Origin of the sequence: Methylomonas stagni (genome assembly GCF_050154735.1) — a bacterium.
Classification (GTDB): Bacteria; Pseudomonadota; Gammaproteobacteria; order Methylococcales; family Methylomonadaceae; genus Methylomonas; species Methylomonas koyamae_A.
This window is the reverse complement of the sequence record NZ_CP189557.1, coordinates 689,689-745,096: the sequence shown is the minus strand read 5'-3', so window position 1 is coordinate 745,096 and position 55,408 is coordinate 689,689. Positions and strand designations below refer to the sequence as shown.

62 protein-coding genes and 2 pseudogenes (1 of these 64 cut by a window edge) are annotated in these 55,408 nt (G+C 52.5%); 18 read left to right on the top strand and 46 right to left on the bottom strand.

Going from position 1 to position 55,408, the window contains the following annotated elements:
* Positions 1-140 precede the first annotated feature (140 nt).
* The 6 genes from ACP4CD_RS03525 to ACP4CD_RS03500 all read right to left on the bottom strand — a co-directional run bounded on the left by ACP4CD_RS03525 (position 141) and on the right by ACP4CD_RS03500 (position 5,766).
* On the bottom strand, positions 141-833 hold the full coding sequence (locus ACP4CD_RS03525) for an FRG domain-containing protein (RefSeq protein ID WP_426993561.1): 693 nt from the start codon (positions 831-833) through the stop codon (positions 141-143).
* Between the two features lie 189 nt (positions 834-1,022).
* Positions 1,023-1,550, bottom strand: a complete 528-nt coding sequence (locus ACP4CD_RS03520; RefSeq protein ID WP_426993559.1) for an REP-associated tyrosine transposase — start codon at positions 1,548-1,550, stop codon at positions 1,023-1,025.
* A 91-nt stretch (positions 1,551-1,641) separates the two neighbouring features.
* Positions 1,642-2,625: an MDR family oxidoreductase gene (locus tag ACP4CD_RS03515; RefSeq protein ID WP_426993557.1), complete on the bottom strand. Its 984-nt coding sequence runs from the start codon at positions 2,623-2,625 to the stop codon at positions 1,642-1,644.
* Between the two features lie 116 nt (positions 2,626-2,741).
* Positions 2,742-3,098, bottom strand: a complete 357-nt coding sequence (locus tag ACP4CD_RS03510) for a hypothetical protein (protein ID WP_426993556.1) — start codon at positions 3,096-3,098, stop codon at positions 2,742-2,744.
* 530 nt (positions 3,099-3,628) lie between these two features.
* Positions 3,629-4,072 carry a hypothetical protein gene (locus tag ACP4CD_RS03505; protein WP_426993555.1) on the bottom strand — a complete coding sequence of 148 codons (444 nt, stop codon included), beginning with the start codon at positions 4,070-4,072 and terminating at the stop codon, positions 3,629-3,631.
* A 161-nt stretch (positions 4,073-4,233) separates the two neighbouring features.
* Positions 4,234-5,766, bottom strand: coding sequence for an AAA family ATPase (locus tag ACP4CD_RS03500; protein ID WP_426993553.1), 1,533 nt, complete (start codon positions 5,764-5,766; stop codon positions 4,234-4,236).
* 435 nt (positions 5,767-6,201) lie between these two features.
* On the opposite strand from ACP4CD_RS03500, the gene ACP4CD_RS03495 reads away from it, so the two are divergent.
* Positions 6,202-6,738, top strand: coding sequence for a flavoprotein (locus ACP4CD_RS03495; protein ID WP_426993551.1), 537 nt, complete (start codon positions 6,202-6,204; stop codon positions 6,736-6,738).
* On the top strand, positions 6,735-8,129 hold the full coding sequence (locus tag ACP4CD_RS03490; protein ID WP_426993550.1) for a DUF6513 domain-containing protein: 1,395 nt from the start codon (positions 6,735-6,737) through the stop codon (positions 8,127-8,129). Before ACP4CD_RS03495 ends, ACP4CD_RS03490 begins: the two co-directional genes overlap by 4 nt.
* A gap of 549 nt (positions 8,130-8,678) precedes the next feature.
* Here ACP4CD_RS03490 and ACP4CD_RS03485 read toward each other — a convergent pair.
* The 7 genes from ACP4CD_RS03485 to ACP4CD_RS03455 form a co-directional block, all read right to left on the bottom strand.
* Entirely contained in the window at positions 8,679-9,338 is a 660-nt protein-coding gene (locus ACP4CD_RS03485) for an HAD-IA family hydrolase (protein ID WP_426993548.1), read from the bottom strand.
* 90 nt (positions 9,339-9,428) lie between these two features.
* Positions 9,429-10,112 (bottom strand): HAD family hydrolase, encoded by a 684-nt coding sequence (locus tag ACP4CD_RS03480; RefSeq protein ID WP_426993546.1) that lies wholly within the window; start codon positions 10,110-10,112, stop codon positions 9,429-9,431.
* 115 nt (positions 10,113-10,227) lie between these two features.
* Positions 10,228-10,794 (bottom strand): hypothetical protein, encoded by a 567-nt coding sequence (locus ACP4CD_RS03475; RefSeq protein ID WP_064030209.1) that lies wholly within the window; start codon positions 10,792-10,794, stop codon positions 10,228-10,230.
* Complete coding sequence (locus ACP4CD_RS03470; RefSeq protein ID WP_426993544.1) at positions 10,794-11,165, bottom strand: hypothetical protein; 372 nt, start codon at positions 11,163-11,165, stop codon at positions 10,794-10,796. The genes ACP4CD_RS03475 and ACP4CD_RS03470 overlap by 1 nt, the downstream gene beginning before the upstream one ends.
* 83 nt (positions 11,166-11,248) lie before the next feature.
* On the bottom strand, positions 11,249-12,322 hold the full coding sequence (ada, locus tag ACP4CD_RS03465) for a bifunctional DNA-binding transcriptional regulator/O6-methylguanine-DNA methyltransferase Ada (RefSeq protein ID WP_426993543.1): 1,074 nt from the start codon (positions 12,320-12,322) through the stop codon (positions 11,249-11,251).
* Positions 12,323-12,448: 126 nt separating this feature from the next.
* Positions 12,449-12,694, bottom strand: a complete 246-nt coding sequence (locus ACP4CD_RS03460; RefSeq protein WP_313730121.1) for a hypothetical protein — start codon at positions 12,692-12,694, stop codon at positions 12,449-12,451.
* 10 nt (positions 12,695-12,704) lie between these two features.
* Positions 12,705-13,139, bottom strand: coding sequence for a carboxymuconolactone decarboxylase family protein (locus ACP4CD_RS03455; RefSeq protein ID WP_313730120.1), 435 nt, complete (start codon positions 13,137-13,139; stop codon positions 12,705-12,707).
* 117 nt (positions 13,140-13,256) lie between these two features.
* Between ACP4CD_RS03455 and ACP4CD_RS03450 the strand changes: the two genes are divergently transcribed.
* Positions 13,257-13,691, top strand: a complete 435-nt coding sequence (locus ACP4CD_RS03450; RefSeq protein WP_426993541.1) for a GntR family transcriptional regulator — start codon at positions 13,257-13,259, stop codon at positions 13,689-13,691.
* A complete protein-coding gene (locus ACP4CD_RS03445; protein WP_426993539.1) occupies positions 13,688-14,722 on the top strand; it encodes a PLP-dependent aminotransferase family protein in 1,035 nt (344 codons plus the stop codon). The genes ACP4CD_RS03450 and ACP4CD_RS03445 overlap by 4 nt, the downstream gene beginning before the upstream one ends.
* Positions 14,723-14,865: 143 nt before the next feature.
* Here the strand turns inward: ACP4CD_RS03445 and ACP4CD_RS03440 are convergent, their stop codons facing one another.
* The 3 genes from ACP4CD_RS03440 to ACP4CD_RS03430 form a co-directional block, all read right to left on the bottom strand.
* On the bottom strand, positions 14,866-15,999 hold the full coding sequence (locus ACP4CD_RS03440; RefSeq protein WP_426993537.1) for a methyltransferase: 1,134 nt from the start codon (positions 15,997-15,999) through the stop codon (positions 14,866-14,868).
* Between the two features lies 1 nt (position 16,000).
* The gene (locus tag ACP4CD_RS03435; protein WP_426993535.1) at positions 16,001-16,612 is read right to left on the bottom strand and encodes a TetR/AcrR family transcriptional regulator; all 612 of its coding nucleotides are present in this window, start codon (positions 16,610-16,612) and stop codon (positions 16,001-16,003) included.
* Between the two features lie 111 nt (positions 16,613-16,723).
* A complete protein-coding gene (locus tag ACP4CD_RS03430) occupies positions 16,724-17,344 on the bottom strand; it encodes a hypothetical protein (RefSeq protein WP_426993533.1) in 621 nt (206 codons plus the stop codon).
* 221 nt (positions 17,345-17,565) lie between these two features.
* Here ACP4CD_RS03430 and ACP4CD_RS03425 point away from each other — a divergent pair.
* Positions 17,566-18,114, top strand: a pseudogene (locus tag ACP4CD_RS03425) (REP-associated tyrosine transposase).
* Positions 18,115-18,181: 67 nt separating this feature from the next.
* Here ACP4CD_RS03425 and ACP4CD_RS03420 read toward each other — a convergent pair.
* The 14 genes from ACP4CD_RS03420 to lgt all read right to left on the bottom strand — a co-directional run bounded on the left by ACP4CD_RS03420 (position 18,182) and on the right by lgt (position 30,140).
* A complete protein-coding gene (locus ACP4CD_RS03420; protein WP_426993531.1) occupies positions 18,182-19,714 on the bottom strand; it encodes a hypothetical protein in 1,533 nt (510 codons plus the stop codon).
* 14 nt (positions 19,715-19,728) lie between these two features.
* The gene (locus tag ACP4CD_RS03415) at positions 19,729-20,694 is read right to left on the bottom strand and encodes a TIR domain-containing protein (protein WP_426993529.1); all 966 of its coding nucleotides are present in this window, start codon (positions 20,692-20,694) and stop codon (positions 19,729-19,731) included.
* Between the two features lie 29 nt (positions 20,695-20,723).
* On the bottom strand, positions 20,724-21,152 hold the full coding sequence (locus ACP4CD_RS03410; protein ID WP_426993527.1) for a toll/interleukin-1 receptor domain-containing protein: 429 nt from the start codon (positions 21,150-21,152) through the stop codon (positions 20,724-20,726).
* A gap of 321 nt (positions 21,153-21,473) precedes the next feature.
* Entirely contained in the window at positions 21,474-21,701 is a 228-nt protein-coding gene (locus ACP4CD_RS03405) for a DUF6290 family protein (RefSeq protein WP_426993525.1), read from the bottom strand.
* A gap of 397 nt (positions 21,702-22,098) precedes the next feature.
* Positions 22,099-23,145: a hypothetical protein gene (locus tag ACP4CD_RS03400; protein ID WP_426993524.1), complete on the bottom strand. Its 1,047-nt coding sequence runs from the start codon at positions 23,143-23,145 to the stop codon at positions 22,099-22,101.
* A 70-nt stretch (positions 23,146-23,215) separates the two neighbouring features.
* On the bottom strand, positions 23,216-24,139 hold the full coding sequence (locus tag ACP4CD_RS03395) for a 1-aminocyclopropane-1-carboxylate deaminase/D-cysteine desulfhydrase (RefSeq protein ID WP_426993523.1): 924 nt from the start codon (positions 24,137-24,139) through the stop codon (positions 23,216-23,218).
* Positions 24,136-24,954: a dihydropteroate synthase gene (gene folP / locus ACP4CD_RS03390; RefSeq protein ID WP_426993521.1), complete on the bottom strand. Its 819-nt coding sequence runs from the start codon at positions 24,952-24,954 to the stop codon at positions 24,136-24,138. The genes ACP4CD_RS03395 and folP overlap by 4 nt, the downstream gene beginning before the upstream one ends.
* 152 nt (positions 24,955-25,106) lie before the next feature.
* A complete protein-coding gene (locus ACP4CD_RS03385; RefSeq protein ID WP_064030184.1) occupies positions 25,107-25,328 on the bottom strand; it encodes a Nif11-like leader peptide family natural product precursor in 222 nt (73 codons plus the stop codon).
* 183 nt (positions 25,329-25,511) lie between these two features.
* Positions 25,512-25,994 (bottom strand): flavin reductase family protein, encoded by a 483-nt coding sequence (locus tag ACP4CD_RS03380; RefSeq protein ID WP_426993519.1) that lies wholly within the window; start codon positions 25,992-25,994, stop codon positions 25,512-25,514.
* A 39-nt stretch (positions 25,995-26,033) separates the two neighbouring features.
* Positions 26,034-27,530 (bottom strand): lysine--tRNA ligase, encoded by a 1,497-nt coding sequence (lysS, locus tag ACP4CD_RS03375; RefSeq protein ID WP_426993517.1) that lies wholly within the window; start codon positions 27,528-27,530, stop codon positions 26,034-26,036.
* A gap of 37 nt (positions 27,531-27,567) precedes the next feature.
* Positions 27,568-27,936: a DUF5615 family PIN-like protein gene (locus ACP4CD_RS03370; protein WP_426993515.1), complete on the bottom strand. Its 369-nt coding sequence runs from the start codon at positions 27,934-27,936 to the stop codon at positions 27,568-27,570.
* Positions 27,933-28,163 carry a DUF433 domain-containing protein gene (locus ACP4CD_RS03365; RefSeq protein WP_064030174.1) on the bottom strand — a complete coding sequence of 77 codons (231 nt, stop codon included), beginning with the start codon at positions 28,161-28,163 and terminating at the stop codon, positions 27,933-27,935. Before ACP4CD_RS03365 ends, ACP4CD_RS03370 begins: the two co-directional genes overlap by 4 nt.
* Before the next feature lie 26 nt (positions 28,164-28,189).
* The gene (prfB, locus tag ACP4CD_RS03360) at positions 28,190-29,287 is read right to left on the bottom strand and encodes a peptide chain release factor 2 (protein WP_168029292.1); all 1,098 of its coding nucleotides are present in this window, start codon (positions 29,285-29,287) and stop codon (positions 28,190-28,192) included.
* A 64-nt stretch (positions 29,288-29,351) separates the two neighbouring features.
* A complete protein-coding gene (gene lgt / locus ACP4CD_RS03355; protein ID WP_064030170.1) occupies positions 29,352-30,140 on the bottom strand; it encodes a prolipoprotein diacylglyceryl transferase in 789 nt (262 codons plus the stop codon).
* Positions 30,141-30,298: 158 nt separating this feature from the next.
* Here lgt and ACP4CD_RS03350 point away from each other — a divergent pair, with 158 nt between their 5' ends.
* The gene (locus tag ACP4CD_RS03350; protein WP_064030168.1) at positions 30,299-30,934 is read left to right on the top strand and encodes a hypothetical protein; all 636 of its coding nucleotides are present in this window, start codon (positions 30,299-30,301) and stop codon (positions 30,932-30,934) included.
* On the opposite strand, the gene ACP4CD_RS03345 is transcribed toward ACP4CD_RS03350, so the two are convergent.
* From ACP4CD_RS03345 to ACP4CD_RS03330, 4 genes are read right to left on the bottom strand one after another with little or no spacing between them, the layout of a single operon-like run.
* Positions 30,918-31,232 (bottom strand): non-heme iron oxygenase ferredoxin subunit, encoded by a 315-nt coding sequence (locus ACP4CD_RS03345; protein WP_426993512.1) that lies wholly within the window; start codon positions 31,230-31,232, stop codon positions 30,918-30,920. The genes ACP4CD_RS03350 and ACP4CD_RS03345 overlap by 17 nt on opposite strands.
* A gap of 43 nt (positions 31,233-31,275) precedes the next feature.
* On the bottom strand, positions 31,276-32,019 hold the full coding sequence (locus tag ACP4CD_RS03340; RefSeq protein WP_426993510.1) for a class I SAM-dependent methyltransferase: 744 nt from the start codon (positions 32,017-32,019) through the stop codon (positions 31,276-31,278).
* A gap of 56 nt (positions 32,020-32,075) precedes the next feature.
* Entirely contained in the window at positions 32,076-32,531 is a 456-nt protein-coding gene (gene sufU, locus ACP4CD_RS03335) for a Fe-S cluster assembly sulfur transfer protein SufU (RefSeq protein ID WP_064030162.1), read from the bottom strand.
* Entirely contained in the window at positions 32,531-33,754 is a 1,224-nt protein-coding gene (locus ACP4CD_RS03330; RefSeq protein WP_426993508.1) for a SufS family cysteine desulfurase, read from the bottom strand. Before ACP4CD_RS03330 ends, sufU begins: the two co-directional genes overlap by 1 nt.
* 81 nt (positions 33,755-33,835) lie before the next feature.
* Here ACP4CD_RS03330 and ACP4CD_RS03325 point away from each other — a divergent pair, with 81 nt between their 5' ends.
* The gene (locus ACP4CD_RS03325; RefSeq protein ID WP_064030158.1) at positions 33,836-34,420 is read left to right on the top strand and encodes a Uma2 family endonuclease; all 585 of its coding nucleotides are present in this window, start codon (positions 33,836-33,838) and stop codon (positions 34,418-34,420) included.
* Here the strand turns inward: ACP4CD_RS03325 and sufD are convergent.
* From sufD to ACP4CD_RS03290, 7 genes are all read right to left on the bottom strand, one after another.
* The gene (gene sufD / locus ACP4CD_RS03320) at positions 34,391-35,689 is read right to left on the bottom strand and encodes a Fe-S cluster assembly protein SufD (RefSeq protein ID WP_426994653.1); all 1,299 of its coding nucleotides are present in this window, start codon (positions 35,687-35,689) and stop codon (positions 34,391-34,393) included. The two genes, ACP4CD_RS03325 and sufD, sit on opposite strands and share 30 nt — an antisense overlap.
* Entirely contained in the window at positions 35,689-36,438 is a 750-nt protein-coding gene (gene sufC / locus ACP4CD_RS03315; RefSeq protein ID WP_426993505.1) for a Fe-S cluster assembly ATPase SufC, read from the bottom strand. Before sufC ends, sufD begins: the two co-directional genes overlap by 1 nt.
* A gap of 559 nt (positions 36,439-36,997) precedes the next feature.
* Entirely contained in the window at positions 36,998-37,945 is a 948-nt protein-coding gene (locus tag ACP4CD_RS03310; RefSeq protein ID WP_313730101.1) for a hypothetical protein, read from the bottom strand.
* 472 nt (positions 37,946-38,417) lie between these two features.
* Positions 38,418-38,732 (bottom strand): nucleotidyltransferase domain-containing protein, encoded by a 315-nt coding sequence (locus ACP4CD_RS03305; protein WP_313730100.1) that lies wholly within the window; start codon positions 38,730-38,732, stop codon positions 38,418-38,420.
* Positions 38,729-39,148, bottom strand: a complete 420-nt coding sequence (locus ACP4CD_RS03300; protein WP_426993503.1) for a nucleotidyltransferase substrate binding protein — start codon at positions 39,146-39,148, stop codon at positions 38,729-38,731. Before ACP4CD_RS03300 ends, ACP4CD_RS03305 begins: the two co-directional genes overlap by 4 nt.
* A complete protein-coding gene (gene sufB / locus ACP4CD_RS03295) occupies positions 39,148-40,596 on the bottom strand; it encodes a Fe-S cluster assembly protein SufB (protein ID WP_313730098.1) in 1,449 nt (482 codons plus the stop codon). The genes ACP4CD_RS03300 and sufB overlap by 1 nt, the downstream gene beginning before the upstream one ends.
* A gap of 16 nt (positions 40,597-40,612) precedes the next feature.
* Positions 40,613-41,062: an SUF system Fe-S cluster assembly regulator gene (locus ACP4CD_RS03290; RefSeq protein WP_071158215.1), complete on the bottom strand. Its 450-nt coding sequence runs from the start codon at positions 41,060-41,062 to the stop codon at positions 40,613-40,615.
* Between the two features lie 489 nt (positions 41,063-41,551).
* Between ACP4CD_RS03290 and ACP4CD_RS03285 the strand changes: the two genes are divergently transcribed.
* On the top strand, positions 41,552-43,030 hold the full coding sequence (locus ACP4CD_RS03285; RefSeq protein WP_426993501.1) for a lipopolysaccharide biosynthesis protein: 1,479 nt from the start codon (positions 41,552-41,554) through the stop codon (positions 43,028-43,030).
* Between the two features lie 69 nt (positions 43,031-43,099).
* Here the strand turns inward: ACP4CD_RS03285 and ACP4CD_RS03280 are convergent, their stop codons facing one another.
* Positions 43,100-44,047, bottom strand: coding sequence for a glycosyltransferase family 2 protein (locus ACP4CD_RS03280; protein WP_426993499.1), 948 nt, complete (start codon positions 44,045-44,047; stop codon positions 43,100-43,102).
* 242 nt (positions 44,048-44,289) lie between these two features.
* Between ACP4CD_RS03280 and ACP4CD_RS03275 the strand changes: the two genes are divergently transcribed.
* The 5 genes from ACP4CD_RS03275 (at position 44,290) to ACP4CD_RS03255 (ending at position 49,606) form a co-directional block, all read left to right on the top strand.
* Positions 44,290-45,033: a polysaccharide deacetylase family protein gene (locus tag ACP4CD_RS03275; protein WP_313730096.1), complete on the top strand. Its 744-nt coding sequence runs from the start codon at positions 44,290-44,292 to the stop codon at positions 45,031-45,033.
* 230 nt (positions 45,034-45,263) lie between these two features.
* On the top strand, positions 45,264-46,097 hold the full coding sequence (locus ACP4CD_RS03270; protein WP_426993497.1) for a glycosyltransferase: 834 nt from the start codon (positions 45,264-45,266) through the stop codon (positions 46,095-46,097).
* Between the two features lie 137 nt (positions 46,098-46,234).
* Positions 46,235-47,497 carry a putative O-glycosylation ligase, exosortase A system-associated gene (locus ACP4CD_RS03265; protein ID WP_064030136.1) on the top strand — a complete coding sequence of 421 codons (1,263 nt, stop codon included), beginning with the start codon at positions 46,235-46,237 and terminating at the stop codon, positions 47,495-47,497.
* 202 nt (positions 47,498-47,699) lie between these two features.
* The gene (locus ACP4CD_RS03260) at positions 47,700-48,620 is read left to right on the top strand and encodes a sulfatase-like hydrolase/transferase (RefSeq protein WP_426993495.1); all 921 of its coding nucleotides are present in this window, start codon (positions 47,700-47,702) and stop codon (positions 48,618-48,620) included.
* Positions 48,611-49,606, top strand: a complete 996-nt coding sequence (locus tag ACP4CD_RS03255) for a sulfatase family protein (protein WP_426993493.1) — start codon at positions 48,611-48,613, stop codon at positions 49,604-49,606. Before ACP4CD_RS03260 ends, ACP4CD_RS03255 begins: the two co-directional genes overlap by 10 nt.
* On the opposite strand, the gene ACP4CD_RS03250 is transcribed toward ACP4CD_RS03255, so the two are convergent.
* Entirely contained in the window at positions 49,603-50,250 is a 648-nt protein-coding gene (locus tag ACP4CD_RS03250; RefSeq protein ID WP_426993491.1) for a zf-TFIIB domain-containing protein, read from the bottom strand. The two genes, ACP4CD_RS03255 and ACP4CD_RS03250, sit on opposite strands and share 4 nt — an antisense overlap.
* A 154-nt stretch (positions 50,251-50,404) precedes the next feature.
* Between ACP4CD_RS03250 and ACP4CD_RS03245 the strand changes: the two genes are divergently transcribed.
* The 5 genes and pseudogenes from ACP4CD_RS03245 (at position 50,405) to ACP4CD_RS03225 (ending at position 53,090) form a co-directional block, all read left to right on the top strand.
* Entirely contained in the window at positions 50,405-50,950 is a 546-nt protein-coding gene (locus tag ACP4CD_RS03245; protein ID WP_426993489.1) for a gamma carbonic anhydrase family protein, read from the top strand.
* Between the two features lie 441 nt (positions 50,951-51,391).
* On the top strand, positions 51,392-51,577 hold the full coding sequence (locus ACP4CD_RS03240) for a hypothetical protein (RefSeq protein ID WP_064030128.1): 186 nt from the start codon (positions 51,392-51,394) through the stop codon (positions 51,575-51,577).
* A 2-nt stretch (positions 51,578-51,579) separates the two neighbouring features.
* On the top strand, positions 51,580-51,942 hold the full coding sequence (locus ACP4CD_RS03235) for a hypothetical protein (protein WP_231883700.1): 363 nt from the start codon (positions 51,580-51,582) through the stop codon (positions 51,940-51,942).
* Between the two features lie 160 nt (positions 51,943-52,102).
* Entirely contained in the window at positions 52,103-52,519 is a 417-nt protein-coding gene (locus ACP4CD_RS03230; RefSeq protein WP_168029320.1) for a bacteriohemerythrin, read from the top strand.
* Positions 52,516-53,090 (top strand): annotated as a pseudogene (locus tag ACP4CD_RS03225) (alpha-ketoglutarate-dependent dioxygenase AlkB family protein). Before ACP4CD_RS03230 ends, ACP4CD_RS03225 begins: the two are co-directional and overlap by 4 nt.
* A 204-nt stretch (positions 53,091-53,294) precedes the next feature.
* Here the strand turns inward: ACP4CD_RS03225 and ACP4CD_RS03220 are convergent.
* From ACP4CD_RS03220 to ACP4CD_RS03210, 3 genes are all read right to left on the bottom strand, one after another.
* The gene (locus ACP4CD_RS03220) at positions 53,295-54,224 is read right to left on the bottom strand and encodes a vWA domain-containing protein (RefSeq protein ID WP_426993486.1); all 930 of its coding nucleotides are present in this window, start codon (positions 54,222-54,224) and stop codon (positions 53,295-53,297) included.
* A 65-nt stretch (positions 54,225-54,289) separates the two neighbouring features.
* Positions 54,290-54,850: a hypothetical protein gene (locus ACP4CD_RS03215; protein ID WP_064030119.1), complete on the bottom strand. Its 561-nt coding sequence runs from the start codon at positions 54,848-54,850 to the stop codon at positions 54,290-54,292.
* A protein-coding gene (locus ACP4CD_RS03210; RefSeq protein WP_426993484.1) for a vWA domain-containing protein crosses the window boundary here: on the bottom strand, positions 54,850-55,408 show its 3' portion. Its footprint extends 443 nt past the window's final position; 559 of the gene's 1,002 nt are visible here — the last part of the coding sequence; the start codon falls outside the window, past its right edge; it ends in the stop codon at positions 54,850-54,852. Before ACP4CD_RS03210 ends, ACP4CD_RS03215 begins: the two co-directional genes overlap by 1 nt.

Here is a 55,408-nt window from a genome sequence, read left to right as displayed (position 1 = left end):
GCGCCCTACGGGGGCTTTGTTCTCCCTGTGTTGTCCAACGTTCGAGGTGAAGCGGGACCGACGGTAAAGCGCCAGGCCCGGCGGAAGGATGATAAGCACAACCTGGAGCCGGGCCGTTGGGCCTCGCCTCGACCGAGGGGTTAGGCCTCACTATGCTTCCAGTTGAGGTAGCGACAGAGTCCCTCCAAGTCTGGGAACAAAGTACGTGCGCTGATTCCGTGGCGATCGAGGGACCCGAGTATCTCCTTGCGCTTTTGGCTCGGGATCCTGAACTCGTGCAAGCTCTCCTTTGTCTTTGGCATTCGTTCAAGCGGGACGAAGTAGGAGGACTTCGATGAATAGCGATGCAGGGTAAACCAACCCTGCTGTGCCGTAATTCTTGGATTGTTGAACCTTGGCTGAAATACCTTAGTCTCTCGCAGATTGGCGGCTTCTGAACTGTACGGATCTTCTTCAAGGTGATTGTCTGCCTCAAGCGCGTAGACAAACACATCCCCTTTGGCACGGTCGGCGCAGGCAAACCATAGAGCAACCAAAGGGTTGGTGGTCCAGTCCAGGAGTCGCGTTTCAAGTCCAAAGTGCTGCGCAAGAACAAGTAAGTCCAGAGCTGACTGCTCTGCAGCCGGGAGCAACGCCGCACCAAGCAACTTGAGTTGCCGGATCATCATCCTTTCACGGTCGAGAGGATTCTTCGTTGGATCATTGCGCGCAATGGATGGCAAGAGATTGCCTTCGACTGCTTGACCCCGAAACACCACGAGGTTCACAACCAGATCGAAGATTTCTGTGTGACCTATGAAGTCGGTGAATGACTTTATGGTGATCTGACGCATGGCGTGGTTTGTGAGGCCTAACTAGTAATTAAGTAGTTTCAGTATATCTATCGAAAATGATCTTCGATAAACCAACTCTTTGATCCCCGACAACTTTCTCTTCCATATATCACCCATAACCGCTAGCTTGCCCGATTGAGATCAAGAGCGTAAGGCGCAATAACCAACAGGCATTGCGCCTCATTACTTTTATTGTTCGAACTCATATAAATCGCCGTCGGTACCTGCCCAATTTAATGGATAAACGCCCAGTTTTACCCAGCGGTGAAAGATTGAATAGGGCCAATCTTTAACTTGTTTTACCCAGCCATGTTTCACCGGATTGAAGTGAATATAATTTAGATGTGCCTGAAAATCGGCTTCATCCCGTATCAGGTGTTCCCAATAGCGCCGCTGCCATATCCCGCGTTCGCCTCTGTTTATTCTCACCGCCGATCTCCGCTCGATTTTCGGCAAGGCTTTCGAAAATCCAATTTTTATTAAGCGTATCCGTGTAGCATAATCCGAATCGTTTGCCGGTAATTCTATAACGCAGTGCCTATGTTCAGGTAAAACGACCCAACCGTGAATTTCAAACGGATGGTTTGCTTTCACCGTCTTGACCGATTCTCGTAGCGTTTGAACATGGCGAACCGACAAATCGTTGTCTTTCCTTTGTAATAAGTTGATAGTAAAGAAATAGGTTCCACCAGGATGCCATATTCGACGGTAATCCATTTGTTTATTATCAATTCTGTGTATCAAATGCGGCGCAATGCCCGTTGGTTATTGCGCCCTACGCGGGTCGTTAGGCGTAACGGCATTGTGGCTAGCCGTTTACGTCCACGACCACACGTCCCCGAACCTCACCATTGAGAAGCTGCCCAGCGAAGGGCATCACTTCGCTTAGGCCGACTTCGTTGCTGATCGCGGTCAGCTTCGAGATATCGAGATCGCTCCCTAAGCGTCGCCACGCTTCCAGTCGCTCACGCCGGGGACACATCACGCTGTCTATGCCTGCCAGCGTCACGCCACGCAGGATGAATGGCGCGACGGTGGCCGGAAAATCCATGCCGCCCGCCAGCCCACAGGCCGTGACGACGCCTCGGTATTTGGTGGTCGCGCAGACGTTCGCGAGCGTGTGGCTGCCCACAACATCCACCGCACCGGCCCATCGCTCCTTGCCCAGGGGTTTGCCGGGTGCCGCGAACATCGCCCGGTCCAGCACCTCCACCGCGCCCAAGCTCTTGAGGTAATCCGCTTCCGATGGTCTGCCACTCACGGCGACGACATTGAAGCCAAGCCGACTCAGAATCGCCATGGCTATGCTCCCCACGCCGCCGGCCGCACCGGTCACGAGAATCTCTCCGTGCGCGGGCGTGACGCCGTGCCGCTCCAGCGTCAGCACGCAAAGCATCGCGGTGTAACCTGCGGTGCCGATGGCCATCGCCTGTTGCGGCGTGAACTGTTCCGGCAGCGGCACGAGCCAGTTGCCGTTCATGCGCGCCTTCTGCGCGAGGCCGCCCCAGTGCGTTTCGCCTACTCCCCAGCCATTCAGAATCACCGCCTCGCCGGTTTTGTAATCGGGATGAGTCGAGTGCTCCACCGTCCCGGCCAGATCAATGCCGGGCACCATCGGAAACTTGCGTACCACCGGCCCCTTGCCTGTGATGGCCAGCGCATCCTTGTAGTTGAGTGTCGAATGGCTCACCCGCACCGTCACATCGCCCTCGGGCAATCCTGCTTCGTCGAGGTCGGTCAGAGAGGCGCGGTAGCCTGCTTCGTCTTTTTCAATCAAGATGCCTTTGAACATGGGTTTTGTGTTTCTTTGTTAAATGCTGGATGAACCGCCAGCTAGCGACGCCTAACGCCCAGCTAAGGGGCGCGTAGCGAAGCGGAGCGTCACCTTGAGCGCCGGGTTAGCAATTTTTACGGTTCGCTGGTACATAAGAGTTGCTCGGTAATTTCACAGTGCAGAATCACATGATCAGGCGAATAGCCAATTCCGCCATCCGACCACTCCAGCTCCCTGCTGTCATACGAAACTTTAATTCCATAGGCATACAACGGGTCTCCTATCAGCCACGCAAAAAACTCTAGCTCACTTTCCCCATTAAAGTGAAAGAGGCCCTGTTCGTCAGTGATTGTTTCCTTGAACTGCTCACAATTTTCAGGAACAAGCCCTTTGGCACAAAATTGAATGCGTGTACCACTCAATGGCGATCCACGGGAGTTTAATGTGCCATTTAGCTCTGGTTTAAGCTGACGTATGTGCGGTAATGGCATGCAGCCCTCTAATAGAAATAGAGTAGTCAGGAATAAGAAAATTGAGCGCAACAACATGAGATTGCTAACTAGTAATTAGATGGTTCCGTATATCTACCGAAAATGATCTTCGACGGACCACCTCGTTGATTCGCTATGAATTTTCTCGTCCGCATATCACCTATAGCCGCTTGCTTGCCCGTTTACCATCAAAGCGCGGCCATTGAATCAGTTTAGCCGGCAGACCGCAATAAACTGCAATCCGCCATCTCGCGCAGCCTATTTGCCGGCATCGATGGCCTTTAGCGCGCGGCCGGCTTAACTGGCGCAATCAGCGCCGGAAAGCCGGCGGCTAAAACCCCGCCAGCACCGAATAAGCTCCCGACTAAGGTTTGGGTCAACCGAATTAATCGGGGCGATTTCAAACTCCCAGGCCAACGCCGACCGAAACGGTTGATCGTTATTCGACATGTCCTAATGCTAGCCAGGCTCTGAAAGCCGCAACGTCCAAAATCCGCGATGCGGCTACCGAAATCGCGCGGTAAAGTCCCCTAGCAATGCGGTAGCGCCCCCAAACCTTTCCGGCGCGCGTTTCCAACGCAGGGGGCAAAGCGCTGCAAGCCTCGGCCGGCGTGGCTTGCAGCAATTCGGGTTTCACGGAACGGCTGAAGCATGCGTTTCCAGAGCGGAAACACGACACGGAAGTCTGGAAACACGTCACGGAACTCTGGAAGCACGTCACGGAACGCTGGAAACACGACACGGAAGCGTGGAAGCACGTCACGGAACGCTGGAAACACGCGATTCCAAGACCGATGCGCGTCCATCGGTTTTCGGATGATTAACCCGGCGCTTAAATACCGTTCGCCCTGCGCAAAGCAAGCCCCCTTCGGGCGCATGGCGTTACCGTGAAACAGTCGCTGTTTGACGCGATTTTTAGTTTGTTTGCCCTGTTGTAAGCAGTTGATTGTTGTAAGCAGAAAAAGCTGTTTCATGAGAGCTTGTCGAAGGGTGCATCAGCGAACTTCGGCGAGCTCGGCCCGAACTGAATACTGCCCGCACAGCGCCGATTTCAAGCCCTCGGGCGGTCCGACCGGCTGCGATACGAGTCGGCGACCGCGGTCAGACCCGCTCGGCCCGCGATGACCGGCTGGTATCAGCCGTCGATAGGGCTTTGGCGGGCAATGGTTAGTTGCTGCTCTCGGGCGTGCTCGATGGCGGTCAACAATGCTTCGCGCCGCGAGGTGAGTTGCCGCATTTGCTGGGACAAGGAGGCGAATTCGGTTTGCAAGGCCTGTTCTTGACCAGCCATCGCCGCCAGCGCCTCGGCGGTGGATTCCAGCAACAACTCGCTTTGACTTTGGTAAGGCTTGTTGAAACGCGCTTGAAACGCCGCGCGCATGCGTATCGCCAACGCCTCGAAGCGTTCCTCGGTGAAGTCGTCGCGGCCTATCGTGGCGGATAGTTCCTGTTCGAGATCGATTACGTCGCTTGCGTGCGCCTGTCGGTAAGCGTCGCGCAATTGGCGAATCAGGCCGCGCAATTGATCCTCGGCGCCGCCGGTTTGCGCAACCAGCCGGGCGGCGTTGCTTTCCAAGCCGAACATCGGCTCGCGGTAACGGGCGGTGTACAGCGCTTCCAGGGTCGTTACTAATTCGATCAGGCGGGGAGCGGCGTGGTTTTCGGTTTCCAGCCAGCGAAAAAACAGTTGCTTGAAAGCTTGCGGAAACTCGCCGTGGCGCTCGACGAATTCGGCGATGCCGCGCAATAAGGCCGCTTCGGCCTGTTCGCGATCGCCAAGCTTGGGGTTGGCGGGTTCGGCGGACACCGCAAATCCGATCGCATCCGCCGGGACCTGGCTTTCCATCAAGGCCCCTCGCCAATAATCGCTTAACCCGGTTTGCGGCGACTCGCCGCCGATGCATTTGACGATGTTGTCGGCCAGCGCGGTCAGACAGCGGCTGGCCGGCGACTGGCTGATGAGTTCGACAATCGGCGATTGCAGCGTCACCGAACGCGGCAGGTTTTCGTCGCGCGCGACGTAGCCGCCATAGTCCGCCCGCAAGCTCAGGTATTTTTCGACCACGGCGGCGAAGCGCCGATAGGTTTCCATCGCGGCGGCGTAGTCGGCGGCTTGATTGACGATCACTTTCAACTGGCCTGGGTAATGCCTGGCGTTCAACAGTTTCAGCAGGGAAAAGGCATCGGTCAGCGAGGTCGGCTCGGCGGTGATCACCAAAAACGCCGTTGGGGCGGCCTCGACGAATTGCAAGACAGGTTCGGCGACGCCGGCGGCGGAATCGATCAGAATGTAGTCGTACCGGCTTTCCAGGGCCGTCAAGGCGTCCAACAGCCTGCGCGCTTCGCCGGCGCCGAGATTCGCGCAGGCGGCGATGCCGGACGCCCCCGGCACCACGGCGATGCCGCCGGCGGTCGTCACGACTACCTCGTTGATGGTTTTTTCGCCGCGCAGCACGTGTTCCAGCGTAAACTCGGGACGTAGGCCCAACAGAATATTGATGTTGGCAAGTCCGGTATCGGCATCGAATATGCAGACCTTGGCGCCGCGCGACGCCATCGCCGCCGCGATGTTGGCGGTCAAACACGTCTTGCCCACGCCGCCCTTACCGCTGGTAAACGTCATGACATGCGCCTGCCGCGCCGGCTCCGCGCGCGAGTATTCCACCATGGCTCACCCTTCCTTTCGTTGATAGAGATTAAACCGTTAAGCCCGATGAACATTATGCCTAAATCGGTCGGGCGATGCCGTTAAGTTTGACGCTTGCTAACGTCCCCAAGCGGCACGAACCATCCGCCCCGCGCAAGTTATCCTCCGGCTGATGAGCATACGAGTCGGCCCCGCGCGGACTATCCGTCGGCTGAGCACACGAGTCGGCCCCGCGCGGACTATCCGCCGGCTGAGCGGCACGAGTCGGCCCCGCACGGACTTTCCGTCGGCTGAGCACACGAGTCGGCCCCGCGCGGACTTTCCGTCGGCTGAGCACACGAGTCGGCCACACACCGACTATCCGCCGGCTGAGCGGAGCCGAAGCCGAAGCCCCTCTCAAACGGCAAAGCCGGCCGCTTCCAGTATAATAAGCGCCCCGCCACCGATACCTTAACCATGACTACGCCGCGTCTCGCCTGGGCCATTACCGGTTCCGGACATTACATAGAAGAATGCCTGGAGTTTATTTTGACGCTGGATCATGTCGATCTGTATCTGAGCCAGGCCGGCGAGGAAGTGCTGAAAATGTACGGCATCAAACTCGACGACATCCGCGCCCAAATGCCGGTGTACCGCGACAAGGCCGCCTCGGCGCCGCCGGTCGGTCTGTTTTACAAGGGCGATTACCATACTTTCGTGATGGCGCCGACCACGTCCAACACCGTCGCCAAATGCGTGCTCGGCATCGCCGATTCGCTGGCGACCAATTTGTACGCCCAGGCCGGCAAGTGCCGGATTCCGAGCATTATCTATCCCTGCGATACCGCACCGGAAATCGAAACCACCGCGCCCGGCCACAAGAAATTCATGGTCTATCCCAGGCCCATCGATTTGGAAGCCACCGACCGCTTGCGCCGCTTTCCCTACACCCAGGTCGTCGACGACGTGGAGCAATTGATCATCGCGGTCAAGGCCAGACTGGCGGCGCTATGAGCGAAAAAATTCTGTTCATCACCGGCAAATTGGCGGAAAAGCAAGTCCGCCAAGTACTGGAAGCGATGCAGCCGGAATTTCAGTACAAGGTACACGTGATGGGCGTGACGGTGGCCGCGCTGATTACCGTGGACATGATTATCCGCCGCTTGCCGGACGCGCTGGGCGCCGACCGGGTGATACTGCCCGGCCGCTGCCGGGGCGACTTGGCGGTGCTGAGCCAACACTTCGGCGTGCCGGTCGAGCGCGGCCCTGAGGAAATCAAGGATTTGCCGCAACATTTCGGCATGGCCGCCCACCATTACGATTTGAGCCAATACCGCACCAAGATCTTCGCCGAAATCGTCGATGCGCCGAACATCGGTATCGAGGCGATCTTGCAACGCGCCGCCTACTACGTCGCCAACGGCGCCGACGTAATCGACATCGGTTGCCTGCCCGGCACGCCGTTCCCGCATTTGCGCGAGACCATCCAGGCCTTGAAGCAGGCCGGCTACACGGTCAGCATCGATTCGCTGGAAGACGCCGATTTGCTGGCCGGCGCCGGGGCCGGCGCCGATTACATGCTGAGTTTGACCGAGCGCAGTTTGTGGATCGCCGACGAGGTGGCGGCCACGCCGATTTTGATTCCGCAAACCCACGGCGACCTGAGCACGTTGGACAAGGCCATCGAAACGCTGCTAGCCAAGGGCCGCGCCTTCATCGTCGATCCGATTCTGGATCCTATCCATTTCGGCTTTACCGAATCCGTGGTTCGCAATCACGCCTTCCGCCAACGCTATCCCGAGATGGAGATGATGATGGGCGTCGGCAATTTGACCGAACTGACTCACGCCGACACTTCCGGCATCAATGCGCTGTTGCTGGGCATTTGCTCGGAACTGGACATCGGCCACATCCTAGCCACCGAAGTCAGTAAGCACGCCTGCCGGGCGATCCGCGAGGCCGACCGGGCGCGGCGCATCATGTATGCCGCCAAGCAGCACAACACCCTGCCCAAGCACATTGCCCCCGACTTGCTGACCGTGCACGACACCGCGCCGTTTCTGAACAGCCGCGAGGAAATCGAGACGCTGGCCGGGCAAATCAAGGACCCGAGCTACCGGATTCAAGTCAGCGGCGACGGTTTGCACGTGTTCAATCGCGACGGCCTGCACACCGCGCTGGACCCGTTCGAGCTGTATCCGAAGCTCGGCGTGGAAGCCGACGGAGGTCACGCGTTTTATTTGGGTGTGGAACTGGCCCGCGCCGAAATCGCCTGGCAACTGGGCAAGCGCTTCACCCAAGACCAGCCGCTGAATTGGGGCTGCGCCGGCCGGGCGACCGAAACCACGGTCGATTTGCACACCTTTAAGCCGGCGGGAACGACGATGAAGCGGCACGAAGACTAAGCCGCCAACGCCCCGGCCAACGCCCGCGACGGGCGGGATTTGCCGTTTAAATTTGGCCGCCAATTTGTCCAGCGATTGCGCTTCCGAGGCCAATTCCCTGGCATTCACCTCGGTTCGCTCCACGGTAACCGGCAAGGCTTGCGCGTCATGCGATACCGATTCGACGCGACCGGCCATTTCCCCGGTTGCGCTGGCTTGTTCCTTCAGCGCCGTGTTGATGCTGTCGACGGACATCGCGACGTGGCTTTGAGATTCCACGATGTTCCGCACCGAATCGCCGGCGTTTTTCGACAGGCCACGTCGAAATCCACCCCTTTCACGCCGTTTTCATCGCGGTGACGGCCGCTTGAGAGACTCGCCGAATTTTCTCCATCATCTGCCTAATCTCGGTACTGGATGAGCCGGTGCGCTCGGCCAATATGCTGACTTCGGCGGACGTTGGCTACCCAAAATTGTTGACGTTCTTTTGCGGTCATACTTTTTTCCTATGGTCTTGCATTCGGGCGAAATTTTCACTGATTTTGGCGGTTGCCGGTGGGGCCTGAATGGCTAACGATTGAATGGCGCCATATTAGTAAACCGCTTGAGCAGTTGCGGCAGCTGGGACATATCATCGAATACCGGATTGCCCGCGGTCCGATACGAATCGGCCACGCCGGTTCGTATAAAATGCAGCGGCGTCATGCCTGCGGCTACCGCAGCCATTACCCCCACTTCGCTATCTTCAATCACTACGCACCGGCTCGGTTCAAAGCCCATTGCACTGGCGGCATATTCGAATAGCCCTGGATCGGGTTTCCACGAACCGATCTCATAGGAACTGAATAGATTGTCACCAAAATAGGCAGCAAGACCGCTGACTGCCAAGGCTTGACGGATTTTCGGAAGCGGCCCGCTGGAGGCAATGCATTTCGGCGAATTCAGGGTTGCGAGCATTTCCAAAACGCCCGGCATGGGCTTCAAATCACACGCGAAGAGTGCCGCAACCCGCTGGCGATAGCGCTGTTCAAACGAATCCGGCAGCTTTAGGCCAAGACGGTGTTCAAGGTCAATCAGAATCGAACTTAGTTTTTGGCCGCGATAGAGCTCGATCAAGGTCTCCAGCGGATCATCCAACTGCGGAAGCAGGTCGAGAAAGGCTTGATTGCACAGTCCTTCGCTGTCCACCAGTGTGCCGTCCAAATCGAAGATGACACAAATATTATTCATCTACCGCATTGCCTACGCTTCGATACGCCATAGCTGGCCGACTCCGGTCATTTGGTCTGAATTCCGATCTAACCGGTCACGGTTATCAGGTCATGCATTGGCTAACAACTCGCGCGGAAATTGCTCAAAACTCTCGATCACGGTCGAGACCCCTTGGCCGGCGAGAAGCTTGTTGTGCGTTTCAAGCGGACCAAGACCGACGATATGGCCGATGTTGGCGGCATGGGCGGATTGGAAACCGGAAATAGCGTCCTCGACAACGATGCAATCGTACGGCGGCAAACCAATATTGGTTGCCGCCTTGGCGTACATATCCGGCGCGGGTTTACCGGGAAGAGCCCCGTCGTCGAAGACAATCCGTGGCAGATCGAACCACTTATCCAGACCGAGGTGTTGGATGAAAAAATCCAGATTGGTTTTTTCGGAGGCTGTCGCGATGGTACGGGGTATACCTTTGCTAGAAACCAAGTCAAGCAGCGCTTCGGCACCGGGAGACAAAACAAACATCTCGGGATTTTTTAAACATAAATCCCGATACATTGACTCCTTGATTTGTATCGGCTCAAGCAGCTCTGCTTCTTGAAAGTTTCTGCCGCAGAGATAGCTCAAAATGTGACGATTGGTACGGCCATGCACATGGATTGAAAATTCGTCGTCGTTTAAAGGTGAGCCTCTAAGGCGTAGCGCCGTCGCTTGCCAGGCCTGAACGTGCAGCGGTGCATCCCAAAGCAAAACGCCGTTGAAATCAAAAATTATGCCTTTGTATTTCATCATGATTACGGGTAGCGATACAGATTGAGGCACCGTACGGTTGGGCTAAATGATGGCCTACGGCTTATCGCACCAACCCAATTTTTGGTAGGGGACATTGCCCTACTTGACGCCATTTTCAGAGCACCCCACCCAGCGATTCCTTGAGCGGTATGTCGGCGTTGCGTTTGTACCAGTCATTGAAACGCTGACGATAGGACTCAAACGGCTGATGCAGTTCTATACGCGGATCGTTGCTCAGAGCATAGGCCATGCCTTCGATTAGCCACGGCTCGCCGGTTAGCAGTGCCAGGCTGCCGAAGTGGTCGGCCTGCCAATGATGGATGAGCTCATGCGCCACGTAGTGTTGTTGCCAACCGCGCGGCGCGATGGCGATGGCGAAACTGCCCAAGGTGAATCCGGCCTGGTTCGATAGACCGAATGCAGACCGGCATGGCTCGGTGCGACAAAAGACGATCTTCGGCTCGCCGATAGACAAGCCCCATTGCGCGGCAAGATAAGTTTTCGAGTTGGAAAGTAGCGACTCCGCGGCCGTAAGCTGAGAAACATCGTCTATGCACAGGTTTTGTTCGTTGCAACGAACGCCGAATGCTTCCGGAATCAGCACCCGAACCGGTTTGAAAACAGCTAACGCCGAAATCGGCAACAGCAGCAGAATCGCCACAGCCCAACCAGTGAATTTCATCAACCTTCCTCCATGCCAGCTAACGCAAAGTACATGCGTGCCTCGTTATTGGTAACCGAATTTTGGCTCATTTTCCGACCGCCGACCGGAATAAGACCGTTATGCTGATAAAAATTGAAGTCCGCTCGAATTCCGGGAGCGGCGGCGTGCAAAGCTCGGAGCATGACCAACTCAACGGGCTGATTTAATCCAAGCATTCGAGCGGCCAGTCCGGATAATTTGTCAACGTCCAATGAAGCCGACGTTTGATCGATGCTCAGTTCTATTTCGGCGGCCATGGGTAAAAAACGGAGCGTCAAACAGACCGGTGAACCGTGCCACACGATGCCCTTACGTAATTGGTTAGCTTCGACGGTTTCGGCAACCGCCAAGGCATCACGGGCATGGAAAGACAAAATATCCTGTAACCGGTAATTCGTAGGTAGCGGCAATGTGCAAGACAATACGCCGGCATTCATGCTTCACTCTCCCGCCGCAACAACTCGGCTTTGCGCTCCACCCCCCAACGATAACTGGACAAACCGCCATCCGAGCGAACGACTCGGTGACACGGAATTGCGACGGCCAGATTATTGGCCGCACAGGCGCCGGCCACCGCGCGTACTGCCTTCGGTGCGCCTATGCGTTGAGCAATATCGGTGTAACTGACTTTCTCGCCCACCGGGATTTGCCGCAAAGCTTGCCAAACCCGCTGTTGAAATGCAGTACCTCGCATGTCCAGCGGTAAATCCAAGCCGATGGCAGGAGCTTCAACCAAACCGACCACTTTGGCAACCCATCGTTCGAATTCGTTGTCGCCGCCGATCAGTTCAGCCTGAGGGAAACGGTCTTGTAACTCTCGAGCCAGGCGGCCGGGATCATCGCCCAACGCAATGGCACAAATTCCGATTTCGCTGGCCGCCACCAGAATAGAACCCAATGAGCATTCGCCCAAGGCAAAGCGAATCCGGCTATTGGCACCGCCGGCACGGTAGTCGGATGGCGTCATACCCAATAGTTGCGGCGATTGCTCGTAAAAACGGCTGCTGGAATTGTAACCGGCATTATGGATGGCGGCGGTTACCGACTGACTATTCGCCAGTTGACTCCGAACCCGGTTACCGCGCTGAGCTGCCGCATAGGCTTTAGGTGTCAAGCCAGTGATGGCCTTAAAAATTCGATGAAAATGAAAGGTACTTAGTCCGGCGATAGCCGCCAACTCGGTAAGGCTAGGCTCGGTTTCGGCTGTTTCCAGCAAACGGCAGATTTCGGTCACTTTATCGGCGTGGCGTTCGCGCAAGGCAGGTTGATCCGGTTTACAACGCCGACAGGGGCGGAATCCAGCCGCTTCAGCTTCTTCTCGGCTGAGATAGAACTGCACATTTTCAGGTTTGGCGGTACGCGCCGGACAAGACGGTCGACAATAAATACCGGTAGTTTTGACCGAGTAGAAAAAGCGACCGTCGGCTGCCGGATCGCGGGCCAGCACGGCTCGCCAACGAGGATCGTTTTCTGTTGGCAAAGCGTCGGTTTCAATCGGCTTCGGCATGTCGGCTCCGGATTTCGTTCATTCACGCCGTTAATTTACCCAAATCACCGTGCTTGAACACTCCGAGTCTTGCTTTCAAATTCAAATTAGCTTGTTATCAAAACATCTGGAGCATTACTTAACCGTCTAAAGCGTTATAAACTTTTGAAGATAGGTGCCGTACAGCAGGTTTTCGCCCAGACGAAACCCAATCAGACCTCGCCATTGCTGGTTGCGACGAAATCCGGCCAAATGATAGCCGGCTTGAGCTTGCCGCTGCACTTGGGCCACAAATGCCACCGCATCCGGCAAATGGGGACGAAGTATGCTCATCAGTGGGTAAACCGCCACGATGTCATCGTTTTCAATAATCTCGTCTATAGATTGTATCATCGAGCTCCGCTTACTCGATTTCCGGCGGCGTTCTCGATGCAATCATCAACCGGTTCCAGGCGTTCATTTCGGCTACCGCAAGCGTCAGGTCGGATAATTCATGGTCACTGAATTGCGCTTTAGCCAGCTGATAGACGGATTCCGGTACCTCAGCGTCCCTTAACGCCGTGACGGCTTCCGCCCAAGCCAAAGCCGCTAATTCGCGTTCGGTAAACACATTGGCTTCCTTCCAGGCCGCCACCAGATGGACCTTGGTTATGGATATGCCGTTCTGTTGCGCCAATGGCGCATGCATATTGATGCAATACGCGCAGCCGTTGATTTGCGAGATGCGCAGCCGTATCAGTTCGAGCAAGCCGTGATCGAGCCCACAGCCCTGTACGTATTGATGCAAACCGTACATGGCCTGATAGCCGCTGGTTTGATAGCTGAAGCGTTGGGTCATGAGCTACTCCTAATACTGTCGGTCACGTGAAATTGGTGCTATTCTCGCCAATCGAATGGTTTAATAGAAATACCAATAAGTGAAAAAATAACCAGACCAATTTATCGAAATAGAATCGTGAGATTAGCGGAACAGATTGAACTTTCCATTGCAGCGAAACCGGTGCAATGCTCGATCAAAGACTGGATTTACAGCGAGATTCGCTTGGCTATTTTGAGTGGCCGTTTGAAACCTAACGTCAGACTGCCCACTACCCGCGATTTTGCCAAACACTACGGGGTTTCCCGCAGCATGGTGGTTTTGGGCTATGAACAATTATTGGCGGAAGGCTATATTGCATCCCGTACCGGCAAAGGTACGTTTGTCTCAGCCAAACTGCCGGATAGTTTGGATAGTGCACCCGCCCCACAAGACCGCGCCGCGGTTTCGGCAAAAGGCAGGCTATCGCAACTGGGTCAAGTACTGGCGGACAGCCCTTTTTTTACGGTGCCGCCGAATCCGCTCCCGTTCCTTTCAAACCCAATCAACCGGATTTCGAGCACTTTCCGTTGAACATCTGGAACCGTATCGCCTCCAAACGTGCGAATGCCTTGCGTCCGCGCAGAATGGGTTACGCTGATCCGACCGGCTATCATCCGTTACGCGCTTCGATTGCAGAACATTTACGATATACGCAGCGCATTAGCTGCACACCGGAGCAAGTGATCATCACCCACAGCGCCCAGCAAACCCTGGATTTGTGCGCACGCTTGCTGCTCGATCCCGGCGATACGGTATGGATGGAGGACCCCGGCTATCCCGGCGCGAAAACCTTGTTTGCGGCCGTCGGCGCACGGGTGCATGCCGTACCGATTGATTCGAACGGGATGGATATCGAAGCGGCAATTCAAAACGCCGCACACGCCAAACTGGCCTACGTGACTTCCGCCCACCAATCTCCAATTGGCCCAGCACTAAGCCTCGAACGCCGAATCGCGCTGCTAAAGTGGGCGGAACGCCATCAAACGACGATACTCGAAGACGATTACGACGGCGAATTCCGCTTCCACGGTACTCCGATGGCACCGGTCAAAAGTCTAGATGCCACTGACCGGGTAATCTATATGGGCACGTTCAGCAAACTGTTGTTTCCGAGTATCCGTTTAGCTTATGCAGTGGTACCGAAGTGGCTGCAAACACCGTTTGCGTCGGCGATGAGCCTGACCTGCCGCCATGTCGGGCTGGAAGCTCAAGCGGTGCTGAGCGAATTTATTGCCGAAGGCCACTACGCCAGACATTTGCGACGGATGAAGATGATCTACCAGGAACGCGCCGAAACGTTTATTACCGCCTGCGATAACCAGTTGAAAGGCCTGCTCGACGTTTGCCCGATTTCCACCGGACTCGATGCCTGCGCATACCTGCCGGAAGGGTTCGAAGACGTCGAGGTAACCGAGCGTTTAAAACAAGGCGGCATTGAAACACGGCCGCTATCGTTTTACGGCATCGAACGTAAGCCGCCCAGCGGTTTGGTTTTGGGTTTCTCGGCGTTCAGGCCGGAGCAAATTGTCAGTGGAGTCAGCCGGATAAGCGAAATTCTATGACATGCTTTGAAATTGACTGAATACTGAACTATTCGCCGAAGCAAAATTGGCTAAACCAATGCTTGCTTAAAATCACTAACAGCAGCGCCAATTACAAACTTGCCAAGGCCTATCGCGCAAGCTATCGCCGGTTAATTGCCGCGTCATGGCGACGAACGTCGTTGAACGCTACCCAGCACCAGGATGTTTCCGAACGTCCGCAAGCCTACTACCTCCAGCAGCGCCAGCCCGCTAGCATCGAACAGCCGCCGCCATTCCGCCAGCGTCCGTTCCCGACCGCGCGTGTTGACGAACATTTGCAGGTCGAACGCGGCCGTGGCGATGTCGGCGTGGCTGTCCGGCATCAGCATTTCCATCACGGCGATGGTCGCGTCACAGTCTGCGGCGGCGCTCGCCACGTTGGATAAAGCGGCGATGCAAGTGGCATCATCGAAGCCATGCAGCACGGCGCTCAACAGGTAAATGTCCTTGCCGCTTTGCGCCTTGGGCACGGATTGCAGCAGGTCGCAGGCTACGAAGCGCATGCGTTGCAGTGCGGCGCCCTCGCCCTGGTCTTTCCAGAACTGCGCCGCGCCTTGGATGACTTGTTCGCGGTCGGCCACCAGCGCCTTGAGATGCGGATGGCGCTTGAGGATGGCCAGCGATTTTGCGCCCTTGGAGCCGCCGACGTCGACGATGCGCTCGAAGCGCGACCAATCGAAATCGGTAACAAAGCTGTCGCCGGCCAAGGCTTCCACGCTATCCATCGCTTGCGCGAACAGCTTATCGAATTCGGGGTTGCCGTCCATATACGAGTAAAACGCCTGCCCGTGCGCCGATTCGAACGGCACGCCGCCGCTACGAACGCCCTGCTCCAATTGCTCGAACCACGGCCGGCCCATTTCCGGCGAGTTATGCATCAGCACCATCGCCCGAACGCTTTGGGGATGATCCGGGCACAGGCAGGACGAAAGCTGGTTGTTGCGGAAACGACGCGGCGAGACTTCCTCGAACACCCCCACCGCCGCCAGCATGCGCAGCAAGCGGTAGAGCGCATCGGCGTCGGCGGCAACGCGTTCGGCCAGGGTTTCGGCGCTTAATGCGCCATCGGCCAGCGCGCCGGCGATGTCCAGCCGCGCCGCGACATACAGCGCCCGCGATTGCCAGAAGGCCGAACCGATTTGGATCAAGCGGAACGGCGGCGGCACGATTTTGTTGGGCAGGTTTTGCAGCCAGGCGCCGAATCGGGCGAGTTTGGCGAAGCGGCGCACCGCGCCGGCGTTCTTTTGCAAGGTCATGTCAGGCTCCCGCTTGTGCGGCGACCATGCCCGCCGCCAACAGCTTGCCGTTGAAAGCGGCGAGTTCGTCGAGGAAGGCTTCGTCCATCTGCCCGCCCATCTGTTCCTCGAAGATGTCTTTCAGCAGCATCGGCATCATCGCAAGGCTGACGAAAGCCATCCGCGCCACGTCGGGATTGATCGCCCGATCGACCTGCCCGCTTGCCTTCAGCTGTTCCAGCCGCCTTGCACCGCCGCTGCGTCCGCGCTCCAACAATTGCAGGATAAAACGCCGACCCGGCCCGTGGTTGAGGGCCAGCACCTTGAGGATGAGCTTGGGAAACTCGGGATGCTTGCGCATGGTGTCGTAATACAGACGCAGATAGTCGGCGAAACCGCCGGCCTCGGACAGCGTATCGCTGTCGAGCATGTCCAAGAGAGGCTTGAGCGTCTCGCGGATCATTTCTTCGTAGAGGCCTTCCTTGTTGCCGAAGTAATAGCGGATCATCGAGATGTTGACGCCCGCCTGATCGGCGATGGCGCGGGTGGTAACCTTGTGGTATTCGTCGGCAAGAAAACAGTCCAGCGCCGCCTTGAGCAGACGCGCATAAACCGGGTCGCGAATATCGTTCATCGTAAATCTCCTGCAAACCATGACGGCGGCAGGTTAGCACCGGCGGCACAACCGCCCTAGCAGTTTTACCAATCAAGATGCGGGGTTTGATTGAACGGTAGCCGTTCGCAGTCAGCGCAGCAAGCGCACCCCGAGCAACATACAACCCACGGCAAAGGTGAAAATCCCAGCGATAGACACGTACACGGAAATCATAGGCCCCAGCGCATACACCACGGCGCCGACGAAGATCAATGCCGCTGCGGGCTTGGGATAGAGTGCCGAACGGTAGATAGCCAGGCAAAACAGCACGATGCCGATCAATATCGTCGCGGAAGCCGAGATTCTAAACACCAACACCGCCGGATCGTTTTTGATGACGGCGTCGCGTAACAGAAAGGCGGTTTGCGGATAGCGGGCGATGACGGGATAAAGAAACAGCTCCCAAGTCACCTTGCAGGCTTGCAACAAATAAGCCACCTCGACGAACAGAAAACCCACGGCACCCTGCATGCCGGCCGTGTCGCGCATCCTGGCATAAACCGCATAAAACCCCACCAACAAGGCTAACACGCCAGCGAAGGCGACCCCGGCCAAAGGCACCCAGCCAGGACTGCGCACGACCTCGGCATAGTCGAAAGTGCCCGTCCCTAACGGTAACAAGACCGGGAACAAACCCGCATAGGCGCTGAGCAACAATGAACCGGCAATGATGGCGATGCCGCCGAGTTTTTCGAAAACCTGCATATTCATTCACTCTTTTTCTGGTTGATTGTCGGCTACGGATTCCGATAGGGCTACGACAATTGTATATGGCGATTTGGAAATGGGTAATTGTTGGAGTCGAGACAGATAAGATTTAATTTGCGGTGACAGTAAAAGGCAAATAAGCTGTCGTTCAAAATTCCGTTAATTGCTGGCTTAATAGGATGTGCCGACGTTAGGAGGCGCATCGATCGAGTATCAAACACAGCATGACAGAATACCGACGTTTTTACCTGACAAAAGCCATGTGGTTTTTCACCGTCAATCTTGCCGAACGGAAAAACAATGACCTGCTGATTGAGAAGATTGATGCATTACGAAATGCCTTTCGGTATGTAAAACAACGCAAACCTTTTTCATATTGATGCCATCGTCATTATGCCGGATCATTTACATTGCATTTGGACATTGCCGCCCGACGACGGTAATTTCTCTGTCAGATGGAATATGTTGAAGGGGTGGTTTTCCAGGTTAATCGACCACGGCGAAAGAATTTCAAAAAGTCGTCAAAAACGCCGTGAGCGTGGAATATACCCACAGGGCACATGTGGCAGCGACGATTATGGGCGCATTTAATCGAAGACCAAGACGATTACAATCGTCATATCGATTATATTCATTGGAATCCGGTAAAACATGGGCATGTTCAAAATGTAATCGATTGGCCTTATTCAAGCTTCCACCAATATGTGAAGCAAGGTATTTATGAAAGAAATTTGGGGCATAATGAAAATAACGAGATTGATGGTATTGAGTGACGCGACCGATGCGCCTCCTAACGTCGGCACATCCTATTTGTGCGCACCTTATCGCGTTGGCTTTTGTTCAAGGTCGGGTAGTATGGAGAAAATTGTTGCGTGAATTACCAATATCAAGCTTTGAGTAAACTGCCTGTTTTATTGGCTCCTTTGCTGTGTGAGTCTTAAAATACCACTGGGTTCTAATAGATATAATCTTGTTGATAAAAAATGATTTCGATACTGGATATTTTTCGATGATTTCAAAGAGCCTTTCTTTTGCCAAGTGATCAAACTTACTAAGAGTATCTAAAAAATAAAAATAGCTTATTATGTCGTAGGCCGGAGTATTTTTCTCTCTAGCAAGAGCCTCAATAATCTCTTTAAGCTCCGGCTTACTTATAGAACTAACAATCTTTTCAATATTTCCCATCACCCAAACAAATATATTGAATAAAACGTTTTTTCTGATTTCCGCAAGTTGAATAGATTGTTGTTTATTTGGATCAAACCTGTCGGACATTTTGTATTGCCTTTGAATAAACTCAACTATATCCTCTAGCTTCTGCTTGTCTGTAAGTAAAATCTTAGCCAATCTCAATCCGGCATCGCAAATTATTTCTATAATGTCGTGTATTGTAGTTATTTCTAATGACCCTGATTTGTTTTTTAATAACTGACTTAGTATTTCAATATTTTTATGACATTGATATATGCTGCCAAGGAAATGATCTTCATCAAGTTCGCTTTCTGTGGAGTCTGAAGTGGAATTTGATTCAATAATATCCCTTATATTTCTCTGTTGCTCCCTTTCAACCTCTACGTTCTCATTATTTGATAATTGGGCAGGTATCGATTTAAGAAGTTCGACAAACATGTCTGTTTCTTCTTTATCCAACTTGGCCGGAATCACTTCATCAATTGCACAAATAGTGTAAGTTAAAACTTCATTAAGAATGTCATGCGTTTGGGAATGATGAATTGTAAATATTAGTGTTAAAGAATTGTTTCTAAAGCGACTTTTTGACACCAGATCGATAATTAAGTCATGGCAAAATTTATGATTTGTAGCAAGATACTGACCTAAAAAATAATAATAACTATAAGCAAGATTAAACTTTATAAATCCATTGCAAGTCTTAATTAACCCATTCGGCCCAACCAGCCTATTAAGAATTGCCTTGTTGACAATGTATTTTTCCCTGTATTTATCAACAAAGGCATCATATTGATGATGAGCTATAGTTATGCTTGCCGAGTTTAATCTATGAATCTCAAAAGCAAGGTGTTGTGCAAAATTAAAACAGAAATTAACTGAATCATCATCGTTATTTATGCCAGACTTTCTTATATGAGCAAGTATCAAAACATAATAACAATGTCCATAGGCAGTAATTTTTAAATCTTTAGGCATAAACGCCTCGTAAGACTGCAATATTGTGAGAATGAAAAATGGGTATCTAGGCAGTATTTTATTGTCAATAATAATTGAGTTTATATTATTTTCAATTTTGTCTATTTCTGAATACCCTGTATCTTCATTGAAATGTGCGCGTGTTACTGTAAGCCATTTCTTTATAAGTTTTTCTTGTTTTGCATGAGTAAACTGTTTGATGGACAAGCACGTAAAATCTATTAGGCGCTTATCATCAGAAAAAAACTCGCATAATCGTCTGACGAAGTAGTTATAATAATTTTGTCGAAAACTTTTCTTGCTTCAGCCAAATGTTCTAAGCACTTTCCATGTGGAGAAAGATTATCAAAAATAATTATTTTTTCATCTTTTTGAGACCAAATATCATAACTGCCAATATATTGACTTTCATAACAATTTCGAAAAATATCACCACTTGCCTTTTTACTTGAAATATTATTCAAATCAATTAAAAGTACAGGACGCCCTTCTTTTATTAGACTTGTCAGCAAGTGGGTGCATAATTTTGATTTCCCGCTTCGTTCCTCTCCATAAATAATTACCTTTCCGCCTTGAAGTATTTGCAGTGGGGTCTCTATTAATATTTCCGATGTCAAATCTACTTGCTTTACTACATTAGGAAAGACAAATATGTCGTTAATATCCATTCTTTCACTTGCTTGTGAATAAAATTCTGTCTTTGAAATCTCGTTTAAGAAATCTGGACGTAGCGCAAAGCATTTAGAAATTTCTTCAGAAACTTTTTTAATTTCCTCATATATTTCGTTGAGGGCATCATCTTTAAAAGGCTGTTTAGAAATTGGCTCATTGTTTTTTGGCAGAACTTTGAGCTTGTGCATACCATAGAAATCTTGCCAAGGACAGGATTCTAATATAATTGGGATTATGTGTTTTTTATTATTTTCAAGATATTGTTTTGCATACAGAAATTGGCGCTTACAGTCATTATCAGAAATAAAGGCGGCACTTAAGATAACAACAATAATATCTGATTTATCAATTTCGTACTGAACTTCCTTATCAATTGTTTGGCCTGCCAACACTTCTTTTCTTGACCAGTCTTTTATCTTATTGCTCTCCTTCAGAATAGCAAAATAACGCGACAAGTCACTACAAAAACCTTGATTGTCAGGGTGGTACAAATAAACTAACCTTGGCTCTGCCATATCTGCCTCATTCCTTATGATTGTTAGCGTTATATATTTAACGCCAACTCTTTCACTTTTAAATATACGTTATGCCAAGCTTCATCTTGATCTAGCCATTTCGCAATAGGCTTTCCATCTGTTGGAAGAGCCAAATATTTAGACATATCATCGAAGTCAATCCACGGACATTCTCTAACAATCACAGAAACAAGTTTTTTGTTCATCCCTTTTGCCATTAACCACTCATCTTTGCAAGCTTTTGAGCTTAAAAAGTCTATACTAACCAAAAACATTACGATATCCGCCTTCTGCATTGCTTTCTCAATTTCATCCAATAAATTTTCTCCGGCAAGAATTTTCCTGTCACACCAATCGTCAATTATGTTTTCACTTTTTAAAATTGATAGAAATTTCTCAATATTTTTTCTGTGTAACTCATCTGCATGACTGTAGCTATAAAAAACGTTTATTGCCATATAACCTCCGAAAGTATTAATTAGGGTAGTGGAATTTGCTGATCGGCGTGAAGCGTTTGCGATTGACAGAGGGCGTAAACGTACCACACCCTACATTTCGGCTCAAAATTGAATAGGCATGACGAACTAAAAAACCGTAAGGCCCAATCGTAGGGCGCCAATAGGCGTAGCCGTATTGCGCCGCATGTTGGTCATTAAGTTTCGGCGCATTACGCTAAAGCTAATGCGCCCTACGCGGCTAACTGATCGAGAAAGGCTTTGATTCTGTCGCGGACCGGTTTGTCCAGCTTGTTGATGGCTTTGGCGGCGCCCGTCTTAAGCCTAATGCTCCATGGCATTGAGTTGCTGCTCCCATTCCTCCAAGCTGATGGTATCGTCCTTGCCGCTAGATAATTCTGCTAACGCCGTATCGGCGGCAGCCACATCGGCCAAGTCTTCGAGGTAATCACTAAGGAGACTTTTGATCAGTTGCGCGGGGCTGATGTGTTCCTGCTCGGACAACTGACGGAGCAGGTTTGCCGTGTCGTCGTCGATATTGAGTGTCATCATGCTGCTGCCTCTATTGTGATTTAGGGACGTAGGATGTGCTGAACAGCGTGAAGCGCATCGTTCGCGATTGGTGCGGTTCGTAAACTCACCACACCCTACGCCTGCTTTTGGCAGGACATTTGGCATAGGCATTGTTGTTCCGTCTGACGGATTTTGGCCGGTTTTGAGCCTACCGCTACGGCCCAACTCACGCTAGCTCACGCAGATTCTAACTCTATTTTTACGTTTTTACCGAACGCGGCGGCGCTTACCAAGGTGGTCAAGGTTAAACGGGTATCTTCTTCGTCCAGCAATCGATCTAAGCGAAGCCCTGCTGGTGTGCATTTTTTGGCCATGCCGTTTTACTGAGTTTGAGCGCCGACATGCCTTATAGCCAAGCATCGACCGCCGCACTAATTCACGACACTCGGCCAAAGCGGATATAGCGCCGTAGCGGCGAGCCGGCCGACCAGATGAAGGCTTCGGTGTAGTAGTGCATCAAGGCCAAATAGCCGACGATGCCCAAGGTGGCGGCTTTGTAGACCTGAGTGGAAAACAGCGTTTGCAAGATCAGGTTGACGGCGGCGTCGCCGTGGACCTGTAGCCAGTAAGTCAATGCGAACGACAACAGCGGCAGCACCGCGACGGCCGGCAGCCGGCAAGCTTCGGTCAGGCGAAACAGCGCATTCTGCGGGTGGCCGGCGTGGCGGTTGACGTCGTGGGTCGCGTAAAAACTGTAGGCGGTGATGTCATGCACCAAGCGCGGTATCAGAATCGCCAAAAAGTAATATTGCTGGCTGTACACAAACCAACTGGCAACGACTAACAAGGTGTTGGCCCACAGAAAATACCAGCCCAAGCGGCTGGCGACGTAGCGCTGGCAGATCCAAGTCGTCGCCAGCAACGCGGCCGTCAACGCCGTGGCGATTTGCAGAATCAACGCGGCCTGCTCCGGCGCCAGGCTGTTCTTCATGAAAATACCGATGTAGGTGAAGATGCCGGCCGTCACGCTGAGCCACAATTGCAGATAAAACGCCCAAGTCGGCAGGCGGCACACGGCCTTGGCGATGCCGTGCTGTTGTTTCAACACGTGATAGACGGTCCAGCAGGCGCTGATCAGATACAGCACCCGGTAGGGTATGAACAAACTGCCGACGCCGAAGAACAGCACGATGAAGGCGCTCATCCCCAACAATTTGCGTTGGAAAGTTTTCAGATACTCGGCATGGCTGACTAACAGCAGATTGCTGGCGACGATGTGCGGGGTGCCGAACAAGACTTGAAACAGCAAAAAGTGGCTAGGGCTGCTGGGCAGCGCATCGCGCAAGGCGTGGTCGAACAGCCAGCTATCCAGGCCGAGCGCGATCAGGCAGATCGGCACGATGCCGTACAGGCTCAATAAAAAACGGAAAGACACCGCCATGCCGGCGGCTTGCCCGGAAACCGGAAGAGTCTGCGCTACCATGTTGCCACCTGTCGTTATTGTTATCGGCGGCGGTATTATCGCTATTTTGCGGACAGACTCCAATCCGGGTTTAGCGTGTCCCGCGCTTGCCCTGCAAGCCGCCGCTATGCCAGACCACGACGTGTTGGCCGGCCTGAAAATCGCCCGCTTGCAGTCTGTCGTAGACTGCGTACAGCAATTTTCCGGTGTATACCGGCTCCAGCTCGACGCCATGCCGGGCTTCGAACGACGCGATAAACGCCAGCAGTTCCGGCGTGGTTCGAGCGAAGCCGCCAAAATGGTAGTCGAGCCACAAGCGCCAACCACCACTATCGGGCCGGCCTTGAACGGACAACAGTTCGCGAATGTCGCTGTACAAAAAGTCGCCGCCTTTTAAGGCCGCCACGCCGACGATTTCCGCGCCGGGCGCCACCGCGCCGACCGCGCCGGCCAACGTGGTGCCGGTGCCGCAAGCCAGCGCCAGTATGTCGTAAGGCGTATCGATTTCCGCGACCGCTTCGGCCACGCCGCGCCAGGCCAATTCGCCGGCACCGCCTTCCGGCAACCAATATTGCCCCGACTGCCTATCCGGCGGGTCGTGCCATTCCCGATACGCGCGCAAGCCCCGGTATTCTTCGCGCGACACAAAGCGCAGTTCCATGCCCCATTCCAGCAAGTCACGCAAGGTCGGATTCAGCCGCGCCGGACACTCCCCGCGCACGAAGGCGGCGGTCTTCAGTCCCAGCTCGCGGCCGGCATAGGCCAAGGCGTGCAAGTGGTTGGAATAGGCGCCGCCCATGCTGACCACGGTATCGGCGCCGCGCCGCAGGGCATCATTCAGCGGGTATTTGAGCTTGCGCCATTTGTTCCCGGATATCACCGGATGCAGCAAATCGTCGCGCTTGATCGACAACGTCACGCCGCGCGCGCTCCAGGCCGGATCGGCGATCCGCTGTAACGGCGTCGGCGCGAATTGGTCGGCTAAGGCCCGCAAACGCGGGTGCAGTTCGTTCAACGCGCTTGCTTAATCGCCCAAGCCACGTCCAATGCTTGCCGGTTGGCCTTGACGTCGTGGACTCTGAACAGTTGCACGCCGGCCATCACGCCCAGCGCGGTCGTCACTGCGGTCGCCGTGACCAGTTCGGCGGGCTGTTCGACATTGCAAATGCCGCCCATGAAGCGCTTGCGGCTGGTACCGAGCAGCACCGGCCAGCCGAGCGCGACGAAACGGTCGAGGTGGGCCAGCAGCTCCAGATTGTCCTGTTTGCGCTTGCCGAAGCCGATGCCCGGATCGATGGCGATGTTTTCGCGCGGAACGCCGGCCGCCAACGCCGCGTCGACGCGCTGCTTCAGGAAGGTCTCGACTTCGCCAACCGCGTCCTGATAATGCGGCGCCTCCTGCATCGTCTTGGGTGTGCCTTGCATGTGCATCAAGATGATCGACGCGCCGCGCTCGGCGGCCAGATCGAGCATACGCGGGTCGCCGAGTCCGCCGGATACGTCGTTGATCCACTCGGCGCCGGCGTCCAGCGCGGCGGCGGCGACCGGCGCGAGCATCGTATCGATGCTGATGGTTACCGGCCGGCCTAGCTTCACGATCGCGCTAATCGCCGGCACGACCCGGCGGATTTGTTCGTCGGCACTGACCGGTTCGGAACCGGGACGGGTGGATTCGCCACCGATGTCGATGATGTCGGCGCCCTCTTCCAACATGGTTTCCGCTTGGCGGATCGCCGCCGCCAAGCCGGTAAATCGGCCGCCGTCGGAAAAACTATCGGGCGTGACATTGAGTATCCCCATCAAGCGGGGTTTGGCGTTAGCGTGAAACATTGCGGCAGGCACTCCAGTCGGGCAAACGCATAGTTTAGCGCCGGGGAGCGGATTTTCGAAAAACGGGCGGGAAGTAGCTGGGAAAATACGACGGGGGGTCGAGCTAGGAAGGCGGACCGCTCCACCGACGGTGGAGCGGTCCGCCGCACGGATTAAGCCCGCAACAAGGCTTTTACCAAACGCTCGGACAACTGATCTTCGGTAAATTGCGGTTCGTTGGGCGGGTACAACAAGACTTCGTCGATTTCAAAGCCGTATTCCTTACCCAATGCGATCAATTCCTTAATCTTTAACGCGGCTTTTAATTTCTCGCCCAGTTCCGAATCGGCGCGGGCTTTTTCGGAAAACTCTTTTATCACTTTAATGGTCGTCATGAATAACTCCGTAATGAATCTGACTTTGGATACTAATCCAAGCACCTATAAGCAAAAAAAAGCCAACTTAATAGACTTGAATTGCTTAAGGTTTTTGTCCGTTCATCTCGGGGGCTTATCCGACAAAGTGAAATTTAACGACAATCTACAAAAGGTTTTGTCGTAAACACGACAATTACAACGTCATTTGTCCAAACCGCGATAACCGCCGCTGTAATACAACAGCGGATCGCCCTGCCGACAAATCGCGCGCTCGACCTCGCCGACCACGATCCAGTGGCTGCCGGCTTGTATTTGTTGAACGACGCGACATTCCAGCGACGCCAGAGACTCGCTGAGCAACGGTACCCCGGTTTGTCCGGCGACCCAGGGCACCGCCGCGAAGCGTTCGACTTGGGTGGTATTGCCGGCAAACTGGTTTGAGACCGCTTCCTGCTCGCGGGTCAGGATATTCACGCCGAAAAACCGACTTTCCAGCAAACCGTTGCCGGTATCGGTGCGTTGATTCAAACACACCAGGATTTGCGGCGGTTCCATCGAAACGCTGCTGAACGCGGTCGCGGTCATACCTTTAAGTTGGCCGCCGCGGTCGGCGGTGGTCACCACCGTGACGCCGCTGGCCCACAATTTCAGCGCGTCTTTAAACTGGCTGGCATCTACAGTCATAAATCTCTCTAAGTCAATTGGCGCGGGGATAGTCCCGCATCAGTGTTTCGGACGCATGTGCGGGAATAACAGCACGTCGCGGATACTCGGTGAATTGGTGAACAGCATCACCAGCCGATCGATGCCGATGCCCTCGCCGGCGGTCGGCGGCATGCCGTGTTCCAATGCGGTGATGTAATCGGCGTCGAAATGCATGGCTTCGTTGTCGCCGGCTTCTTTTTCCTCGACCTGCTTCTGAAAGCGTTCGGCTTGGTCTTCGGCGTCGTTCAACTCGGTGAAGCCGTTGGCGATTTCGCGGCCGCCGACGAAAAACTCGAAACGGTCGGTAACGTGCGGATCGCTGTCGTTACGGCGCGCCAGCGGCGATACTTCGACCGGATAGGCGGTAATGAAGGTCGGATTCATCAAACGATGCTCGACGGTTTTTTCGAAAATCTCGATTTGCACCTTGCCCAGGCCGTAACTGTCCTTGACCGGAATCTTCAGATTTTCCGCGACTTTCACGGCCGCTTCGCGGGTGCTCAGGTCAGCCAAGGTCAATTCGGGGTTGAAATGCAGGATGGATTCCAGCACCGTCATCCGCGCGAACGGCTGGCCGAAATCGTATCGATCGCCCTGATATTCGATGATGCTGCTACCGACCACGTCTTCGGCGATGCCTTTCAGCAAGGCCTCGGTCAAATCCATCAGGTCGCCGTATTCGGCGTAGGCTTGGTAGAACTCCATCATCGTGAACTCGGGATTGTGCCGGGTCGAAAGGCCTTCGTTGCGGAAATTGCGGTTGATCTCGAACACCCGCTCGAAACCGCCGACCACCAGCCGCTTTAGATATAGTTCCGGCGCGATGCGCAAATACAACTCCATGTCCAGCGCATTGTGGAAGGTGGTGAACGGCCGCGCCGTCGCACCGCCGGGAATCACTTGCATCATCGGCGTTTCCACTTCCAGGAAGTCGCGGGCGATCAAAAATTCGCGGATGTAATTGACGATCTTCGAACGCATCAGGAAGGTCTTGCGGGTCTCGTCGCTCATGATCAAATCCAGATATCGCTGGCGGTATTTGATCTCCTGATCGGCGATGCCGTGAAATTTTTCCGGCAACGGCCGCAACGCTTTGGTGAGCAGGCGAATGTCATCGACCTTGACGCTGAGTTCGCCGGTCTTGGTTTTGAACAAGACCCCTTCGGCACCCAGGATGTCGCCAATGTCCCACTTCTTGAACTGATCGTTGTAAACGCCTTCCGGCAAATTATCGCGCGCGACGTAGGCCTGGATTTGCCCGGACATGTCCTGCAAATGGCAGAAACTGGCCTTGCCCATGATCCGGCGGGTCATCATCCGTCCGGCGATCTTGACCCGAATCGGCTCGGCCAGCAGCTCTTCCTCGGCTTTATCGCCGTATTCGGCGAGCAATTCGCCGGCCACCACATTGCGGCGAAAATCGGTCGGAAAAGCAATACCTTCTTCTCGTAGCGCCGATAATTTCTCGCGGCGTTGTCTAATCTGTTCCTGTTCGTCGTGTTCGAGTTCTGACATTTTCAAAAATACTAATTAAAAATAAATACGGTCGAATTTAGCGACTTAAAGGCAACAATCTGACTCTTTCGCGTAATTCGTCCGCAACGATCAAAGCACCGTTATCAAGCTCGGCGTTGAATCGGTTCAACAATTCCACAGCTCTCGGTCCGAGTACTTTGGGTGAAATATCTTGGGTACGAATTTGAAATACGCTTGGCGCGACCGCACCGGTCAACGCCAACAGCGCGCCAAAATCCAAATCGTGGGTAAATACCACGACTGCGTTTTCCCTGGCCCAGTTAAATAGTTCGGCATCCGGAGCATCCGCGGGACCAACCGTGGACCAGTGAAAGGCTTCGAATCCAGCCTCGTTTAGCACGCTTGTCCACGCCGGCGACAAATTCATGTCCAATAATATTTTCACGCGGCGTTCAAGGGTAACTCGAGTTCCTCCGCTCGCCAGGCAGCAAAACGTAAGGCTTCAGTAATATCCTCTGCTTCCAGATACGGGTACAACTCCAATATCTGTTCGGTCGAATAGCCGCAGGCGACCAAACCCACCAGCATTCCGGCTGTCACTCTTAGACCGCGTAAACAGGGCTTGCCGCCCATCACCGCAGGATCGAACGTTATCCGTTGCAAACCTTTCATGTGACCTCCAACCGTTACAATCGAATTTACAGCCCGCTTTTCAAGCTAGCTTCGATAAACTGATCCAACGCCCCGTCGAGTACCGCCTGGGTATTGCCGGTTTCGACATTGGTGCGCAGGTCCTTGATCCGCGATTGGTCCAGCACATAGGAACGAATCTGGCTGCCCCAGCCGATGTCGGATTTGGAGTCTTCGATCGCCTGTAAACCTTCGTTGCGTTTCAGCATTTCCATCTCGTACAGCTTGGCTTTCAGCTGCTTCATCGCGGTGTCTTTGTTCTTGTGCTGCGAACGATCGCTTTGGCACTGGGTGACGATGCCGCTGGGGTTATGCGTAATCCTAACCGCCGATTCGGTTCTGTTGACGTGCTGACCACCGGCGCCGCTAGCGCGGTACACGTCGATGCGCAAATCGGCCGGGTTGATGTCGATTTCGATGTCATCGTCGATTTCCGGGGATACGAACACCGACGCAAACGAGGTGTGGCGGCGGTTGCCGGAGTCGAACGGCGATTTGCGGACCAAGCGATGCACACCGGTTTCGGTGCGCAACCAGCCGAAGGCGTAAGGACCTTCGAATTTGATCGTCGCGCTCTTGATGCCGGCCACGTCGCCCGGCGATTCTTCGATCAGTTCGGTCTTGAAGCCCTTGGCCTCGCCCCAGCGCAAATACATGCGTTCTATCATCGAGGCCCAATCCTGCGCCTCGGTGCCGCCGGAACCGGCCTGAATGTCCAAAAACGCGTTGTTCGGGTCCATTTCCCCGGCGAACATACGCTGGAATTCCAGACCGGCGACTTGTTTCTCGTAAGTTTCCAGATCGGTAGCGACGGTTTCGACGGTGTCTTCGTCGTTTTCCTCGACCGCCATCGCCAGTAATTCTTCGGCGTCGTTCAGCCCTTGCTCCAGGTCCTTGATGGTATTGACGATGCCTTCCAGCATCGCCCGTTCCTTGCCCATCGCCTGCGCTTGCTCGGGCTTGTTCCAAATGGCCGGGTCTTCCAGTTCCCGCAATACTTCGACCAGCCGCTCGCTTTTGGTATCGAAATCCAAATAGGTTTTCAGCCCGGCGGTGCGTTCGCGCAAATCGGCAATCTTGTATTTGATAGGATTAATTTCTAGCATCAACTATTAAAACCCTGACCGAAGCCTGGGGTCTCCGCGTTAAAAAACCGGTTATTGTAAACGATTACGCCGCCGCGATGGCTTTGCGGTTTTTCAGACTCCAGACGATACACGCCACCCCGGCCAGCACAAACGGAATGCTCAACAGTTGACCGGTGGTGATAGCCCACGCAGTCTCGTACATCGCCTGCTCGGTTTTGAAATATTCCAATCCAAAGCGCACGCTGAACAACAGCGTCAAAAAGCAACCGAACGAGAAGCCTGGCTTGTCGGCATGCTTGCGATAAATCGTCAAACAGATCGCGTAAATCGCCAAATAGCAGGCCGCTTCGTAGAGTTGCACCGGATGCCTCGGCAGCGGATCGATCCGGCTGAACACCACTGCCCACGGCTGTTCGCTGGGCGTGCCGAGAATTTCCGAGTTAAAAAAATTGCCGATGCGGATTAGCGCGCCGGCCAATGCGGTCGGAATACTGACCCGATCCAGCAGCCAAAAGAATCCGTCGCCGTAACGGCGCCGGTACAAGTACAAGGCCAATATGATGCCCAGCGTCGCGCCGTGGCTAGCCAAACCGCCTTCCCAGATCGCCAGAATTTTCAATGGGTGCGACAAATAGTAGGCCGGGTCGTACAGCAACGTGTGACCCAACCTGGCCCCGAGTATCGTCGCGATCACCATGTACCACAGCAGCGTGTCCAGTTCTTCGACATTCTTACCCTCGCGTTGGTACATCCACTGCATCGTCAAGAAGCTGCCGACGAAGCCCATCGCAAACATCAGGCCGTACCAGCGAATTTTCACAAAGCCGATATCGAACAGAATCGGGTCGATATTCCAAATCAAGTGGTGCATGGCAAATCTAAAGGGAGTTTGAAACGGGCGAACAGGTTACAAGGTTAACCGCGGACGGGCAAACCGGTTTTGAAATTCAGACCGACATCGCCAAGACGAAAAGGGCAAAATCACTCGAATATGCCACAATCAGCCATCATTCGTTCAAGGAACGCGCCATGCCTAAGTTCATCCTGCCCTGCCTCTTGCTGATGTTGCTGCTGGCCGGCTGCGCGTCGGAAAACTGCGACAACCGGGAATTGATCGGCATTCTGTCGCCGAATCAGAGCAGTGCCGGACTGCTAATGAACTACGCCAAAATTTCCGCCTGCCGGGCCGATACCGTTCAACTGAAAGCCGGTAGCGACGAAGAGAAAAAGTTAATCCTGATCTACGACTTGTATATCAAGGCCAGAAGCTACAAGGCTTGGAATTCGCTATTTTTCGGCTTATCCGTGACCGCTGCGATCGCGGTTTTTCTGTGGCCGGCACTGGGCGTGATTTTCAAGAGCCGGGAACAACACTGGCCCTGGCTGCAATCCCCAATCATGCAAACCACCGTGACCGGTATCGCCGCGCTGATGTTTGCGTTTTACAGCCAATATAAAACCAAGCAAACCCAGACCGAGAATCTAATGCGGACGGCCACCTACTCCAGCATGGCCCTGGAACCGTTAAGCCGGAAAATCATCGCCGACATGAGCTCGATCGATGAAGGCTTTAACTTTAACAACGTGTTCGACCATCCGGATTCGAAGAGCAACACCGCTGAAAAAACCGAGCCGGCCCCGCCGCCGGTCAGTCCCGGCGGCTGACTTGCACCACGCCGCCGACAATCCTGACCGGGAAGGTCTCGACATCTTCGTAAGCCGGCGCGCATTTGACTTGGCCGGTCTTGACGCAAAACCGGGCGCCATGGCGAGGACAAACGATCTCATCGCCGTCCAGCTCGCCGCTGGCGATTTCGGCGCCGTCGTGGGTACACACATCGGCAATCGCGTAAAACCGACCGTCGATTTTAAAGACCGCCACCTCGTCGCCGTCGATATCGACCACCACATGCTCGCGGTCGGCCATCGCCGATTCCGCCACCACGTCTATCCATTCCTTCATCTCGAATCTCGCTGTTGGTGAAGATTGGTTACGCAAAACCTCATCATTTCAAATAGACATCGTAACGCAGCAACTTACCCTGAAAACTTTGGCTCGGTTTGCCGCCCAACGGCTCGGCATGGTCCGGACTCTTGACGACGACCCGCTTGCCGGTTGCCGCCCAAGCCGCATCGAACAAGGCTTGTCTATCCAGGTCGTCGCCCAAGATATCGCGCAGGATCGCCATCGATTTACGCGTGGCCGCACTCTGCTTTTTCTTGGCGGGGAACATCGGATCGAGATAGATACAGTCCGGCGCTTCCGGAAGATCGGCCAGCAATGCGATCGCGTTGCCGATCAATAACGTCGGGGGCGAGAGTTCGCGCCGTCGCACCCAATCTTTTTGCGCCAGCCGTTCGAAGCCGTCCTGAATCAAGACCGCCATCACCGGCGAACGCTCGATGCAGGTCACCTGGTAACCCATCCGAAACAACGCCAAGCTATCTTGCGCCCAGCCGCAGGTGGCATCAACCACGGTATGGGTTTTCTTGCCGATGGCCTGGGCCAGCAGGTCTTTTTTCGGCGCCGGATAGGAATGCTGCTCGCCGGGGCGCGGATCGATCTCGACGGTCAGCCCGCCTTTTTTCAGGGTTTGCCGGTCGAGTAGCTTCAGGCAACCGTCGCGGTAAGCTAGAAAAAATTCGGCGGCGTCCAAGTTAGCGGCGTCGAAATCCAACAAATCGGCGTTCAACCACTCGGCCAACACCGCCGAGCGCTGGTCGCCGGCTATCACGGCCAGCTGAGTCATGACAGCAACGCCAAGCCAAGGCGATTCCCGTAACCCGGACCGAACCTCAACACGGTTTACTCGGTCGAAACCGCTTCCCGCTCGTTCTTCAACGCCGCATCCAGCGTATGCCAGGCCAGCGTCGCGCATTTGACCCGCGCCGGATATTCCCGGACGCCGGCCAATACCGCCAGCTTGCCGATCGCTTCCAGATTGATGTCTTCGGTCTTGCCGGTGGTCATTTCGTGGAATTGCTTGAACAAGGCTTCGGCCTCGTCTTCGGTCAAACCCTTGATGATTTCGGTCATCAAAGACACCGACGCGGTGGAAATCGCGCAACCGGAGCCTTGAAAGCTGGCGTCCTGAATCACACGATCGTCACCGATTTTCAAAAACAGCGTCAACTTGTCGCCGCACAAAGGGTTAAAACCATCCACCCGCCGATTGGCCTCTTCCATGATGCGGAAATTGCGCGGATTACGGTTGTGGTCGAATATGACCTCTTGGTATAGGTCGCGTAAGTCTTCAAACATTAGCCAAACACCTCTATTAAGGATTTGATGCCTTGCATCAATACGTCGATTTCTTGGCGGGTATTGTACATGGCGAACGAGGCGCGTGCCGTGGCCGGCACGCCGTAAAAGTCCATCACCGGCATCGCGCAATGATGACCCGCGCGTATCGCAATGCCCAAACTGTCCAGCATGGTGCCGATGTCGTGCGGGTGAATCCTATCCAGCGTGAACGATAAGATGCCGCCCTTGTGGGCCGCCTGACCGATGATGTTTAAACCCTTGATTTGTTGCGCCTGTTCGGTGGCATAAGCCAGCAGCTCGGCTTCGTAAGCCGCGATATTGGCAACGCCGACCGCCGCGACGTAATCAATGGCCGCCCCCAAACCAATGATTTCGGCGATGGCCGGCGTGCCGGCTTCGAACTTGTGTGGCAGGCCGGCATAGGTGGTTTTCTCGAAGGTGACGGTGCGTATCATATCCCCGCCGCCTTGATACGGCGGCATCGCTTCCAGCAAGGCTTGCTTGCCGTACAGCACGCCGACGCCGGACGGGCCATAAAGCTTATGGCCGGAGAACACGTAAAAATCGCAGTCCAGCGCTTGCACATCCACCGCCATGTGCGGAATCGCCTGCGCGCCGTCGAGCAATACCGGAATGTTTCTGGCGTGGGCGGCGGCGATGATGTTTTCGACCGGATTGATCGTGCCCAGCGCATTGGACATTTGAGTAATCGCCACCAGCTTGGTCTTGGCGTTCAGCAACTTTTCGAATTCGTCGAACAGCAATTCGCCGGCTTGGTCCATCGGCGCGACTTTCAACACCGCGCCGATCTGCTCGCACAGCATCTGCCAAGGCACGATATTGGCGTGATGCTCCATCGCGCTGATGACGATCTCGTCGCCGGCTTTCAATTGCGACTTGCCGTAACTTTGCGCCACCAGATTGATCGCCTCGGTCGCGCCGCGCACGAAGATAATCTCCTTGTCGCTTTTGGCGTTGATGAAGGCCCTGACTTTCTCCCGAGCACCTTCAAACTTGTCCGTGGCTTTGACACTTAAGGTGTGCACGCCGCGATGGATGTTGGCGTATTCGCGACTATAGGTATGAACGATGGCATCGATCACCGCTTGCGGTTTTTGGCAACTGGCGGCGTTGTCCAGATAAACCAAGGGCTTGTTGCGAATTTTCTCGCCGAGGATAGGAAAATCGGCGCGGACTTGTTCTACTGGAAATATGCTCATCGCTAACTGTTTGGTTTAATTGATTTCGTTATTACTACACACTAGAATCGAGCCGATCGATTCGCTAAATGGGATAAAACTATGGTCGCCGTTTTTCCGCAAAAACACCTAACCGACATCGCCGAATGGCATCGCATGGGCGAAGCCGGCATTTTTCCGCCCGAAAGCCGACTGGAACTGATTGAAGGAGAAATTCTCACCATGTCACCGATAGGATTTAACCATGCAGGACATGTTGATCGTTTAAATCGCATTTTTGCCCACTTATGGAACCAGGGTGTTACAGTTCGCGTACAAGGCCCAGTCCAACTCGGAGACTTGTCCGAACCGGAACCCGATCTGGTTCTGGTTAAACCCGATACCGACGACTACACCACCCGCCATCCCAACGCCGCCGACGTGCTCTTGCTGATCGAAGTCTCCGACAGCACTTTGCGCTTCGACCGCACCCAAAAACTGCGCCTGTATGCCACCCACGGTATTAGCGAATACTGGATCGTCAATCTGATCGACCAGTGCCTGGAAGTGTATCGGCAACCGCAAGACGGCGACTATCTGAATCAATCCGTGCTGACAACCGCCGATAGCATCGACTTGGTGGCGTTACCGGCGCTTCGGGTATCGGTCGCGGCTATTTTACAAACTGATCGCCGGAAACCGCTGTAACAATTCTTTCAGCAACAAACCTTTCAACTCGGCATTTTCGACCTTATCGACCATCTCGTTGGCAAACGCAAAGGTCAAAATATTCCGCGCGGTCGCTTCATCGACACCGCGCGATTGCAAATAGAACACCGACTTTTCTTCCAACTGGCCGACCGTCACGCCGTGCGAACACTTGACGTCGTCGTTGTAAATCTCCAATTGCGGTTTGGTATCCACCTCTGCATCCGCGGATAACAGCAGATTGCGATTATTCATCTCCGAATCGGTGTGTTGCGCGCCTTCGGCGACAATCACCCGGCCCTGAAACACGCCGCGCGCCCGGTTATCCAGCACGCCTTTGTAATATTCGCGGCTGATGCCGTGCGGCTGCAAATGGTTGATGCGGGTATGGTTGTCCAGATGCTGGCGGCCGCTGGCGACGAACAAGCCATTTAAAGTGCATTCCGAGGCTTTGTCCAAATCGCTGTGAATGTCGCTCCGCGCCAACAGGCTACCGAGCGCAAAGTTGTGGTGAACAAAGCGGCTGTCCGGCGCTTGTTTGACGTAAGTACCGCCAAAATGCCGGGCTTTTTCGGCTTCCAGTTGCACCTTGTACAGCGTCAAGCCGGCGTTGCGCCCCAGCAGACACTCGTTGACCGAGGCACTGAAATAACTGTCTACGCTGCCGACATAGGTTTCGATAAAAACGGCGTCCGCTTGGTCGTTAACGATGAACAGGTTGCGCGTCGCCGCCAGCGCATTGGTTTCGGTCACGACGTGCAGAATCTGCACCGGTTTGTCGAGCGTCTGCTTCGCCGCGACTTCAATCACGACGCCATCGCCGAACCAGGCGTTATTGAACGCCACCAAGCTGTGCTCGGCCGTCGTCACCGCCTGACCCAATCTCCCTTCCAACACCGCTGGGGTTTCGGTCAACAAATCCTTGAGACTGGACACGGTCACCGCGCCGGCATCGGCGTCGATGCGCGACAGGTCCGCCGCGAAGCGGCCGTTAACCAAGACCACGCTGATAGCGTCATCCAGCCGATATTGATTCAACCATGCGACGTCGATCACTTGGCCGGTTGTCGGCGCGAACACGGTTTTGCTCAACGCCGACAGGTCGGTATAGCGCCATTCTTCCTCGCGGTGACCGGGAAAACCGCGTTCGCCGAACGCTTGCAAAGCTTCGCCGCGAAGCGTTTGCAACCACGGTAGCTCCCGACCGGGCAAACTATCGGCCAAGGCCGGATAGGCCGTCAAATACGGATCGTGGGTTGTTTTGCTCATCATGCCGCCTGCCCTTCCAGCCAGCTATAGCCTTTTTCTTCCAATTCCAGCGCCAGCTCCGGTCCTCCGGATTTAACGATCTTGCCGTCTGCCAATACATGCACCACGTCAGGTTTAACGTAATCGAGCAAGCGTTGGTAGTGCGTAATCATCAGGAAGGAGCGTTCGGCGTTACGCAAGGAATTGACGCCTTCGGAGACGATGCGCAATGCGTCGATGTCCAAACCGGAATCGGTTTCATCGAGGATGCACAAATTCGGCTCCAGGATCGCCGCCTGCAGAATTTCGTTACGTTTCTTCTCGCCGCCTGAAAAGCCTTCGTTGACCGCACGATACAAGAACTTCTCGTCCATCTGCAGCAATTTGACCTTACCTTTCACCAAAGTCAGAAAGTCCATCGCATCGACCTCCGGCAAGCCGCGATGCCTGCGCATCGCGTTCAGCGCCGCTTTGAGCAGATAAATATTGCTGACGCCGGGAATCTCGACCGGATATTGGAAGGCCAGAAACACCCCTTCGCGAGCACGGACTTCCGGCGCCATGTCCAGTAAATCCTTGCCGTTATAGGTCACGCTGCCGGCGGTCACTTCATAACCCGGCTTGCCGGACAGCACGTGCGACAAGGTACTCTTGCCGGCGCCGTTGGGGCCCATGACGGCATGGACTTCGCCTGGGTTTATGTCCAAGGTCAGGCCTTTTAAGATAGGTTTGTCGTTGATGCTGACATGGAGATTTTTGATGCTGAGCATACGTTTAGTCACCTAAGTTTTTAAAATGTAGACTGGGTAAAACGAAGTGAAACCCAGCATTAAATCTTTGTTTTTGTGTCGCTATCGCGACGGTGTTTTAAAGTCGGTTTCACGAAACACATCCATGTGTTTCGCCCTGCGGGTGCTCCGCATGCAAATCGGCTATCCTGCCGATTTGTCGGACCGACAACCGAGATACTTTTCTTTGCTTATCCAAAGAAAAGTGTCCAAAAGAAACGACACCCGGATGCCGCTTGTTCCCTGCGCTCCTCAGGTTTGAGCGGGGTTTTCCGAAGGGACTTCCCAGCCCTTACGTAAAACGCGATGCATCCCTGCATCGCCCCTACTGGCAAATCCGCTCAAACCCTCGGGTGCTCGGCGCGGCATAAGGGACGAAAACCATCTCCAGAATTGACCGATTTACCATTCCTTAATGGCTGCAAATCAGACAACCCTTCATAGGATGTGCCGAACAACATGAGGTGCATCGTTCGGAGCGATGCGCTTCGTATTCACTCAGTACATTCTTTTCTGGATAAATCGCACCCACCTTACATATCTAATTAGCTTTATCGTCAATATTATTAATGCGTACGGAGTCCATAATGCTTTTTATCAATTGTTCCGTACTTTCGTTTGCTGGACCACCAAATCCAAAATACACAGCCTTTCGATTCCCTAAAAGCCTTGAAAAAGCAACCCAAATTACCTCATTATTTGCTTTTGTCTTGTCAACAACCTTAAAAACTAAATTCATGTCATCCGAGACAAATTTATCTGCCGGCGCCTTTAGAACCCTAAAGTCTTTAAAATTTTTACCTGAAAATATCAAATCAAAGTCACCAACATTCATGCAACGCAACTGATCTTCAACCGGCCAATTCTCTGAAAGTTGAATTACAGAAAAAACCAATGACACGTTATCACTCACAAAAAAACTTCGCTCCTGCTTGAACTCAATATCGCAATATTTCTCGCTTACAGGCTTTCCAGGAACAATCAAATCAGTAATTGGCAATCCGAATGAATTTAGGCTAATTCTTTGATCACCTACATCAATAATAAATTGTGGCCCACTTTCTTCTTCATGAAAAATAGAAATTGGCTTTCCGAAAAGAGCCTCCCTATCCACTTTCATTTCAGCGAGTATTTTATTATTCTTATCTTTATATATATAGTTAAAAAAGAATCCTCGCTGAAACCACGATGCCATCTCTCGCCACTGAAGTAACAGTTTGAATTTATCAATTATTGCCTCACGACTAAAAAATAAGTCATTGGTACAAGTATCGTCTAAAAAGGTAACTTCGAAGTTAAACCCTTTTTGATTTTCTATCCTAGTACCCTTAGATTGACTTGGACAACCCATTTGGCCCGCCATCCGCTCTTCGAACACCGGCATAACTTGTACCATCTCCTGAAGCATCTCTTCAGTTATGTCCCATGGTTTTGCATATGCGACTGGCATAAACAACAAAAACATTGAAAAAAAACAAATTACTTTCACGTTTGCCTAACCTGGTTGATGTGATGTACATTCAAAATGATACGCGTCGATCAAACGATGCGGCTCCTATCGTCGGCATATCCTACAAATTCTCGCCACCCTCAAAATATCCATCCACTTTCAATCCCGCGACGGGTTTTATCCCCCTGTTGCCGCGCCGAGCACCCGCAGGGCGAGGCACATGGATGTGCCGAGTGAGCCAAGCGGCATGGAGTGTCCTTTCTTTTGGGTACTTTTCTTTGGACAAACACAAATTCGTCTGGAACGAATTTGAACAGCCGATAGGCTGGCCCGCAGGGCGAAAACCAGGGATGGTTTTCGTAGCGAAAGTACCTCGGCTGTCGGGCCGAAACCCGACTTAAAACAAAACCCGTCGCGACAGCGACACCTTAAAAAACAAAAGCCGACGTGTTGGGTTACGGCTGTCGCCTTTTATGCCCTAAGGGTAAACCCAACCTACGAAAACCGAAACTCACTCCCCCAACACCACATAATTCCGCAAAATCTCCCGATGAAACGACTCCGGCAATCTCGCCCAATCGCGCGCCTCAATCAAAATTGGAATATTCGATTCCCTAACCGCTTCCAAAAAACTTTCCAACTTCTCCAGCGGAATTTTGCTCAAATCAGGCGCACGCAAAACAATATCCAAATCGCTGGCGTCGTGCGCATCGCCATTAACCCGCGAACCATAGGCCCAGGCGCTGACGCCAGGGAGATACTCGGTCAATAACTGCAATAAGCAGCGCTTATCCTGCTCCCGCAACAATAATCCGCTCGAATTCATGCCCGTTTAGCGATAACGTCGTTAAGCTGTTTGGCATCGAAAATAAATTGCGGCAAAAGATTCAAGGTTTCCTCCGCAAAACCTTCGCCGTAATCGTGGGCGGTATCGTTACGGTTATCCCGATATTGCAACCAACGTTCGACAGCCTCCACCGAAATCAAGCCATGCTTGGCCGCATGGCGAAATACATCCTTGAACGTTAACGCGTCAACTTGCTTGGGCGATGCGAAATAGGGTTTCAAACATTTTTTCAGCAACTTACCCGACTGCTCCAGAATAATCTCGAATTCCTTGACGCACGCGGCGCGATAAATGTCGTACATCGCTTCGTCGTCGGTGCGCTCGCTCAGATACCCTTGCGCACGTTCCAAAGTGGCAATGCAACGAGCGAAGTAGTCGGTATTCAATTCCGCCATCAACCAACCGCCCCTTCCAAACTAATCCCTAACAAAGCCTGTGCCTCAACCGCAAACTCCATCGGCAATTCCTTGAACACTTCCTTACAAAACCCATTCACAATCATCGATACCGCATCTTCGGCGGACAAACCGCGCTGCTGACAGAAGAACAATTGATCTTCGCTGATTTTGGATGTCGTAGCTTCATGCTCGACCTGCGCGGTCGGCTGCTTTACCTCCACGTAAGGAAAGGTATGGGCGCCGCAGCGGTCGCCGACCAGCAACGAGTCGCACTGGGTGTGATTGCGGGCATTTTCGGCGGACTTGGCAACCTTGACCAAACCGCGATAGGTGTTTTGTGCCCGACCGGCGGAAATACCCTTGGACACAATGGTGCTGCGGGTGTTTTTACCGATATGGATCATCTTGGTGCCGGTGTCGGCTTGCTGCAGATTATTGGTCAAAGCCACCGAATAAAATTCGCCGACCGAATCGTCGCCCAGCAACACGCAGCTTGGATATTTCCAAGTAATCGCCGAGCCGGTTTCGACTTGGGTCCAGGACACTTTGGAATTGTGACCGCGACACTCGGCGCGCTTAGTCACGAAGTTATAGATGCCGCCCTTGCCGTCCTTGTCGCCCGGATACCAGTTTTGCACGGTGGAATATTTGATTTGTGCATTGTCCAGCGCGACCAATTCGACGACCGCCGCGTGCAGCTGATTTTCGTCGCGCATCGGTGCGGTGCAGCCTTCCAAATACGACACATGCGAGCCTTCGTCGGCGATGATCAAGGTTCTTTCGAATTGGCCGGTGTTGGCGGCATTGATCCGGAAATAGGTCGATAACTCCATCGGACAACGCACGCCTTTGGGAATGTAAACGAAAGACCCGTCGGTGAATACCGCTGAATTCAACGCGGCGAAAAAGTTGTCGCCAACCGGCACCACGGTACCGAGGTATTGCTTAACCAAGTCCGGATGTTCTTGCAACGCTTCGGAAATCGGGCAGAAAATCACGCCGGCGTCTTTCAACTTGCCTTTAAACGTGGTTGCAACCGATACGCTGTCAAACACGGCATCGACTGCGATGCCGGCCAGACGTTCTTGTTCGTCGAGCGGTATGCCGAGCTTTTTATAGGTATCCAACAATTCCGGGTCAACTTCGTCCAGAGACTTCGGTCCGGCCTTTTTGGATTTTGGCGCCGAGTAATAGCTGATGGCTTGATAATCGATAGGATCGATCTTGAGCTGAGCCCAATCCGGCGCCGGCATGGTTTGCCAGTGGCGAAAGGCTTTCAAACGGTATTCCAGCATGAATTCCGGTTCGTTCTTCACCTTGGACAGCCTGCGGATCACGTCTTCGTCGAGACCGGGCGGAAAGGTGTCGACCTCCAATTCAGTGACGAAGCCTTGCTTGTATTCCTGACTGATCAGTTGTTCGATTTCTTGGGCGGTTGCGGACATGGGCACTCTCGCTGAATTAACGGAATAAACGACTCACGGGTATCGTGACTTCTTCGGGCGGTTTGAACGGAACGATCATGTCGGCTAACGAAACCGACTCCAACGCTTGAGCGATCCGGTCGTTCAGCAGGTGCCACCTGCCTTGAATCCGACAACCGCTGGCTTGATCGCAACCTTTGTGAGAAACGGTACATTCGGTCAAGGCGATCGGCCCCTCCAAGGCACTGATGACGGTAGCCACCGAAATCCGTTCCGGTTCCCTGGCCAACGAATAGCCGCCTTTCGCACCTCGAACGGAAGCAAGTACGCCGGCCTTGGTTAATATCTTCAAGATTTTACTGACCGTGGGCAGCGCAATCCCCGTGGTCCTAGACAGCTCTAAGGCCACATGTACGCGGGATTGGTCCCGCGCGATCACGCTAAGTATCACGGTTGCGTAGTCGGTCAACTTACTAAGCTTCAACATTCAAACCTCATAATTGAGACCATTCTAGTCCAATTTATTTACCTAGTAAAGTACTTGGTTATTCACTTACCCCCGCTCCCCTCAACTTCGGCTAAAATGTGGCAGCGATCCGCGATCCAAGGAGAACCTGTTGGACTAGATAAGAGGAAAGCCCGATCTCATGCACTTGACTGGCTCATCAAGCCGATAACCAAACAATGTGAGCGACCTCTCCGCCCACCAGCGCGCGACCAAGCAGAATGATCCGAGAACAGCCGAGAAATGATTTTATAGACCGACTTAAAGACGTTAGGCTTATATCGCAAGCCACTAGAATGGAAAATCAAAAAAGACCCGACGATTTTTTTCTCCAACATTAAGTTTAATTTAAACCTCGGGAATACCCACCAAACTGTTACTACGATCTATCGAATAGATTGATAGCATACGCACCGTTAGTCGATTATCAGCAACTTCCACACCTGCAATCAATAAAAAGCACACCCTAAAATGACTCAACCAAAAGATCAAATCCGAAAAAACAGCATTTGGGTGGTAATTGGGAAATTTGCCGAACAAACCAGTCAGTTCTTATTCGGTGTAATACTCGCTAGATTATTAACCCCGGAAGATTTTGGCCTGGTAGTTGCCATCCAAATCTTCACGGGACTGGCGGGATTCATATCAGGCGCAGGCATGGGCGGCGCCCTAATCCAAGCAAAGCAAGTGCATGCCGCCCATTTTCAAGTTGTATTTACAGTCCAATTGTTGATCTGCTGCGTCATCTATGCGTTATTCTACTATTCTGCTCCGTACTTGGCCGATTACATGCGCAATCCTATCTATACGGATCTAATTCGCGTATCCGCCTTGAGCTTCCTAACCAGACCATTCCTTAATGTACCTAGATCAAAATTAATTAGGGACATGAAGTTTAATATAATAACCACAAATGCAATAATAAGCGGACTAGCAACCGGTATTGCCAGCATAACTTTTGCTCATTACAATCACGGCGTATGGAGCCTAATATGGGGCGGGCTGGTCGGCGCTATAACCATAATTCCCCTTACAATTTATTTTGCAAGACTCCCGTTGCGCATTAAATACGATTACCAAATAGCCAAAAATCTCGGCATAATGGGGGCGAAGTTTACCGCAAACGATATTTTAGTTTATCTACGCAATCAAGCTCCAAATTTTATAATTGGAAAAACATTGGGCCCATATAGCGTAGGACTTTTTAACAAAGGCGAAAGCCTAAGCGCCTACCCATTTTCATTTATTGCCGCATCAGCATACGATACAGTTTTCAGAGCATTATCCTCCTATCAAGACAACCTGGATAAAAGTAAATATATCTTCCTAAGGACCATAACTTTAGTCACAACTTACACCTTCCCATTTTATGTAGGCCTACTCTGGACATCGGAAGAATTTATAATAACCATTTTCGGCGAAAAATGGTTGCCGGCCGCCGCTCCACTCCAAATAATTTCAATATCCAGAATGTTCGCATGTATAGGAAACCCATCTGGAGCCGTTCTTGCAGCCCAAAATACACTCGGCGCTGAAATAATACTTCAATTTGTCAGTCTGGTTACAATCAGCGCAGGCTGTTGGTACGGAACAAAACAAGGCGATTTAACCATAATATCTTTAGCATTGTTACCTGGCATTGTTTTTATACACCTTACCGCTACATTAGTAGCTATGAATAAAATTCGAGTTTCATTACACAACCTACTGACAGCATTGAAACCCGCAATAATTTTAAATAGCTTATTATTTGTCGAACTAGCCGTAACTGCATGGGCCCTGGATCGATACCAACCCAATTTGGAGATAAAATTACGGCTATTTTGTTTAGTAACATCCGGTAGCGCCTTTTACACTTTTTTGTTCCTAGCGCTACCTATCCAGTCGCTAAAATCGGAAGCGGAGAAATGGAAAGGGCTTTTGCGAATTAAAAAATATAAAACAGCATAAGAACTAAAATTCAATATCCACCATTATGATAAAAAACCATAAAATCAATTCAGCAGAAGTACCAGTCGATTATTTTTGATCGCCTCGATCAAAAAAAACAATTAAATTGCGATACAAACCATACGGCAGTAAAGCGGGCAACATGTACTTTAAATCGGCAATACAAAAATAACCGGAAAATAACAACTTCCTAAACAAAGTTTGCGCGGTTATCAAATCTCGATCCCAAAAATTTTTATATGCTTGCCGCAACAATCTCCCCTTAGTAACATCAGCCACTCGTTCTTTCCCAATCTTATTAACAACATCCGGATGAGCACGCAAAAACTTCTGCTGAACATGCCAGTGATTTAGTGCGATTTTTAACCGATTCTTAGTAATCTGATCACCGTCATGGTGAAAATAATAGGCCAATACTTTCTCAACCCGATGAATAAGCCCCGGTATTGCTATGCGCAGCCACAAATCATAATCCATACACGACGTCAAGGATTCATCAAACCCCCCAACTTGGTCAATAACAGTCTTACGAATCAAAGCAGCGTGAATTGGCCAAGGACAAGCAGCCAAAATCTCAAGAATCTTTTCCTTGCGTTCAAAATCATCCGGAATATAAGGTCGACAAAACTTGTCCTGCAACCCTAGATTTTGCCAACCACAGTAAACCAGCACGACATCGGGATTCGAGACTAACTCCGCTACCATCACACATAAGAACTCCGCATCCCAACCATCATCAGCATCCAAAAAAGCCACAAATTCACCGCGAGCCAACTTTAATCCCACATTCCTCGCGGCACCAGCCCCTTGGTTAGCTTGCGTCACAACCGATATCGCTGGATAGTAGCCGGATAAACGGTTTAAAATTGCCAAACTTTCGTCGCGAGAACCATCGTCAACCACAATAAGCTCAAAACAAGAATAGGTTTGCTCGAATAAACGTGTAATTGTATTTTCAATATACTTTGCCGCATTGAAGCACGGCATAATTATTGATACAAGTGGATTATCAGACATAACACCTCAAAATCATTAAAATCCTATACATCCAAAAATAAAATTTCATAAGAGCCAATATAAAAACATGAAGCATTCAATTAATTTTAGCAGACTTTTTAGAAGCATCGGCGCACGATAACTCAGCAGAATTTCGGCATATTTCACAAGCATTCACATATTAATCACTAAAAATATGTTAAATATCGAAAACCAATAAAATATTAATCAATATGAGCCGATATCCTAGCCCCATCGTATTAATGTATCACGGAACACCGAAAGAGACACCTATCTCCCGGTATTCCTTACAGGCTCGCCTGTTTAAAAAGCACATACAATACTTTAAAAAAAATGGCTGGCATACCGCGTTATTTAGAGATTTACTCGATATAAAATCGCTTCCAGAAAAGACAGTCATCCTAACATTTGACGACGGCTATCTCGATAATTACTTAGGAGCATATTTACCTTTGTTAGAAAACCAAATGAAGGCGACTTGGTTTATAGCGACAAAACACATCTCCAACAGCGCAAACTGGCTACCTTTCCGATCGCCTCAAAACGACTTGCTATCGCACGAACAAATTCTGGATATGCATCGCAACCACATGGAAATCGGCTCTCACACCTGCAGCCATAGAGAACTACCAAGCCTCCACCTAAACGCGCAAATCGACGAACTTATTCACTCGAAGAAACTGTTAGAAACTTTGACAAATAGCTCGGTCACCAGCCTAGCCTACCCTTTCGGCCGTTATAACACTGATTCGCTGATCGCCGCGAGGGAGGCGGGATACAACTTGGCGTGTACTACTCAGCCAGGATGGCTACATTTAGAGCCAAATCCGCTGTTAATTCGGAGAATTACCATTTTTTCCGGCGACGATGACAAGATTTTAGCGCGAAAACTGTCTTTTGCCGATAATGATGTCTCTTGGCCGAAAGTGATGCGTTATTATTCCGACAGGCTCCTAGATCGACTCGGATTAGTAAAGTCCGAGTGATTTTCCTTCTGCATTTCTGCAAATGAACCAGCGTCAGTGGCATCGGCAACCAATTAACAACCCATTGATTTTAAAGCCCATCGCGTCCAGGTAGGCGGTCAACCGCCGGATCATCTTTTAGTTTCATGGCGATAAAAATATTTTTTGTCTACACTCTCTACCGGAGTTGCTAAAGACCCAAAAGATATCCGTTACGAGCTTCCTTAAATCATTTTCGCTATGTCGAACAAATGGATCCAAAACTAAAACTAACTTATGCCATGTGCAGCTACAATCGGGCCGATCGGCTTCGAAAATTAGTGGATGCTATTCGGGAGCAAGAATGCCCTATCCCTTACGAAATTTTAGTCGTTAACAACAACAGTACCGACCACACCGAACTTGAACTAGCCGAATTGTCGACAAACCCAGGAGCTACGCTTCGATGGGTTACCGAAACCGAACAAGGCATCGTCGCGGCCCGCAACCGCTGTTTAATTGAAGCGATGAGTTCTGACATAATGGTATTTATCGACGATGATGAAATTCCATTACCCGGACTGCTATACGCTGCTACCGACGCCATCTGCAACGAAGGTGCTCAAGTTGCCGGAGGGAAAGTGGTGGTCGACTTCACTGGTCAACGACGGCCAAAATGGCTCGGAGACGAATTACTTGGCTTTCTCGCCGCCACTGATTACGGTGAAGCGCCGTTTTGGGTGACAAGCAAGGACACACCGTTATGGACTGCGAATATCGCATACGACATGAAAATATTCCGCGAAAATCCAGATCTACGGTTCGACAAGCGTTACGACAGGCAGGGAAAAGCAATCGGTGGCGGTGAAGATGTTATGATGTTCGGCCTCCTTCTGAATTCCGCTATGAAAATCCGCTACCGCCCAGATATGACGGTTCTACATTCCGTCGAACCTTGGCGGTTGAAGCCTAGCTACTTCCTAAAATTACATTTTAGCTCCGGCTTTAGAAGCGCCTATAATTGCGGAATTAAATATAAACGCAATTTTTTTGGAGTTCCTCTATTTCTATTTAGTCAGGCATTAAAATTATTTTTTTGTGGCTAACTTTGGCATTAAAGAACCAAAAACTTGAATTAAGGAAATGCATGAATTTCACACATGCACTTGGGCAAATATGCGGTTACTTTAGTCGATGGAAAGAAAACCCAGACTATAGGATCTAATCAACACACAGGCCTCACGTGCGCGACATCGTTGTACTTATCTTTCTTTCAGGCTGCATTGTAGCCGCTATCAAACGGCCTTGGTGGGGCGTTTTGTCACTGGCGATTTTCAGTTACATGAATCCTCATGCCTATGCTTGGGGCTTCGTGCGCACCTTACCGGTTTACATGATTTTATTTTTGGTTGTCGTAATCAGTACATTTACCACCAAAGATAAGCAACCGATACCCAAAGACTGGAGAGTCACCGTCTTCTTCTTATTATGGGTGTATTTCATGTTTACGACGACTCAGTCGCCGCTTCAAGATATTGCTTGGTCCCGCTTCTGGTTTGTCACCAAAATATATATACCGTTTTACTTTACACTGACTCTAATCAACACAAGAACTAAATTGTACTACCTGATATCGACTATTGGTATTTCTATTGGCATTGTAGCCGTCAAAGGAGGAATATTCGCTATAGCCAAAGGGTTTTCTCATCGAGTTTACGGTCCACCAGGTACTCAATTCGAAGACAACAATCAATTCGCGATAGCAATGCTAATGGTTATTCCATTATTATTAATCTTTCGACGCGAACTCAAAAATGAATTATTGAAGAGAGTTACTTTATTTTCGGTACCGGTTATTTACGCGGCCGCTTTATCCTCTTGGTCTCGCGGCGCGTTGTTGACAATGATTGCATTGACGTTCATCTTGATTTCAAACTCAGGACGGAAATATTTAACGATTCCACTGGTTTTCGTCGGGGTATTTTTCGTTAAGGATTATTTACCGGATGAATGGTTCGGACGCATGCATACCATGGAAAGCTATGAAGAAGATCAATCGGCCATGGGCCGCATCGTTGCCTGGACCGACGGCTGGAATTATGCGGTAAGTCATCCGTTTACCGGTTGCGGTTTTGAAGGGTGGAAGTTCGTGACCTTACGCGATTGGCACAGTTCTTACGTGGAAATCCTAGCCGAGCACGGTTTTGTGGCGTTTGGCTTGTGGTTCTCGCTGTTGGCTGGCTCGTTAGTCAACCTAACGCTGCTCATGCGAAAAACCAAAGGCATCCCGGAACTGGAATGGGTCGGATATTACTGTCTGATGCTTAGGGCATCTCTGATCTGCTATATGATCGGAACTTTATTTTTAGGCTTGTCGTATTGGGATTTACTTTATCATTTAGTTTTCATTGCCGTGCTAATCAAAAAATTCGCTCTGGAGGAGCTGGCGCAAATATCCGCGACCAATTCGGGGCTTAAGAAACATAAACGAATCCCCGCTTACTAAATTTAACTCGGCCGTAGCGCATTTTAATGGAAACTGTCGCCCAGCTCCTCTACTCCGCTTGCCTTTCCTCGTTATTTGGCATGGTCGCTTTAATCAGCCAAACCTGGCACAACTATTCGCGAACCGGCCCTGGAATTCCGGAGGAAGTTGAACGGAAATTTCGCTGGCACATGGTTTATGCCGGTCTTCGCTTAGCCCTTTGGTGTTACGTGATATTTCTATTGACGGCGTTGCCGGGTCCTATATTCTGGCAAAGTTGCGCTCTACTATTGAATATCGAATTCAAAACCTCTACAGCATTTTTTTCGGCTTATGCTCGAGTGCTCTTGTGATTGGATATTTCTTTTGTTACCAATTATTATTTTCTCCAGGCGCGATTCAATTATCGTTTCAGTATCGTTTTTCCAGGCTATATGGACTGCACGACGCATTGACGCCTGCAATATTGAAATCAATCAAATTCGCTGGCATCTTCGTTTGGGTGACAATATCAGGCTTGAGCTTGTTTTCAGCGGCTCTTCCGGAAACCGTTTATATTTTCGCGATCAACCTTATATACGGTTGGTTAGCGATCAGTATTCGGGTCAAGGAGCCCGCGCCGCTCGAATCCAAACCAAAATCGCCGTCCTTCCCGAACATTGTCATGATCGGTGCCGACACCTTGCGTTGCGACCGCCTTGGCGCTTATCGCTATCGCAGAAATCTGACACCGAATATCGACAAGTTGTGCGCCGACGGCGTGTTACTTGGAAACTGTATAACCCCGGTGGCTAGAACGGCGCCCAGTGTCGCGTCGTTGTTTTCGGGTTTATGGCCCTACCAACATGGCATTCGCGACAACTACCCGTCCGCGGAGGAATGCCGGCTACCTCATCCAAGTTTAGTGCAGTGCTTAAAAGCCCAAGGCTATTCGACCCTAGCGGTTTCCGACTGGGCCGGCGCGGACTTCGGGAAAATAGACTTCGGATTCGAAACCGTATCGTTGCCCGAAGATCAGTGGAATCTCAAGTTGTTGTTCAGACAAGGACCGTCCGTCATTCGCGGTTTTTTATCGTTGTTTACCAACAATTCACTGGGAAAAAGTACCTGCCAGAGTTGTATTTTCTGGCCGGTATGCCGCTGACCGGTAAGCTGGGCCGGGAATGCCGCCAATTTATTGCGTCGGCGGCGCGAGAGGGACGCCCGTTTTTTCTGAATCTGTTTACCTCGACCACGCACGTTCCGTTTACCTGCGATTACCCCTATTACAAGTTATTCACACCTGAGAATTACCGAGGCGAGTCGAAATTCATCATGACCAAACTCGCCACGCCTTGCGAAATCGTCGATAAACAGCAGAGAGGATCGGATTATTTCGACGTACCGCAGATCATCAATCTCTACGACAGCTGCGTCAGACAATTCGACGACGAGGTCGGCAAAATCGTTGATTTTATCGAACAATCGGGTTTGTCCGAAAACACGCTGATTGTGATTTACAGCGACCACGGCGCCGATTTTTTCGAGACCGGCTGTTGGGGGCAAGGCAACACGCTGTTAGGCAAGGATCCAAGCGGCCGCATCCCGCTGGTCATGAAAGGCCCCGGCATGCCGAAAGGCGTCAAGTTCGAGCCGGTTTGCCGCGCCGTGGATGTGATGCCGACATTGCTTGGCTGGTTAAAGCTGGACGTTCCGGAACATTTGCCGGGCACCAACCTGATGCCCTACATTCTTGAAAACCGATCGCCCAATCTATACGCCTATCAGGAAACCGGAATTTGGCTCGGCAAGGTGCCGGGCCTGCATCCCGAGCAAATCCTTTACCCCAACATCGTCGAATTGTTGGACATCCCCGACCAGCAAGCCGGCACATTGGTCATCAACGCCAAGTATTATCCAACCGTGATCCAAGCGAAGAGCCGTTCGATACAAGACGAGCGCTGGAAATTGATTTGCATCGCGACCCACCGTGGCCCGGTGTACCAACTCTACGATTTGGAAACCGATGCCTATCGGGATGTAGCGTCGGAATTTCCCGAGATTTATGCCCGCCTGCAAGCACAGCTGGCGATTCATTTGAAAGCGGATCCATACTGGAATCCCGCTCCGGCCACACCGTCGGCCGCTTAAGACAACAAATTCGCCAACAATTCGGCGACCGCTAACCAATCGCGTGAGTCGCCGTCATGCGCCGCTTTCATGGTAGAAAGTGTTGCCGATTTAGCATTGGCGGCGGATTGCCGCTTGGCCACCGGACGCTTGTTCGCCAACATTCGACCTCCCGCCCGCTGCCACTCCAGCAAATGACTGATTTGACCGCCGTCCAGCCATACGCCGTGACTCGCGCAACGATCCACTACGACGCCACTACGATAACCGTACAGTGCCCGGTTCATCAACACTCGGCATACCGGACATTTTAAGTAACGGACGCGCGCGTCCGCCGAATAGCGCTCGCGGTTAATGCCGTCCAACCAAGCCCGATCGACAGCCAATGTCGATCCGGCCGTCCGCGCCAACAAAGTTTCGATTTCCCCCGGATCGAAAAACAAGCCATAACAAGTCCCGCAGCGTTCGAGTTGCAAAACCTGTTCGCCTTCCAGTGCCACGGTTTGCAACGGGGTGTCGCACACCGGACAAATTCTCGAGGTCTGAGTCCCAATCGGGCTGAAATCATACTTGCCCAATAGATCGATATCATTGCGCACGCCGCAATACCGGCAAATCTGACTATTCGCCGCCAACGGCGCGGAACACGCGCTACATTTCGCCATTTTCGGTTCCCTATAAAGTCCGCTCCGACGTCATCGACCATGCCGCCACTTTTGAAAATAAAGTTCCACGCCCACCAAGCTTCCTTTCAGTACTGGCGCGGCATCGTGCAATTGCGTAACATTTTGGCAATTATGGCAAAGAACAGGAGTTCACGTGACAATCAGAACCTATCAATCCAACAAACCCAAGCTCGGCGAGCGTGTCCTGATCGACGAAACCGCCGTCGTCATCGGTAGCGTAGAATTGGGCGACGACGTTTCGGTCTGGCCAACCGCGGTCTTGCGCGGCGATGTGGAGAAAATTTGCATCGGCAATGCCAGCAATGTTCAAGACGGCTCCATCTTGCACGTGTCGCACGCTGGCGACTATTCGCCGAGCGGCTATCCCCTAAGGATAGGCGAGTCCGTCACGATCGGTCATCGCGCCGTTATTCACGGTTGCACGATAGGCAATTATTGCCTGATCGGCATTGGCGCCATCATCATGGACGGGGCGGTGCTCGGCGACTACAGCATGCTGGGTGCCGGCGCGCTAGTGCCGCCGGGTAAAAAATTGGAAGGCGGATATCTGTACATCGGCGTACCCGCCAAGGCCGCTCGCGCGCTAACCGACGACGAGAAGATCTTTTTGGCCTACTCCGCGTCGCACTACGTCAAACTCAAGGACAGTTATCTGGACCGCAAAGCCACCCCGGAGTGATCGCGGTTTACACTCACGGCCCAAAACATGATTCGGCTAACCACCAGCCGTTGACCGGCCGGTCGCAGGCCCCTTGGTCGTCCTGAATCAGCGGCCTATTCTTCGTCCTTGGATCGCACGCCCCGAAGCGACGACGCCCATTATTAATATTGAAACGATATTTGTTTGACAAGCCCGGCCGCTTGTTATATTGTTTCGATTCGCTACCAATAACGGACGCCGATCACGCGGTTTTTGAATTGTTGGTTGCGCGCGGCTCTTGCCCTCGGCCGCGCCCGACCTTCCGGCACAGATCCACCAACCATCCGGCCTATTCCTCTTGTCCGGCGTCCGCCGGTAGCGAAACCGGAAATCGAGTTCCCGGCCGAAGTTGGCCGACAACACCGGCTTCCATTCTTACTAGACCCGACTTCGGCCATCGCCGAAAATAAGAGGTAAACCATGAGTGAAGTACACCAAGAGAAAGATCATTTCGTACTGTATGTTGTCGTGACGGTCGTCGTGGTCGTCGGCGCGATATTGGCGGTCAAGCTGAACGAAAACGAAAAATTCGCCCCCATCAAGGACCAAATCAACGAGGAACACCGTTTAATGAATATCCGCGTCATCGCCAACCGGGAGGACTGAACATGCGCAAATTTCCGTTTATGTTGAGTTTGCTGCTGACCATGTTGATCAACACACCGCTGCAAGCCACCGAATATATTTATCGCGACCTGATGGCCAATAGTCTGGCACCGGCGCATTGCGACGCCGAACCCAAGGCGCGCGACGCCGCGGCCAAACCCTATAACATCGAACGCTTCAGCAAGAAGTTCTGCCAAACCCAAGGTTACGGTTGGCACGTCGAAGAAATCAAAACCGCGGGTAACACCGTTTGCGACAGTTGCGGAAACCAAGCCGATTTAAAACGCTGTCACCAGGAAGACATTGTCGTCAGTTGTAAACGTATCAAACCCGGCACGGTCGGTATGTTACCCGGCAAAGGCTAATATTGATCGACCTTGATGTGGCAGTTTGGCGCCCAGCGCCGCTGCCACCCCTTGGTCAGGTCACGCCGACGGACACCTCATGTGTCGGGCATAAAATCTGCTTGAAAGTCTCGATAAGAAATCCGTTGCGTAAACATCAACTATCGTTTGGGTGGACGACATGACCTTACTTTCGGCGGCCGAAACGGCCCCGGTCGGATACGACGCGATCGATCACGACCATCAATCCTTCATCGCGTTGGTAAATCAGTTGGATAGCGCGGACAATAGCGAATTTCCCGCCCTGTTCCGCGAACTCTATCATCACACCGAACAGCACTTCGAGCTGGAAAACCAATTGATGCAAACCTTCGCCTTCCCGGCGGAAACCGAACACAAAGGCGAACACCAGCGTGTTTTGGCCGAATTCAAACAATTTCAGTCGCGCATCGACAAAGGCCTGATCCCGTTCGGGCGCGCCTTCGTCAAAGACAGGCTGCCGCAATGGTTCAAATTACATGTCGCGACGATGGATAGCGCGTTGGCCGCCCATATCCATCAAGCGAACGCGCGCGCCGGAGACACCAACGCCGCATGAGCGCCGTTCCCGAACTTGAGTTAATCGAGGGATTTTACAACCAAGCCGACTGTCGGCAACTCCTCGAACGCTTGCTCGACGAACAGGATTGGCCAAACAACCGTTACCAAGTCGGTGAACGCTGGTTCGAACTGCCGAGACAGCAAACTTGGCATGCCGACCCCGGCATTCGTTACAGTTACAGCAACAATCTGCTGGTCGCCCGGCCCTGGACCCCGTTGTTGTCCGAACTAAGAGCCGCTATCGAGTGCCGTTTGAACGCGAAATTCAACGCGGTACTGGTGAATCTCTACCGCGACGGCAACGACTACGTCGGCTGGCATTCGGACAACGAACGCGAAATGGGAGACGAACCGTTGATCGCTTCGCTGAGTTTGGGCGCCCCCGTACCTTCGCCTACCGCCACAAGCGAAGCGGGGAACAAGGCAGCACCCGACTAAACGCAGGCACGCTACTGACGATGCGACCATCCTTTCAACACGATTGGCGGCACAGCGTCCCGCCGGCACCGGAAGTCGCCGATCCCAGGATTAATCTAACATTTCGCTACGTTCTGCCGCCGCCGAACTAAGTCGCTGGTACGACGGGTGCGCCGTGTCCGGCGCATAAAAGGCAAAGGCGGTCTTACCGGATTTCTTGACGGCATACCTTACCCCGTCAGCCAGCGAACTCAACTCTTCGGCGTCCTCGCCGTGATCGGGAAACGATACAATCCCAATTCTGCACAATTCGACGACAAGGCAGTTTTTGCTTGGGTCACCGATATTTACCCGACCTATTTTACGAAAACGCCCACCAGCGCCAACAGCGCCAGACCGGCGTATTGCCAGGCAACATCTTCGGAAACGACACCGGATTTGGCGAATGCCGCTTGTTGCAAGGCCAGCCGCAAACTACCGGGATCGGTCAGACGTTGATAGCTCAATCCAGCCTCGGCGGCCAAGCGTCTCAGATAATCTTCGTGGAGGCGGCTCAAATGCTCGTCGCCGATCACCGCTTGGCTACCGAACGGCGCATTGCGAGCGTCATAGCCTTGAATTTTTTCCGGGTTAAGATCGGATTCGCCGAAGGTCGAGCGATGCGGGACATCTTCGGGTTTGTAAAAACCCAGGCGCTGGCCGTTGGCATCGAATTTGGGGATCGGCGCGGGGTTATCGCCGCCGACGCCGATAATCACGCCTTGCACTTGACCGCGAAACCCGCCGAGATCGGGCTGGTAGCGCGCGTTGGGCGGAGGCGCCTCCTGGCCGTCGGTCAAGAACACCAAGGTTTCCTCGCGTGTTTTGAAATCTTCCAAAGTCCTAGCCAGGCCGGCGGCGATCCGACTATCGGCGGCCCACGCCATCCGCCAATCCAATGCCGCCAACGCCGCGTCGATTTCGTTGAAGCCGGAGCAGACTTCGATGGGCTCGAACAACAGCGCCGATCGGCGTTCGGTGAATATCCCCAAACCGACGCGCGATTGGCACGGCAACGCCATTAGTTGCCCGCGCAGACTGTGTTTGACAAAGTCCAGCCGGCTGACGGTTCGCCCTTCCCACACATAATCCTCGGTATTCATGCTGCGGGTAATATCCACGACGAAGATCAACTGGTATAGCGGACGCTGCCGTTGTCGAGTCGGGCCCGTCGCGGCCAGCACGGTCATCAATAGCGCCAGCACTAACAGCCACCAGCGGTAGTCTCTAAAATTCGGTCCGGGCATGGCGATTCAACGATGCATAATGAGACGGCCGGCGCCGAGACCCCGGCGTGCGCGTTGGGCACTGCTCATGGCAAACCGCGCGGAAATCCGGGCAGCGTGGTCCACAGCTGGGTCTTTTCCCGACCGTCGTCCGGTTCGTGACCGCTATTGACCCTATCCATTTCCGGCAACAGCCGCATCGCCACTTCCAGATTGTACTTGGCATCCCAGTAGCCCGGCTCGGCGATCAGTGCGTCGCGATAGGCTTGCTTAGCCAAGCCGACCAACGGCGTCGCATCGTTGATATTGCCGGCGTGTAGCTTTTCCTGCGCCTGCGCCATATACAAATTCCCCAGATTGTAACGCGCCTGTGCCTGCAAGGCCGGCGGGGCCTGCCGCAGCAATACGTTCAAGGTTGCCAAGGCATCGTCGTAGCGGCCGGCCTTGCGCAAATACACCGCTCTCGCCATCCGTAGAGACGGCGGCGCGTCCGCCAGATCTTCGACCTCTACGTCGCGACCGGCCAGCAATTGCTCGATCAATTGGTTTTGGCCGGCCAGCCGATAGAGACGGGCTCCTTGTACCAAACCGACCAACAGTGCGGTCAGCAAGCCCGCCCACAGCAAACCGTGTGTGAGACCGCGCATCAGTATTTGACCTCGCAAAGTTTGGCGCCTATCAGCAAAGCCGCTAGCCCGGCGCCGACTCGGTAGCACAGCGGCGTTAAATCCTGCTTGGGAATCCGTTCGAAATAGTGCAAGGGGCGATGCTCCAAACGATTGATATCGTCTATCGCCTGACGCATCGCACCGGGATTTTCGGCTTCGTAAGCTTGATAGGGAATATTCAGACTGGAAAAAAATAAATGTAAATAGCGTTCGGGCATGGCTTGAGCGTTATCGTCGCGCGGATCGGTCGGCATCTCGAACAAACCCGGACTGTTCGCGGTGCGCAAAAATACCCAGTACAAGCGCACTTGACGCTGCTTGAACAACTGGCGCAATTTGGCCTCGCTGTCCGGGTCTATCACCGCCGCTCCGTCGGAGACCAACAAAACGATACGCGAACCCGATACCGGTCGGTCGTCGAAATACGATAACGCCAAGGCAAGGCCCTTGCTGACGTTGGTATAGGCCAGCGCCGGCTGGGCCGTCGCGGCGATCGCCGCCCGCACCGCCGGCTTGTTTTCGGTCAACGGCATCACG

What these genes read in the sequence shown, in the direction of transcription:
- ACP4CD_RS03525 (WP_426993561.1), bottom strand. Translation starts at nt 833, where the DNA reads ATGCGTCAGATCACCATAAAGTCATTCACCGACTTCATAGGTCACACA.
- ACP4CD_RS03520 (WP_426993559.1), bottom strand. Translation starts at nt 1,550, where the DNA reads ATGGATTACCGTCGAATATGGCATCCTGGTGGAACCTATTTCTTTACT.
- ACP4CD_RS03515 (WP_426993557.1), bottom strand. Translation starts at nt 2,625, where the DNA reads ATGTTCAAAGGCATCTTGATTGAAAAAGACGAAGCAGGCTACCGCGCC.
- ACP4CD_RS03510 (WP_426993556.1), bottom strand. Translation starts at nt 3,098, where the DNA reads ATGCCATTACCGCACATACGTCAGCTTAAACCAGAGCTAAATGGCACA.
- ACP4CD_RS03505 (WP_426993555.1), bottom strand. Translation starts at nt 4,072, where the DNA reads ATGAAACAGCTTTTTCTGCTTACAACAATCAACTGCTTACAACAGGGC.
- ACP4CD_RS03500 (WP_426993553.1), bottom strand. Translation starts at nt 5,766, where the DNA reads ATGGTGGAATACTCGCGCGCGGAGCCGGCGCGGCAGGCGCATGTCATG.
- ACP4CD_RS03495 (WP_426993551.1), top strand. Translation starts at nt 6,202, where the DNA reads ATGACTACGCCGCGTCTCGCCTGGGCCATTACCGGTTCCGGACATTAC.
- ACP4CD_RS03490 (WP_426993550.1), top strand. Translation starts at nt 6,735, where the DNA reads ATGAGCGAAAAAATTCTGTTCATCACCGGCAAATTGGCGGAAAAGCAA.
- ACP4CD_RS03485 (WP_426993548.1), bottom strand. Translation starts at nt 9,338, where the DNA reads ATGAATAATATTTGTGTCATCTTCGATTTGGACGGCACACTGGTGGAC.
- ACP4CD_RS03480 (WP_426993546.1), bottom strand. Translation starts at nt 10,112, where the DNA reads ATGATGAAATACAAAGGCATAATTTTTGATTTCAACGGCGTTTTGCTT.
- ACP4CD_RS03475 (WP_064030209.1), bottom strand. Translation starts at nt 10,794, where the DNA reads ATGAAATTCACTGGTTGGGCTGTGGCGATTCTGCTGCTGTTGCCGATT.
- ada (WP_426993543.1), bottom strand. Translation starts at nt 12,322, where the DNA reads ATGCCGAAGCCGATTGAAACCGACGCTTTGCCAACAGAAAACGATCCT.
- ACP4CD_RS03460 (WP_313730121.1), bottom strand. Translation starts at nt 12,694, where the DNA reads ATGATACAATCTATAGACGAGATTATTGAAAACGATGACATCGTGGCG.
- ACP4CD_RS03455 (WP_313730120.1), bottom strand. Translation starts at nt 13,139, where the DNA reads ATGACCCAACGCTTCAGCTATCAAACCAGCGGCTATCAGGCCATGTAC.
- ACP4CD_RS03440 (WP_426993537.1), bottom strand. Translation starts at nt 15,999, where the DNA reads ATGACCTTGCAAAAGAACGCCGGCGCGGTGCGCCGCTTCGCCAAACTC.
- ACP4CD_RS03435 (WP_426993535.1), bottom strand. Translation starts at nt 16,612, where the DNA reads ATGAACGATATTCGCGACCCGGTTTATGCGCGTCTGCTCAAGGCGGCG.
- ACP4CD_RS03430 (WP_426993533.1), bottom strand. Translation starts at nt 17,344, where the DNA reads ATGAATATGCAGGTTTTCGAAAAACTCGGCGGCATCGCCATCATTGCC.
- ACP4CD_RS03415 (WP_426993529.1), bottom strand. Translation starts at nt 20,694, where the DNA reads ATGGCAGAGCCAAGGTTAGTTTATTTGTACCACCCTGACAATCAAGGT.
- ACP4CD_RS03410 (WP_426993527.1), bottom strand. Translation starts at nt 21,152, where the DNA reads ATGGCAATAAACGTTTTTTATAGCTACAGTCATGCAGATGAGTTACAC.
- ACP4CD_RS03405 (WP_426993525.1), bottom strand. Translation starts at nt 21,701, where the DNA reads ATGATGACACTCAATATCGACGACGACACGGCAAACCTGCTCCGTCAG.
- ACP4CD_RS03400 (WP_426993524.1), bottom strand. Translation starts at nt 23,145, where the DNA reads ATGGTAGCGCAGACTCTTCCGGTTTCCGGGCAAGCCGCCGGCATGGCG.
- folP (WP_426993521.1), bottom strand. Translation starts at nt 24,954, where the DNA reads ATGTTTCACGCTAACGCCAAACCCCGCTTGATGGGGATACTCAATGTC.
- ACP4CD_RS03385 (WP_064030184.1), bottom strand. Translation starts at nt 25,328, where the DNA reads ATGACGACCATTAAAGTGATAAAAGAGTTTTCCGAAAAAGCCCGCGCC.
- ACP4CD_RS03380 (WP_426993519.1), bottom strand. Translation starts at nt 25,994, where the DNA reads ATGACTGTAGATGCCAGCCAGTTTAAAGACGCGCTGAAATTGTGGGCC.
- lysS (WP_426993517.1), bottom strand. Translation starts at nt 27,530, where the DNA reads ATGTCAGAACTCGAACACGACGAACAGGAACAGATTAGACAACGCCGC.
- ACP4CD_RS03365 (WP_064030174.1), bottom strand. Translation starts at nt 28,163, where the DNA reads ATGAAAGGTTTGCAACGGATAACGTTCGATCCTGCGGTGATGGGCGGC.
- prfB (WP_168029292.1), bottom strand. Translation starts at nt 29,287, where the DNA reads ATGCTAGAAATTAATCCTATCAAATACAAGATTGCCGATTTGCGCGAA.
- lgt (WP_064030170.1), bottom strand. Translation starts at nt 30,140, where the DNA reads ATGCACCACTTGATTTGGAATATCGACCCGATTCTGTTCGATATCGGC.
- ACP4CD_RS03350 (WP_064030168.1), top strand. Translation starts at nt 30,299, where the DNA reads ATGCCTAAGTTCATCCTGCCCTGCCTCTTGCTGATGTTGCTGCTGGCC.
- ACP4CD_RS03345 (WP_426993512.1), bottom strand. Translation starts at nt 31,232, where the DNA reads ATGAAGGAATGGATAGACGTGGTGGCGGAATCGGCGATGGCCGACCGC.
- ACP4CD_RS03340 (WP_426993510.1), bottom strand. Translation starts at nt 32,019, where the DNA reads ATGACTCAGCTGGCCGTGATAGCCGGCGACCAGCGCTCGGCGGTGTTG.
- sufU (WP_064030162.1), bottom strand. Translation starts at nt 32,531, where the DNA reads ATGTTTGAAGACTTACGCGACCTATACCAAGAGGTCATATTCGACCAC.
- ACP4CD_RS03330 (WP_426993508.1), bottom strand. Translation starts at nt 33,754, where the DNA reads ATGAGCATATTTCCAGTAGAACAAGTCCGCGCCGATTTTCCTATCCTC.
- ACP4CD_RS03325 (WP_064030158.1), top strand. Translation starts at nt 33,836, where the DNA reads ATGGTCGCCGTTTTTCCGCAAAAACACCTAACCGACATCGCCGAATGG.
- sufD (WP_426994653.1), bottom strand. Translation starts at nt 35,689, where the DNA reads ATGAGCAAAACAACCCACGATCCGTATTTGACGGCCTATCCGGCCTTG.
- sufC (WP_426993505.1), bottom strand. Translation starts at nt 36,438, where the DNA reads ATGCTCAGCATCAAAAATCTCCATGTCAGCATCAACGACAAACCTATC.
- ACP4CD_RS03305 (WP_313730100.1), bottom strand. Translation starts at nt 38,732, where the DNA reads ATGAATTCGAGCGGATTATTGTTGCGGGAGCAGGATAAGCGCTGCTTA.
- ACP4CD_RS03300 (WP_426993503.1), bottom strand. Translation starts at nt 39,148, where the DNA reads ATGGCGGAATTGAATACCGACTACTTCGCTCGTTGCATTGCCACTTTG.
- sufB (WP_313730098.1), bottom strand. Translation starts at nt 40,596, where the DNA reads ATGTCCGCAACCGCCCAAGAAATCGAACAACTGATCAGTCAGGAATAC.
- ACP4CD_RS03290 (WP_071158215.1), bottom strand. Translation starts at nt 41,062, where the DNA reads ATGTTGAAGCTTAGTAAGTTGACCGACTACGCAACCGTGATACTTAGC.
- ACP4CD_RS03285 (WP_426993501.1), top strand. Translation starts at nt 41,552, where the DNA reads ATGACTCAACCAAAAGATCAAATCCGAAAAAACAGCATTTGGGTGGTA.
- ACP4CD_RS03280 (WP_426993499.1), bottom strand. Translation starts at nt 44,047, where the DNA reads ATGTCTGATAATCCACTTGTATCAATAATTATGCCGTGCTTCAATGCG.
- ACP4CD_RS03275 (WP_313730096.1), top strand. Translation starts at nt 44,290, where the DNA reads ATGTATCACGGAACACCGAAAGAGACACCTATCTCCCGGTATTCCTTA.
- ACP4CD_RS03270 (WP_426993497.1), top strand. Translation starts at nt 45,264, where the DNA reads ATGGATCCAAAACTAAAACTAACTTATGCCATGTGCAGCTACAATCGG.
- ACP4CD_RS03255 (WP_426993493.1), top strand. Translation starts at nt 48,611, where the DNA reads ATGCCGCTGACCGGTAAGCTGGGCCGGGAATGCCGCCAATTTATTGCG.
- ACP4CD_RS03250 (WP_426993491.1), bottom strand. Translation starts at nt 50,250, where the DNA reads ATGGCGAAATGTAGCGCGTGTTCCGCGCCGTTGGCGGCGAATAGTCAG.
- ACP4CD_RS03240 (WP_064030128.1), top strand. Translation starts at nt 51,392, where the DNA reads ATGAGTGAAGTACACCAAGAGAAAGATCATTTCGTACTGTATGTTGTC.
- ACP4CD_RS03235 (WP_231883700.1), top strand. Translation starts at nt 51,580, where the DNA reads ATGCGCAAATTTCCGTTTATGTTGAGTTTGCTGCTGACCATGTTGATC.
- ACP4CD_RS03230 (WP_168029320.1), top strand. Translation starts at nt 52,103, where the DNA reads ATGACCTTACTTTCGGCGGCCGAAACGGCCCCGGTCGGATACGACGCG.
- ACP4CD_RS03220 (WP_426993486.1), bottom strand. Translation starts at nt 54,224, where the DNA reads ATGCCCGGACCGAATTTTAGAGACTACCGCTGGTGGCTGTTAGTGCTG.
- ACP4CD_RS03215 (WP_064030119.1), bottom strand. Translation starts at nt 54,850, where the DNA reads ATGCGCGGTCTCACACACGGTTTGCTGTGGGCGGGCTTGCTGACCGCA.